At 61.0% G+C, this 53,597-nt stretch carries 52 protein-coding genes, 4 tRNA genes and 1 other RNA gene (1 of these 57 running past the window's edge); 37 read left to right on the forward strand and 20 right to left on the reverse strand.

The features are described 5' to 3' along the window. The 5 genes from DTJ15_RS08165 to DTJ15_RS08185 all read right to left on the reverse strand — a co-directional run. On the reverse strand, window positions 1-150 hold the 5' end (the start) of the coding sequence (locus tag DTJ15_RS08165; RefSeq protein WP_249109812.1) for a hypothetical protein. It extends 957 nt beyond the left edge of the window; the window shows 150 of its 1,107 coding nt (coding positions 1-150); it begins with the start codon at window positions 148-150; the stop codon falls past the left edge of the window. Continuing rightward, the gene (locus DTJ15_RS08170) at window positions 147-1,124 is read right to left on the reverse strand and encodes an Hsp33 family molecular chaperone HslO (protein WP_249109813.1); all 978 of its coding nucleotides are present in this window, start codon (window positions 1,122-1,124) and stop codon (window positions 147-149) included. Before DTJ15_RS08170 ends, DTJ15_RS08165 begins: the two co-directional genes overlap by 4 nt. 78 nt (window positions 1,125-1,202) lie before the next feature. Then, window positions 1,203-2,171, reverse strand: coding sequence for an ornithine carbamoyltransferase (gene argF, locus DTJ15_RS08175; protein ID WP_081562912.1), 969 nt, complete (start codon window positions 2,169-2,171; stop codon window positions 1,203-1,205). Window positions 2,172-2,183: 12 nt separating this feature from the next. Continuing rightward, entirely contained in the window at window positions 2,184-3,359 is a 1,176-nt protein-coding gene (locus DTJ15_RS08180; protein ID WP_043559342.1) for an aspartate aminotransferase family protein, read from the reverse strand. 205 nt (window positions 3,360-3,564) lie between these two features. After that, window positions 3,565-5,208 (reverse strand): D-aminopeptidase, encoded by a 1,644-nt coding sequence (locus tag DTJ15_RS08185; protein WP_249109814.1) that lies wholly within the window; start codon window positions 5,206-5,208, stop codon window positions 3,565-3,567. Between the two features lie 91 nt (window positions 5,209-5,299). Between DTJ15_RS08185 and DTJ15_RS08190 the strand changes: the two genes are divergently transcribed. The 9 genes from DTJ15_RS08190 (at window position 5,300) to dld (ending at window position 15,875) form a co-directional block, all read left to right on the forward strand. Beyond that, complete coding sequence (locus tag DTJ15_RS08190; protein WP_248461112.1) at window positions 5,300-5,905, forward strand: regulatory protein RecX; 606 nt, start codon at window positions 5,300-5,302, stop codon at window positions 5,903-5,905. Between the two features lie 121 nt (window positions 5,906-6,026). Continuing rightward, window positions 6,027-6,482: a CHAP domain-containing protein gene (locus DTJ15_RS08195; RefSeq protein WP_043559339.1), complete on the forward strand. Its 456-nt coding sequence runs from the start codon at window positions 6,027-6,029 to the stop codon at window positions 6,480-6,482. Window positions 6,483-6,584: 102 nt separating this feature from the next. Next, on the forward strand, window positions 6,585-6,860 hold the full coding sequence (locus DTJ15_RS08200; RefSeq protein WP_043558941.1) for a twin-arginine translocase TatA/TatE family subunit: 276 nt from the start codon (window positions 6,585-6,587) through the stop codon (window positions 6,858-6,860). A 49-nt stretch (window positions 6,861-6,909) separates the two neighbouring features. After that, window positions 6,910-7,842 carry a bifunctional riboflavin kinase/FAD synthetase gene (locus DTJ15_RS08205; protein WP_043558939.1) on the forward strand — a complete coding sequence of 311 codons (933 nt, stop codon included), beginning with the start codon at window positions 6,910-6,912 and terminating at the stop codon, window positions 7,840-7,842. Between the two features lie 70 nt (window positions 7,843-7,912). After that, on the forward strand, window positions 7,913-10,882 hold the full coding sequence (gene ileS / locus DTJ15_RS08210; protein WP_081562908.1) for an isoleucine--tRNA ligase: 2,970 nt from the start codon (window positions 7,913-7,915) through the stop codon (window positions 10,880-10,882). Next, on the forward strand, window positions 10,879-11,415 hold the full coding sequence (gene lspA / locus DTJ15_RS08215) for a signal peptidase II (protein WP_081562907.1): 537 nt from the start codon (window positions 10,879-10,881) through the stop codon (window positions 11,413-11,415). Before ileS ends, lspA begins: the two co-directional genes overlap by 4 nt. Window positions 11,416-11,470: 55 nt before the next feature. Then, a complete protein-coding gene (locus tag DTJ15_RS08220) occupies window positions 11,471-12,028 on the forward strand; it encodes a DUF3035 domain-containing protein (RefSeq protein WP_373364572.1) in 558 nt (185 codons plus the stop codon). Between the two features lie 67 nt (window positions 12,029-12,095). Beyond that, window positions 12,096-13,988: a DNA mismatch repair endonuclease MutL gene (gene mutL, locus DTJ15_RS08225; protein ID WP_249109815.1), complete on the forward strand. Its 1,893-nt coding sequence runs from the start codon at window positions 12,096-12,098 to the stop codon at window positions 13,986-13,988. Between the two features lie 171 nt (window positions 13,989-14,159). Next, a complete protein-coding gene (dld, locus tag DTJ15_RS08230; protein WP_249109816.1) occupies window positions 14,160-15,875 on the forward strand; it encodes a D-lactate dehydrogenase in 1,716 nt (571 codons plus the stop codon). A gap of 58 nt (window positions 15,876-15,933) precedes the next feature. On the opposite strand, the gene DTJ15_RS08235 is transcribed toward dld, so the two are convergent. Beyond that, window positions 15,934-16,491, reverse strand: coding sequence for a DUF1643 domain-containing protein (locus DTJ15_RS08235; protein WP_249109818.1), 558 nt, complete (start codon window positions 16,489-16,491; stop codon window positions 15,934-15,936). 25 nt (window positions 16,492-16,516) lie between these two features. After that, complete coding sequence (locus tag DTJ15_RS08240) at window positions 16,517-17,722, reverse strand: transglycosylase SLT domain-containing protein (protein ID WP_249109820.1); 1,206 nt, start codon at window positions 17,720-17,722, stop codon at window positions 16,517-16,519. A gap of 256 nt (window positions 17,723-17,978) precedes the next feature. Between DTJ15_RS08240 and DTJ15_RS08245 the strand changes: the two genes are divergently transcribed. Both DTJ15_RS08245 and DTJ15_RS08250 read left to right on the forward strand, forming a co-directional pair. Next, window positions 17,979-18,197 (forward strand): hypothetical protein, encoded by a 219-nt coding sequence (locus DTJ15_RS08245; protein ID WP_081562904.1) that lies wholly within the window; start codon window positions 17,979-17,981, stop codon window positions 18,195-18,197. A 71-nt stretch (window positions 18,198-18,268) separates the two neighbouring features. After that, window positions 18,269-19,126 (forward strand): hypothetical protein, encoded by an 858-nt coding sequence (locus tag DTJ15_RS08250; protein ID WP_043558923.1) that lies wholly within the window; start codon window positions 18,269-18,271, stop codon window positions 19,124-19,126. A 113-nt stretch (window positions 19,127-19,239) separates the two neighbouring features. On the opposite strand, the gene DTJ15_RS08255 is transcribed toward DTJ15_RS08250, so the two are convergent. The 3 genes from DTJ15_RS08255 to ssrA all read right to left on the reverse strand — a co-directional run bounded on the left by DTJ15_RS08255 (window position 19,240) and on the right by ssrA (window position 21,486). Next, window positions 19,240-20,358, reverse strand: coding sequence for an AbrB family transcriptional regulator (locus DTJ15_RS08255; protein ID WP_249079888.1), 1,119 nt, complete (start codon window positions 20,356-20,358; stop codon window positions 19,240-19,242). A gap of 15 nt (window positions 20,359-20,373) precedes the next feature. Next, entirely contained in the window at window positions 20,374-21,027 is a 654-nt protein-coding gene (locus DTJ15_RS08260) for an SspB family protein (protein WP_052348957.1), read from the reverse strand. A gap of 135 nt (window positions 21,028-21,162) precedes the next feature. Then, window positions 21,163-21,486: a transfer-messenger RNA gene (ssrA, locus tag DTJ15_RS08265) on the reverse strand. A 143-nt stretch (window positions 21,487-21,629) separates the two neighbouring features. Between ssrA and thyX the strand changes: the two genes are divergently transcribed. Then, window positions 21,630-22,535: an FAD-dependent thymidylate synthase gene (gene thyX, locus DTJ15_RS08270; RefSeq protein ID WP_043558921.1), complete on the forward strand. Its 906-nt coding sequence runs from the start codon at window positions 21,630-21,632 to the stop codon at window positions 22,533-22,535. Window positions 22,536-22,538: 3 nt separating this feature from the next. Then, a complete protein-coding gene (locus tag DTJ15_RS08275) occupies window positions 22,539-22,841 on the forward strand; it encodes a hypothetical protein (protein WP_043558918.1) in 303 nt (100 codons plus the stop codon). Between the two features lie 12 nt (window positions 22,842-22,853). Here DTJ15_RS08275 and fbaA read toward each other — a convergent pair whose 3' ends face one another. Then, complete coding sequence (fbaA, locus tag DTJ15_RS08280) at window positions 22,854-23,972, reverse strand: class II fructose-bisphosphate aldolase (protein WP_249109821.1); 1,119 nt, start codon at window positions 23,970-23,972, stop codon at window positions 22,854-22,856. Window positions 23,973-24,153: 181 nt separating this feature from the next. On the opposite strand from fbaA, the gene DTJ15_RS08285 reads away from it, so the two are divergent. From DTJ15_RS08285 to DTJ15_RS08325, 9 genes are all read left to right on the forward strand, one after another. Beyond that, on the forward strand, window positions 24,154-24,717 hold the full coding sequence (locus tag DTJ15_RS08285) for a NifU family protein (RefSeq protein ID WP_043559316.1): 564 nt from the start codon (window positions 24,154-24,156) through the stop codon (window positions 24,715-24,717). A 6-nt stretch (window positions 24,718-24,723) separates the two neighbouring features. Then, window positions 24,724-25,350, forward strand: coding sequence for a malonic semialdehyde reductase (locus DTJ15_RS08290; protein WP_081562902.1), 627 nt, complete (start codon window positions 24,724-24,726; stop codon window positions 25,348-25,350). Continuing rightward, entirely contained in the window at window positions 25,350-26,036 is a 687-nt protein-coding gene (gene tsaB, locus DTJ15_RS08295; protein ID WP_249079905.1) for a tRNA (adenosine(37)-N6)-threonylcarbamoyltransferase complex dimerization subunit type 1 TsaB, read from the forward strand. Before DTJ15_RS08290 ends, tsaB begins: the two co-directional genes overlap by 1 nt. Then, window positions 26,036-26,542 (forward strand): ribosomal protein S18-alanine N-acetyltransferase, encoded by a 507-nt coding sequence (gene rimI, locus DTJ15_RS08300; protein WP_249109822.1) that lies wholly within the window; start codon window positions 26,036-26,038, stop codon window positions 26,540-26,542. Before tsaB ends, rimI begins: the two co-directional genes overlap by 1 nt. A 464-nt stretch (window positions 26,543-27,006) precedes the next feature. Continuing rightward, window positions 27,007-27,426, forward strand: coding sequence for a MucR family transcriptional regulator (locus DTJ15_RS08305; RefSeq protein ID WP_043558914.1), 420 nt, complete (start codon window positions 27,007-27,009; stop codon window positions 27,424-27,426). Between the two features lie 120 nt (window positions 27,427-27,546). Further along, window positions 27,547-28,074 (forward strand): Fur family transcriptional regulator, encoded by a 528-nt coding sequence (locus DTJ15_RS08310; RefSeq protein WP_043558908.1) that lies wholly within the window; start codon window positions 27,547-27,549, stop codon window positions 28,072-28,074. Between the two features lie 128 nt (window positions 28,075-28,202). Continuing rightward, entirely contained in the window at window positions 28,203-29,033 is an 831-nt protein-coding gene (locus DTJ15_RS08315; RefSeq protein WP_193599755.1) for a GNAT family N-acetyltransferase, read from the forward strand. A 12-nt stretch (window positions 29,034-29,045) separates the two neighbouring features. Beyond that, window positions 29,046-30,581 (forward strand): apolipoprotein N-acyltransferase, encoded by a 1,536-nt coding sequence (gene lnt, locus DTJ15_RS08320; RefSeq protein ID WP_249109823.1) that lies wholly within the window; start codon window positions 29,046-29,048, stop codon window positions 30,579-30,581. A gap of 91 nt (window positions 30,582-30,672) precedes the next feature. Further along, window positions 30,673-31,140, forward strand: a complete 468-nt coding sequence (locus DTJ15_RS08325) for a helix-turn-helix domain-containing protein (RefSeq protein WP_043558903.1) — start codon at window positions 30,673-30,675, stop codon at window positions 31,138-31,140. Between the two features lie 21 nt (window positions 31,141-31,161). On the opposite strand, the gene DTJ15_RS08330 is transcribed toward DTJ15_RS08325, so the two are convergent. Further along, entirely contained in the window at window positions 31,162-31,824 is a 663-nt protein-coding gene (locus DTJ15_RS08330) for a protein tyrosine phosphatase (RefSeq protein ID WP_249109824.1), read from the reverse strand. Window positions 31,825-31,887: 63 nt separating this feature from the next. Here DTJ15_RS08330 and DTJ15_RS08335 point away from each other — a divergent pair, with 63 nt between their 5' ends. Further along, on the forward strand, window positions 31,888-32,262 hold the full coding sequence (locus DTJ15_RS08335; protein WP_081562899.1) for a hypothetical protein: 375 nt from the start codon (window positions 31,888-31,890) through the stop codon (window positions 32,260-32,262). A gap of 29 nt (window positions 32,263-32,291) precedes the next feature. On the opposite strand, the gene DTJ15_RS08340 is transcribed toward DTJ15_RS08335, so the two are convergent. The 3 genes from DTJ15_RS08340 to DTJ15_RS08350 form a co-directional block, all read right to left on the reverse strand. Beyond that, window positions 32,292-32,474, reverse strand: a complete 183-nt coding sequence (locus tag DTJ15_RS08340) for a Trm112 family protein (RefSeq protein ID WP_043558894.1) — start codon at window positions 32,472-32,474, stop codon at window positions 32,292-32,294. A gap of 92 nt (window positions 32,475-32,566) precedes the next feature. Then, on the reverse strand, window positions 32,567-33,244 hold the full coding sequence (locus DTJ15_RS08345) for an LON peptidase substrate-binding domain-containing protein (protein WP_043558892.1): 678 nt from the start codon (window positions 33,242-33,244) through the stop codon (window positions 32,567-32,569). Between the two features lie 89 nt (window positions 33,245-33,333). After that, window positions 33,334-34,254, reverse strand: a complete 921-nt coding sequence (locus tag DTJ15_RS08350) for a tetratricopeptide repeat protein (protein WP_103765619.1) — start codon at window positions 34,252-34,254, stop codon at window positions 33,334-33,336. 175 nt (window positions 34,255-34,429) lie between these two features. Between DTJ15_RS08350 and DTJ15_RS08355 the strand changes: the two genes are divergently transcribed. Together DTJ15_RS08355 and DTJ15_RS08360 are read left to right on the forward strand one after the other, a co-directional pair. Further along, window positions 34,430-34,504 (forward strand) — tRNA-Gly (locus DTJ15_RS08355). 38 nt (window positions 34,505-34,542) lie between these two features. Further along, window positions 34,543-34,617: transfer RNA gene (locus DTJ15_RS08360), tRNA-Gly, on the forward strand. A gap of 137 nt (window positions 34,618-34,754) precedes the next feature. Here the strand turns inward: DTJ15_RS08360 and ppa are convergent. Next, a complete protein-coding gene (gene ppa, locus DTJ15_RS08365) occupies window positions 34,755-35,279 on the reverse strand; it encodes an inorganic diphosphatase (RefSeq protein WP_043559301.1) in 525 nt (174 codons plus the stop codon). 205 nt (window positions 35,280-35,484) lie between these two features. Here ppa and DTJ15_RS08370 point away from each other — a divergent pair. From DTJ15_RS08370 to DTJ15_RS08405, 8 genes are all read left to right on the forward strand, one after another. Further along, window positions 35,485-35,558: transfer RNA gene (locus DTJ15_RS08370), tRNA-Ile, on the forward strand. Window positions 35,559-35,674: 116 nt separating this feature from the next. Further along, the gene (gene ettA, locus DTJ15_RS08375; RefSeq protein WP_043558883.1) at window positions 35,675-37,354 is read left to right on the forward strand and encodes an energy-dependent translational throttle protein EttA; all 1,680 of its coding nucleotides are present in this window, start codon (window positions 35,675-35,677) and stop codon (window positions 37,352-37,354) included. A gap of 21 nt (window positions 37,355-37,375) precedes the next feature. Then, entirely contained in the window at window positions 37,376-37,885 is a 510-nt protein-coding gene (locus DTJ15_RS08380) for a GNAT family N-acetyltransferase (protein WP_043558880.1), read from the forward strand. A 45-nt stretch (window positions 37,886-37,930) separates the two neighbouring features. Further along, window positions 37,931-38,842 (forward strand): N-acetyl-gamma-glutamyl-phosphate reductase, encoded by a 912-nt coding sequence (argC, locus tag DTJ15_RS08385; RefSeq protein ID WP_081563428.1) that lies wholly within the window; start codon window positions 37,931-37,933, stop codon window positions 38,840-38,842. A gap of 112 nt (window positions 38,843-38,954) precedes the next feature. Then, a tRNA-Leu gene (locus tag DTJ15_RS08390) sits at window positions 38,955-39,039 on the forward strand. Between the two features lie 184 nt (window positions 39,040-39,223). Beyond that, window positions 39,224-40,390 carry a phosphoserine transaminase gene (locus tag DTJ15_RS08395; protein ID WP_043559294.1) on the forward strand — a complete coding sequence of 389 codons (1,167 nt, stop codon included), beginning with the start codon at window positions 39,224-39,226 and terminating at the stop codon, window positions 40,388-40,390. Continuing rightward, window positions 40,387-41,532 carry an ATP phosphoribosyltransferase regulatory subunit gene (locus DTJ15_RS08400; protein ID WP_043558877.1) on the forward strand — a complete coding sequence of 382 codons (1,146 nt, stop codon included), beginning with the start codon at window positions 40,387-40,389 and terminating at the stop codon, window positions 41,530-41,532. The genes DTJ15_RS08395 and DTJ15_RS08400 overlap by 4 nt, the downstream gene beginning before the upstream one ends. Window positions 41,533-41,580: 48 nt before the next feature. Then, window positions 41,581-42,870, forward strand: coding sequence for an adenylosuccinate synthase (locus tag DTJ15_RS08405; RefSeq protein ID WP_043558873.1), 1,290 nt, complete (start codon window positions 41,581-41,583; stop codon window positions 42,868-42,870). Window positions 42,871-43,195: 325 nt separating this feature from the next. Here the strand turns inward: DTJ15_RS08405 and ftsY are convergent, their stop codons facing one another. Genes ftsY through dapF form a run of 3 tightly spaced genes read right to left on the reverse strand, consistent with a single transcriptional unit; the run spans window position 43,196 to window position 46,175 of the window. Continuing rightward, a complete protein-coding gene (ftsY, locus tag DTJ15_RS08410; RefSeq protein WP_081562896.1) occupies window positions 43,196-44,110 on the reverse strand; it encodes a signal recognition particle-docking protein FtsY in 915 nt (304 codons plus the stop codon). A gap of 44 nt (window positions 44,111-44,154) precedes the next feature. Then, window positions 44,155-45,369, reverse strand: a complete 1,215-nt coding sequence (locus DTJ15_RS08415; protein ID WP_248461090.1) for a MiaB/RimO family radical SAM methylthiotransferase — start codon at window positions 45,367-45,369, stop codon at window positions 44,155-44,157. After that, window positions 45,366-46,175, reverse strand: coding sequence for a diaminopimelate epimerase (gene dapF / locus DTJ15_RS08420; RefSeq protein WP_043559290.1), 810 nt, complete (start codon window positions 46,173-46,175; stop codon window positions 45,366-45,368). The genes DTJ15_RS08415 and dapF overlap by 4 nt, the downstream gene beginning before the upstream one ends. 174 nt (window positions 46,176-46,349) lie before the next feature. Between dapF and DTJ15_RS08425 the strand changes: the two genes are divergently transcribed. Beyond that, a complete protein-coding gene (locus DTJ15_RS08425) occupies window positions 46,350-46,985 on the forward strand; it encodes a class I SAM-dependent methyltransferase (protein WP_227449724.1) in 636 nt (211 codons plus the stop codon). Window positions 46,986-47,117: 132 nt separating this feature from the next. Next, window positions 47,118-48,923 carry a DEAD/DEAH box helicase gene (locus DTJ15_RS08430; RefSeq protein WP_192848762.1) on the forward strand — a complete coding sequence of 602 codons (1,806 nt, stop codon included), beginning with the start codon at window positions 47,118-47,120 and terminating at the stop codon, window positions 48,921-48,923. 32 nt (window positions 48,924-48,955) lie between these two features. Here the strand turns inward: DTJ15_RS08430 and DTJ15_RS08435 are convergent, their stop codons facing one another. Continuing rightward, window positions 48,956-49,717: an SDR family NAD(P)-dependent oxidoreductase gene (locus DTJ15_RS08435; RefSeq protein WP_154981022.1), complete on the reverse strand. Its 762-nt coding sequence runs from the start codon at window positions 49,715-49,717 to the stop codon at window positions 48,956-48,958. Window positions 49,718-49,800: 83 nt separating this feature from the next. On the opposite strand from DTJ15_RS08435, the gene DTJ15_RS08440 reads away from it, so the two are divergent. Together DTJ15_RS08440 and clpB are read left to right on the forward strand one after the other, a co-directional pair. Then, window positions 49,801-50,409, forward strand: a complete 609-nt coding sequence (locus DTJ15_RS08440; RefSeq protein WP_043558854.1) for a YqgE/AlgH family protein — start codon at window positions 49,801-49,803, stop codon at window positions 50,407-50,409. A 234-nt stretch (window positions 50,410-50,643) separates the two neighbouring features. After that, window positions 50,644-53,244: an ATP-dependent chaperone ClpB gene (gene clpB / locus DTJ15_RS08445; protein ID WP_249109825.1), complete on the forward strand. Its 2,601-nt coding sequence runs from the start codon at window positions 50,644-50,646 to the stop codon at window positions 53,242-53,244. Window positions 53,245-53,597 lie beyond the last annotated feature (353 nt).

The following is a 53,597-nucleotide window of genomic DNA, read 5'->3' on the forward strand; positions in this document are numbered from 1 at the left end:
GCAGGCTTCCTGCCCTGTGTGCCTGTGCTGGAGACTCAGGACCTCCATCCCGGCAGGGGCCGGATGACGCCCGTTGCACTGCCAGCCCGGATAGAGCCGTTCGACGGGCTGTCCGTCCCGCTGGAGAGGTACTGGAAGCCCTGCTGTCATGGCGCTCCAGCATCACCGTTTTTCTGGCCATCGGGCAGGCTTTCACGGGTGAAGGTGAAAGCCGTGTTGCAGAAATGGCATTCCATGGAGATCACGCCATCCTGTGCCATGTGGTCGAGGTCCTCCCCGCTGAAACGTTCCAGCACACCCTGGAGGCGGGCCCGGCTGCACCGGCAGCCGAAGGAGAGAGGCCTGGCCGGGGCCAGCTCCACATCCAGCGTGCCGAAGAGACGGTTGATGAGCGCCCCGGGGGAGAGCTGTGGGTTGAAGAGCTCCTCTGCCGTCAGGGTCTGGCCAAAGGTGCAGGCCGTTTCCCACAGGTCCTGGATGGTGGCATCGGCTGGTCTGTGGTCATCATTGCCCGCAATCGGGGTGCTGTCTGGCAGGCGTTCCAGTACCAGGGCTCCGGCCTGCCGGCCCGATTCCGTATGGCGGGAGAAGAGGTGGATGGCGCAGTCATGCTGCTCACTGGTCTGGAAATAATGTTCGGCCATGTCAGCCAGAGTGGGGCCTTCGAGCCCGACAATGCCTTGATAACGGTCGGTATCCGGCCCCTGATCCACGGTAAAGGCCATATAGCCCTTGCCCAGCAGTCCGGAAGCATCTTCCGGCAGGGGGAGGGTGTAATCTTCAGCCATGCGGGCGGTAAAGCGCAGTTCGCCTGTATCGGTGCAGTCTGCAAGGAACAGGGAAACAGGTCCGTCTCCTTTGACCTGAAGGGAGAAGGACCCTTTGAATTTGAGGGCCGTCGCCATGGCTGCCACGAGGGCGAGCGCCTGTCCGCCAAGGAGGCGGACCGGTTCTGGCAGTTCATCATGGCGGGAGAGGATGGCCCCGGCCAGCGGGCCAAGTGTGATCAGCCGCCCCCGTACTGGCACATGGCCAAGATGGAACGGTGTGATGGCATGGGCGACCGTGAGGTCGGGGACATCATGCGGGCGGGGCGTTGCTGCGGGCGTGGTGGTTTCTGTCACCGGGGTCACAATCCTCTCTGTCGGGCCTGTCTGGCCTGATGCCGTACCCCCTCCGGGGCAGGCATCAGGCGGAAGGGTCTAGCCCTGATAGGCCGAAAGATCATCCTTCTCCATGCACCAGAGCAGAAGCCCTTTCTGGGCATGCAGGCGGTTTTCGGCTTCATCAAACACGATGGAGGCCGGGCTTTCGAACACGGCCTTGCTGACTTCTTCCCCTATATGGGCAGGCAGACAGTGCATGAACAGGGCCTGGGGTGAGGCCAGCGCCATGAGGGTTTCATCCACATGGTAAGGGCGGAACAGCCTGAGGCGTTTTTCCGCATCTTCATCCCCCATGCTGACCCATGTGTCCGTGATGACGGCATCCGCTCCTGCTGCGGCCTCCTTGGGGTCATGCGTCAGGCGGATGTCACCGCCATTGTCCCGGGCCCATTGCACTGCGGTTTCGGACGGGGTGAACTCCCCTTCCGGTGTGGCCAGATGCAGGGTGAAGCCCAGGCGGGCTGCGGCCTCGATCATGGAGGTGGCAACATTGTTGCCATCGCCGATCCAGGCCAGTTTTTTGCCGGTGATCGGCCCCCTGTGTTCCTCAAAGGTAAGGATGTCGGCCAGAATCTGTACAGGGTGGGAGATCGGTGTCAGCCCGTTGATGACCGGCACGCTGCTCCAGCGGGCCAGCTCACGCAGGTTGGCATCCTTGCCCGTGCGCAGCACGATGACATCCAGAAAACGGGAGAGGACACGGGCCGTATCGGCAATGCTTTCTCCACGCCCCAGTTGCATGTCGGATGGAGCCAGCACGTTAACGGTCCCGCCAAGCTGTTTCATCCCGACTTCAAAGGAGACACGGGTGCGGGTGGAGGGGCGGGACATCATCAGCCCCAGCGCACGGCCGGCCAGTGGCTGGCCGGGGCAGAGCGGATGTCTGCGCCCCTGCTGGAGAGCCTTGACCCGTGCGGCGAGCGTGAGGATGTGCCGCAGTGTCTCGGTGGAGTGGTCCTTGATGTCCAGGAAGTGACGGGGCGATGAGGCCTTGGTGGTACTCACGCAGGTGTCTCCTTACTTGTTGGCAAGGGCGTGAGCAGCACGCCCGATGCGGGTGCAGGCTTCCTGACAGTCAGCCTCGGTTGCAATGAGGGGCGGAACCAGACGCAGCACGTTGTCCCCTGCGCCTATGGCCAGAAGGCCCTCGGCCATGACAGCAGCCAGAACATCCCCGACAGGGATGCGGCAGCGCAGGCCCCGCATCAGTCCGACACCACGGACTTCCTCGAAAATGGTGGGATATTCCCTCACGCAGGCTTCAAGCATTGTGCCAAAGGCGGCACCGGTCTTGCGGACATGCTCCAGAAAGCCGGGTGACAGAATCTCTTTCAGCACGGCCAGCCCGGCCGAGCAGGCCAGTGGGTTGCCGCCATAAGTGGTGCCATGCGTGCCGGGTGTGAGGTGCTGAGCCAGGTCTTCACGGGCCAGTACAGCCCCGAGCGGTACGCCCCCGCCAATGCCTTTGGCGGAGGACACGACATCCGGTGTGATGCCTGCCTGCTCGAAGGCGAAGAGCGTACCGGTACGGCCCATGCCGCTCTGTACCTCATCAATGCCCAGATAGAGGCCTTTCTCATCGCACAGGGCACGGAGGCCCTGCAGGAATTCATGGTCTGCTGCCCGGATGCCACTTTCCCCCTGCACGGGTTCCAGCAGGATGCCGGCTGTCTGGTCTGTCACGGCGGCCCGGACGGCGTTGAGGTCGTTGAAGGGCACATGGTCGAACCCTTCCACCGGTGTGCCGAACCCTTCCAGATAGGCCGGGTTGCCGGTTGCGGAAATGGTGGCCAGTGTCCGTCCATGAAAGGCATTGTTGAAACAGATGATGCGTGTGCGTTCAGGGTGACCATTTTTGTACTGGGCCCGCCGGATCAGTTTGATGAGGCCCTCATTGGCCTCCGCACCGGAATTGCAGAAGAGGACTGAATCCGCAAAGCTGTTCGCCACCAGCATGTCCGCCAGGGCCCTGGCCTGTGGAACCTGATAGAGGTTTGAGACGTGGATGACTTTGCTGGCCTGTTCGGTGATGGCCTTCACGAGGGCCGGGTGGCTGTGGCCAAGGGAGGACACGGCAATGCCAGCTCCGAAGTCCAGATAGCGTCGTCCATCCGTGCCGGTGAGCCAGAGGCCTTCGCCATGCTCAAAGGCAAGGTCAAAGCGTTTGTAGTTCGGCATGATGGAGGCGATCATGGTGGACGCGTTCCCGGTCTGAAAAATCAACGACATACAGCCCGTATCCGGTGGCGCATCAGTTCCATGCCTCCAACGGAAAATACCCCTGTCCGGTTTTCAGATCAGGGGGAGCTGCCCGACCATACTGCTTGCAGAACGGGGAATCGTCAAACCCTGTTTTGCAGGCAGGCCATGGAGGGCTTTGCAGCCGGACGCATGGCCTTCAGTCCGGCAGCCGCCGATAGATGAGATTCCGTGCCAGCCAGCAGCTGACACGCAGCTGGTGGAGGCGCCCGTTCCGCCGTTCGAAGTGGAGGGTCCAGTCGCCGGGCGGGGTGTGATCCAGAGCCCGGGGGCAGGGGAAGGCCCACAGGTCCGGTCCCAGTCCGGTCAGCCGTTCCATCCGCCCTGTTCCCAGAAAACCGGAGAACCCGCCATGCAGCAGCCCGCTCTGGCTGGTGATGGTGAAACGGGAGCCGTCCAGCTCCTCACATTCATAGTCTCCGGCAAGTTCTTCCAGGCCAGGCTGGGGGCTGGCAGGGTAGGGGCGGAGCAGGGCATGCCGGTTCTCCCCTGGCCGTTCCATGATGATGTGGGGCGTGGGGATTTCCTGTGTGCTGGCCTGCATGTGTTCGCCCTGTATATGCCGCACACGGAGGTTCCCGGCCTCGGCAAGCTGGGGGGAGATGATGTCCAGCGTTTCCGGCAGCATGAGGTAGCGGAGCTGAAGCTTGCCCGGTGCTGCTGCGGTGATGCGGGCGGAGAGGCCGGTTTCCTCATCCAGCCAGAGGCCCTCCAGTGCATGGGGAGCCTGTCTGCCAGAGGGGGCCTGTCGGGCAGCCGGTTTTCCCTCTTCTCCCAGAAAGGCCCGGAACAGGTTGGCGGCGGCCTGCTGGGCCGGGGACATGTGGTTGAAGAGGACCACGACAGAGAGGCGCAAGGCGGCACAGTGCAGCCGGTGGGACCGCCAGCCCCGCAGGGCGCCGCCATGGGCTGTGACCTCATGGCCTGCGATGGTGCCATGCTGCAGCCCGAAGCCGTAAGGCGCCTTGTGCCCGTTATCGAACAGGACGGGGCGGCTCATGCGGTTATAGAGGCCTTCGGGGTCATCACGCTGCTGGTCGATGAAACGTTCCCAGGCGATCATGTCATCCAGCGAGGCTGCCATCCCGGCATCCCCTGTCCAGTAGATGTGATTGCGGGCGGGCCAGTAGCCGCCCTCCTGTGTCCCCTCATAGCCGGTTGTGCCATCGGGCAGGGCGCTGGTTTCCGCCGCCAGGATGGCCCGCCTCATGCCGACCCTGTCGAAAACATGCTGCTGGAGCAGCTCGGCAAAGCTCAGCCCGCTTTCTTCTTCCATCGCCTCGGAAATCAGACGGAAATTCTGGTTGACGTAGGAATAGGATGTGCCGGGAAGAAACTGGAGGGACCGTGTCCCGGTGATGACCCTGTCGGAATCCGCCGGGCTGAATGTGCCTTCAATGGCGGCACCATGCAGCATGGCCACGGCCCAGTAATCCCGCAGGCCGGACTGGTTGTGAGCCAGCTGTGTGACAGTGGGCGGGTCGGAGCGGAGCCGGGGCAGCCGCCTGTGGATGTATGGGGCCAGGGTTTCCGGGTTTTCGTAACGGTCCAGCAGGGTGGCGCAGGTGAACTGCTTGGTGATGGAACAGATGCGGAACAGGCTTGCGGGCGTGAAAGGCAGGCGGCGTTCCAGCGAGGCATAGCCCCAGCAGTGCCGGGCGATCACTTCCCCCTCATGCAGGACGGCAACAGCTCCACCGGGGCCGGGATAACGGGTGGCCGTGGCGTGCATTTCTTCCTTCAGGCGCCCGGTCCGGGGCAGGATGGAGTGTTGTGCGTGCATGAGAACTCACTGGCGGGTACTATGGAGAGGCCTGTTACCAGTGATGAAGATTTTGGACGGGCAGGGCAAGAGCAAGTTATGGACTGATCGCATGGATGTTATCCCACCTTCACCAGATTATCAGAGCCTGAAAGACGCAGCTCTGGCCCATCTGGCCCGCTTTGCCACGACCCGGCAAAGCTTGCGGCAGATGTTGCAGCGGCGTGTTCGCCGCTGGGGGGTACGGGCTGCCCGGGCTGGCATGTTTGCCGAGGAGGTCGCTGCACATGAGGCCGTCTGCCTGCCGGTTATCGACCAGATCGTGGAGGAGATGGGGCGCTTCGGAGCTGTGGATGATGCGGCCTTTTCCCGTTCCAGGTCCCGCAATCTGGCCCGTGCCGGGCGGTCCCGCCGAGCTGTGCAGGCCCATCTTCAGGCAAGGGGCGTTGATGGTGAGACGGTCCGGCAGGCGGTGGATGAGAGCCTGGGAGAGGCAGGGGAGGAGCAGGCCCATCAGGCCGAACTGGCCGCCGCACTCATCCTGGCTCGCAAAAGGGCGGTCGGGCCATTCCACAGGCCCGACAGGCCGGAGAAGGAACACATGAAGGTACTGGCCATTTTTGCCCGCAACGGTTTTTCGCAGGATGTTGCGGAGAAGGCGCTTGGAATGGACAGGGAGGATGCGGAAGATTTGATTATCGGATTCCGGTCCCTGTGATGTTCCGTTGGGCAGGAACCAGATTCAGCCTCAATGTCCGGTTAGGCTGATGTCTGGCGAGAATGGGCAGAGCGTGAGGTGGACCATGCAGAAAAGCGGGGCTGTCATGCAGGGATGGCAGATGTGGGACCGCCGGAAGGAGGTGCTGGCCCTGTGTGTCTGCCTCACTCTCGGAGCATGCAGCTCGGTCGGATCCTATCATGGGCCGGTGCAGTGTGCGCCTTATGCGCGGCAGGTGAGTGGGGTCAACCTGCGGGGGCGGGCTGCCAGCTGGTGGTGGGAAGCCCGGGGCCATTACCAGCGTAGCCACAGGCCACAGCCGGGGAGTGTGCTGGTGTTCCGGGCAAGCTCCCGTATTCCGGATGGGCATGTGTCGGTCGTGCGGCGCCTGCGGACGAGGCGGCGGATTGAAGTGGATCATGCCAACTGGGTTGGCGGGCGTATTGAGCACAGTGTGCCGGTGGAGGACATCTCCCCAAGGGGGGACTGGTCGCTGGTCCGGGTCTGGTGGGCCCCGGCAGGAAGTATGGGCAGGCGTGCATATCCCACCTATGGTTTTATCCTGCCAATGCGCTAGGATGCCTTCACGACATGGGTGGGCCCATGGGCCGGGGGTTGCACAATCAGTACGCCCCTGCCACATGGGGGACGCCTCAACCTTATCAGGGAGTATGGTCCTATGGGCAGCATGAGTCCGATTCACTGGATAATCCTTGCCGTTATTGTACTGGTGCTGTTCGGGGGTGGCGGCAAGATCAGCAGCCTGATGGGCGATTTCGCCAAGGGGATCAAATCCTTCAAGAAGGGCATGGCCGAGGATGACCGGGAGGGAACCGCCGCCCCGCAGCAGGCTGACGAACGTCTGTCCCCGCCCCAGCCCCAGCAGGGTACGGCAGCGCCCCATCAGCAGCCGGATGCCCGTATGGCTGATGATGAAAGCCACCGTTCCCGCTGATCCCGCTCTGCGGAACAGTTCCGGCACCTGAAGACCCGATGATACCCATATGACTTTCTGCACAGACTGGCGGGCCGTGCCCCGCTCCTGCTGGGGTGCGGCCGTGGCTCTGGGCAATTTTGATGGCGTGCATCGAGGTCATGTCCATTTGCTTCAGAGCCTGAAGATGGCTCGCCCCGGCTGTCGGTTGGGGGTGCTGACCTTCGAGCCACATCCACGGTCTTTTTTCCGTCCGCAGGACCCACCCTTCCGTCTCATGCGGCCGGAGGTGCGTGCCGCCGCCCTGAAGGAGCAGGGCGTAAGCTGCATCGTGCAGGCAGAGTTTGATGAGGCTTTTTCCCATCTGGGTGCCGAGGCCTTCGTGCGGGATGTGCTGATCGAGGGGCTGCATGTGGCTCATGTGGCCTGTGGGGCGGACTTCGCCTTCGGGCACCGGCGGGAGGGTGATGTCACGTTTCTGGAGCAGCTTCTGGTGGAGCATGGTGTGGGCGTCAGTATCGTCCCGCAGCTGGCGGATGTGGCAGGGCCGGTGTCTTCCAGCCGGATACGCCGTCTCCTTCAGGAGGGTTATCCCGAGAAGGCAGCGGAGCTTCTGGGGCGCAACTGGGCCATCACGGGAGAGGTGGTCCAGGGGGATCAGCGGGGGCGCCTTCTGGGGTTCCCGACAGCCAACATTGCGCTGAAGGAGCATCTGGAGCCTGCCAGGGGTGTCTATGCCGTGAGGGTGCAGATGCCGGACGGCCGGCTCGTGCCCGGCGTGGCCAATCTTGGCCGCCGCCCGACCATCAATGACGGGCGGGAGAGCCGGCTGGAGGCTCATCTTTTCGATGTGGATGAGGACCTGTACGGCCAGATTCTGGGGGTGGAGCTGGTTGCCCTGCTCCGGGACGAGAAACGCTTTTCCTCCCTTGATGAGCTGAAGGCCCATATTGCGGCAGATGCCGCACAGGCGAAGCAGGTGCTCGGCAAGACAGGGGGTTGACCGGGACGGCAGGCTCTCTCCATAAGTACAGTTATTTTTATCCCGTACTGAGAGCTGGCGCACCTATTCCATGTCTGAGCCTGTAGAAAAGACCGATACCGTTTTCCGTGAGCAGCAGGAGCGTTACCGGGGAACGGTCTTCCTGCCCAAGACATCTTTCCCCATGCGGGGCAACCTGCCAAAGCGGGAGCCGGACATGCTGGCCCATTGGGCGGAGACGGGGCTGGATGGCCAGATAGCGGAGGCCGGGCGTCGGGCGGACAGCATCTTCACGCTGCATGATGGTCCGCCCTATGCCAACGGGCATATCCATATCGGCCATGCCCTCAACAAGGTGATGAAGGACGTCATCAACCGTGCCCAGCGCATGAATGGGGCGCAGGTGCGCTACATGCCGGGATGGGACTGCCACGGCCTGCCGATCGAGTGGAAGGTCGAGGAGGAATATCGCCGGAAGGGCAAGGACAAGGATGCCGTGCCGGTTCTCCAGTTCCGTGCGGAGTGTCGGGAATATGCCGCAAAGTGGGTGGAGGCCCAGCGGGAGGACTTCAAGCGTCTGGGCATCCAGGCGGAGTGGGACAACCGCTACGTGACGATGGACTTCGCCTCCGAGGCGCAGATTGCCGAGGAAATCGGCAAGTTCCTTCTCAATGGCCGTCTCTATCGTGGGTTGCGCCCCGTGATGTGGAGTCCGGTCGAGAAGACGGCCCTGGCCGAGGCGGAAGTCGAATATCACGACATCACCTCCACGACCCTGTTCGTGGCTTTCCCCAATGTGAAGGACCCGACGGAAGGGCAGCTGCTCTCCGGTGCTTCGGCCGTGATCTGGACCACGACCCCGTGGACGATCCCCGTCAACCGGGCACTCGCTGCCGGGCCGGATATCACCTACACGGTCATCCATGTCACCGGCGTGGCCGAGGACAGTCTCGTGCCGGTCGGGGCAAAGCTGATCGTGGCCGTGGACCGTCTGGAAGACTTCCTCTCCGGCGCAGGCGTTACCGGGCATGAGGTCCTTCACACCCTTCCCGGCCGTGCGCTGGAAGGAGCCGTGTTCGCCCATCCGCTGCGGGGGCGTGGGTTTGATTATGACGTGCCGCTGCTGCTTGGTGATTTCGTCACGACGGATGCCGGTACCGGTCTGGTGCACATGGCCCCGGCGCATGGTCATGACGACTTCATGCTCTGCCGTGCCCACGGCGTGGAAGTGACGGAAGAGGTCTGCGACAACGGAACCTATGTGGACTGGATGCCGGAGCTTGGGGGTGTTCATGTCTTCAAGGCCACGCAGCCCGTATGTGATCTGCTGACACAGGTGCGGGATCAGGCCCGGCAGGACGGTGCCCCGGCCCGTGGCCTTATGGCCCGGGCGGAGATCGTCCATTCCTATCCCCATTCGTGGCGGTCCAAGAAGCCGGTGATTTTCCGGGCCACGCCGCAGTGGTTCATCGCCATGGAGCCCCGTGAAGGGGATGAGGGTGGCCCCGGCCTGCGTGAGCGTGCCCTGAAGGCCCTTGATGACATCAGCTTCGTACCGGCCAGCTCCCGCCGCCGCCTGACGAGCATGATCGAGCAGCGGCCGGACTGGTGCATCTCCCGCCAGCGGTCCTGGGGCGTGCCGATCGCCGTGTTCGTGGAGAAACGCACCGGTGAGGTGCTGCGGGATGCCGATGTGATGTCCCGCATCGTGCAGAGCTTCCGGGAGCGTGGGGCGGATGCCTGGTATGACACGGACCCTGCCGTCTATCTCGGTGAAGGCCGCAATCCGGAAGACTATGATCAGGTTTTCGACATTGTTGACGTCTGGTTCGAGAGCGGATGCAGCCACCGTTTCGTCCTGCATCAGGAGGGCGTGAACTACCCGGCTGACCTGTATCTGGAAGGTTCCGACCAGCATCGCGGCTGGTTCCAGTCCTCCCTGCTGGAAAGTGTGGGGGCCGAAGGCGTGGCGTCCTACAGGACGGTCGTGACGAACGGGTTCGTGCTGGACGGGCAGGGGCGCAAGATGTCCAAGTCCCTCGGCAACACCATCGTGCCTGATGACGTGACGAAGACGCTGGGTGCGGACGTGCTGCGCCTGTGGGTCCTGAACTCTGATACCAATGAGGACCTCCGCATCAGTCAGGAGATTCTCAAGCAGCAGGGCGAGCTGTACCGCCGTGTGCGGAACACGCTGCGCTGGCTGTTGGGGGCACTGGATGGCTTCACGCAGGCCGAGGCCCTGCCGCTGGGCTGGGATGACGTGTCCGCCCCGGTGGACGTGATGCTGGACAGGCTGGTCCCGGACGAGGCGGCCCGTGCCCTCCGCCACAAGGCAACGGTGAAGGCCCGCAAGGCCCTGCCGCTGCTGGAGCAGTACATTCTGCACCGTCTGTACGAGCTGTACCAGCGTGTGCAGGAGGCGGTGAAGACCCATCAGTGGAACGGCGTCTATCCGCTGCTGCACAATTTCTGCAACAATGAGCTGTCGGCCTTCTATTTCGACATCCGCAAGGACGTCCTCTACTGCGATCCGACGGACTCCCATGCACGCCGGGCGGCCCGCACCGTGCTGGACGTGCTGCACCGTGCCCTGACGACGTGGCTGGCCCCGGCTCTGGTCTTCACGGCGGAAGAGTCGTGGCAGGCCCGTTTCGGGCAGGAAGGCAGCGTGCATCTGGAGCGCTTCTTCGTGCCGGAAGAAGGCTGGCATGATCCTGAACTGGCCGGACGGTGGGAGACCCTGCGTCAGGTCCGCCGCCGTGTCACCACGGCTCTGGAAGTCGCCCGTCGGGAAGGGTTGATCGGCTCCTCGCTGGAGGCCCAGGTCCATCTGCCCCTGACGGCCGATGAGCAGGTCGTGTCCGAAGGGATCGACTGGGCGGAGCTTTGCCTGGCGTCCGAGGTCCATGTGCAGCCGGGTCAGGCCGAGGATGAGGTGAGGGTCAGCCGTGCGGACGGGCAGAAATGTGCCCGTTGCTGGCGTGTCCTGCCTGATGTCGGGCAGAATGAGGACCACAGCCATCTCTGCCTGCGCTGTTTTGGTGCGGTGAGTGCATGAGGTCGGCCCGGGCTGAAGGTACAGGGAGCGGCGCATCCCCGGCCCCTGTACCGGGGTCGCCACGGTGGCGGCTGGTCGGGTTGGTAACGGCTCTTGCTGTCCTGTTCGTGGACCAGGCGAGCAAGGCATGGATTCTCTACGGGCTGAACCTGCCGGCACGGGGGACCATGGATGTCATGCCCTGCCTCAGCTTCACGATGGTATGGAATCACGCCGTGACGTTCGGCATGTTCGGCGGGCACGGACGCTGGCTGTTCATTGCCATCTCCCTGCTGGCAGTGTTGGGGCTTCTGGTCGTTCTTCTGCGGTCACGCCGTCGGCTGGTCAGTCTTGCCTGCGGCGGGATCATCGGGGGCGCCATTGGCAATGTGATAGACCGTCTTCATTACGGGGCTGTAGTGGATTTCCTGCATTTTCATGTCGGGGGATGGTCCTGGTATGTTTTCAACATTGCGGATTCTGGCATTGTCTGTGGTGTTGGCCTGTGGCTGCTGGACTCCTTTCTGGCGGAGCGGCGGAGCCGGAATGGCTGAAGTGACAACCGGCTTGCCCATTGCAGGCAGGCCCTATAGGATTGGGCATCTTTTTGTGAGTGCAGTGCGGGAACCTGTCATGCGGCTTTTTGCTCCTTCAGTTATACGTCACGGAGTCCGGTTGGGTGCTCTGGCCACGTTCGGGCTGGCGTTGGCTGGGTGCTCCGGCAGTGATGTGGCGCGTGGCTTCGGCCTTCAGCGCAGCCTGCCGGATGAATACGCCGTGACGACCCGTGCGCCACTCTCCATGCCACCCTCGGAGAAACTGGCCCTTCCGGGGGCAGCCAGTGCCAACCGCCCGGATGAAAGTCCCCGTATGCAGGCGCTGGAGACGCTGGCCCCGGATGTCGCTCTTCACCCCAATGAGGGGACGGAGAGCGTCGGGCAGGAGGCCCTTGTCCAGCGGGCCACATCGGCGGCCCGTGGTCCGAACAATGCCGAACTTGGCGATGCTGATGCTGGATTTGTGGACAGTCTTCTTTTCTGGCGGGGTGGCCGGGCTGGCAATGTCGTGGATGGCGAAGCGGAAAATCGCCGCATCCAGAAGAATGCGGCCCTGGGGCAGAGCTTTGCTGAAGGCGCCACGCCGACCCTGCGGAAGGGTGGCAAATAAGAGCTTTCAGGCTCTCCTTTTGCGGTTGGTGTTCCGTCCTGTTCTGCCTCCTGTCTGAGGAGAAGTCATGATGAGGCCTGTCATCCGCCGTCTTTCCAGCCATGTTGTGGATCTTATTGCCGCTGGTGAGGTGGTGGAGCGCCCGGCGGCGGCGCTCAAGGAACTGGTGGAAAATGCGCTGGATGCCGGGGCGACCCGTCTTGAGGTCACCCTGCGGGGGGGCGGCTGTGAGCTGATTGATGTCCGGGATAATGGCCGGGGGATGGAAGCCGAGGAGCTACCCCTGGCGGTGGAGCGGCACTGTACCTCCAAATTGCCGGATGATGACCTGACGGCCATAAAAACACTGGGGTTTCGGGGGGAGGCGCTGCCATCCATCGGGGCCAGTGCCCGCCTTTTCCTGACATCACGGACAGAAACGGCTGAAACGGCCTGGGAGCTTTCCGTGCAGGGGGGTGTTGTCAGCGGGCCGGTGCCTTCTGCTGGTTCTGTGGGGACCCGTGTTGTGGTGCGGGACCTGTTCTTTGCGACACCGGCCCGCCGCAAATTTCTCAAGACAGCCAGAGTGGAGGGCAATCACGCTGAAGCCGTCATGCGGCGTGTGGCGTTGAGTGCGCCGGATTGTGCCATCAGTTTCGTCATGGATGGGCGGGAGATATTCAATCTGCCGCCGCAGGATGTCCGTGCCCGTGTGGCCAGCATTCTTGAAGTGCCCGAAGATGGCCTTCTGACGGTTGATGAGCAGCGTGGCCCCATGCGGCTGGGCGGGTATATCTGTGGTCCGGGTGAAACCAGGCGGACAGGCAGCGGCCAGTTCATGCTGGTCAATAATCGCCCTGTGATGGACCCCATCCTGCGGACTGCCATACGGGTGGCCTATCGGCCCGTGATCGAGAAAGGGCGTTTCCCTGTTCTCCTGCTGCATCTGCGCCTTCCGCTTGATCGTGTGGATGTGAATGTCCATCCTGCCAAGACAGAGCTGCGGTTTGCGGATGAGGCCGAGGTGAGAGCTTTTGTCATCGGGGCTGTGGGGCGTGCGTTGGCCCGTAGCGCCGGGGACGGTGGAGGCATACAGGCCGATCTTGGCATCATTGGCCGCCGGGCGGCTTCCATTGGGCAGAACGTGCCGGGTACGTCCTATTCATATGATCATACGGGCGCTCGGGCTGTTCCTCCGGCCGATCTTGGTCTGGGGACGTCCGTTCGCCGTTTTGCTTCGTCTGCCGTGATGGAGCGGCAGTCTGCTCCCGGCCTTGCAGAGCCGCAGCAGGGTTATGTGACGTCGGGCCGGATTGCGCAGGTGGAAGATGGCGGAGGGGAGGAGGTGCCTCATCCGTCTGTTGGCGGCAGACAGCCGGAGCAGCCACTTGGTGTGCCGATCGGGCAGATTCATGCCACCTATATTCTCTCGATTGCCCCGGATGGTGACCTGATCCTGACAGACCAGCATGCTGCCCATGAGCGTCTGACCCATGAGCGCCTGCGTGCCCGTTTTGCTGAAGGGGCCGTGCAGGCGCAGGCCCTTCTGATGCCGGAGGTGGTTGATCTGCCGCATGGGGCGGCCGAGGCGCTGTCACGATGTGCGGAGGAGCTGGCCCGTTTTGGTCTGGAGATAGAATCTTTTGGCAGTGGGAGCGTTCTGGTCCGCAGTCTGCCCGCCCCATTGAGCGGTAGTGACGTGGCGGGCCTTCTGCGGGATGTGGCGGATGAACTCGTGCAGATGCCTGACCTGCCAGCCCGGCAGACAGACAGTCTGGATGGGCGGTTTGAAGCCATCATGGCCCGGATGGCCTGTCATGGCAGCATCCGTGCCGGCCGTATTCTCAAGCAGGAGGAAATGGAGGCTCTGTTGCGGGGCATGGAACAGCATCCCCGGGCCAATACCTGCCCTCATGGCCGTCCGACATGGTTGAAGCTGGACAAGGACGGGCTGGAGAAACTTTTCGGGCGGACCAGGTAATACTGGTGCCGAAAGGCATTTCACATTTCTTTGACAGGAAAACAGGGCGGCCCAAAGGGCCTTTCTATGGTTTTCATCGCATTGAAAGAGGTAATGTCACATCTTGTTTCATGGATGTGCCCTTTCCTTCCCGGAGTTGATCTTGAAGGAAAGGGGCGGAAAGAGGATGGAATGGTCGATCTTGTTGGCGAGTTGAAATCTGTTGTTGGCACCAGATATGTCCTGACCTCGGAAAGTGCGACCTACGGGTACCGCAAGGGGTTCCGGTTTGGTGATGGCCGGGTGGAAGCCGTCGTTATTCCCGGCTCTCTGGTTGAGCTGTGGCGTGTCTCGAAGCTGGCGGTGGAATCAGGGCGCATCATTCTCATGCAGGCGGCCAATACAGGGCTGACGGGCGGCTCCACACCGGATGGCAACGATTATGACAGGCCGATCATTCTCATCAGCACACGCAGGCTGAAAGGTATCCAGCTTCTGGGAGAAGGCCGACAGGTTGTCTGCCTGCCGGGGGCGGATCTTTACGAGCTGGAAGAAAAACTGGCTCCGCTGGGGCGGGAACCCCATTCGGTCATCGGGTCTTCCTGCATCGGGGCTTCTGTCCTCGGGGGGGTGAGCAACAACTCGGGCGGGGCCCTGGTGCAGCGTGGTCCGGCTTATACGGAAATGGCCCTCTATGGACAGGTGGATGCCGAGGGCAGGCTGAATCTGGTCAATCATCTGGGCATCCGCTTCCCGGATGAAGCTGTGGCAGAATCCGTGCTGGATGCGCTGGAACATGGTCATTACAGCCCGGATGATGTGGACTGGTCGGGCACGAGAAAGGCCCATGATGATGATTACGTCAACCGTATCCGCCAGGTCGATGAGGCATCCCCGGGGCGTTACAATGCGGACCCGGGCCGTCTGTTCGAGGCATCCGGTAATGCGGGAAAGCTGATCGTCTTTGCCGTGCGGCTGGATACCTTCCCGGCAGCGAAGGATACGGCCGTCTTCTATCTTGGCACCAACCGGACCGATACGTTGGAAAAGGTCCGGCGGCATCTTCTGACGGCGTTTGAGGAGCTGCCCGTTGCGGGTGAATACATGCATCGGGATGCTTTTGCCATTGCGGATGAATACGGACGGGATACCGTGGCGCTGATCCGCTTTCTGGGAACGAAACATCTGCCGCTCATGTTCCGTCTGAAGGCTCGTGTGGATGCCTTCGCCCGGCGTTTCTCATGGGTACCGGACGGGCTGAGCGACCTGCTCATGCAGTCTGGCAGCCGGTTCCTGCCTTCGCAGGTGCCAGCCCGCATGAGGGCCTATCACGAGAGATATGACCATCACCTCATGCTGCGTGTATCTGGCACGCTGGCCCGGCAGGTCCGCCCATGGCTGGAGAGCTTCTTTACCGAAGGGCAGGAGGTGGAGGGTGCCTTCTTTGAGTGTACGGCGCAGGAGGGGACGCTGGCTTTTCTGCACCGGTTTGCGGCGGCGGGGGCAGCAAACCGGTATGTGGCTGTTCATGGCAGGAAGACGGGCGGCATGATGGCACTGGATGTCGCTCTGCGCCGCAATGACTGGGAGTGGCAGGAGCGTCTTCCGCCGGAGGTGGACGATCAGCTGCTGCTGAAGCTCTATTACGGGCACTTCCTCTGCCATGTCATGCATCAGGATTATGTTGTCAGGCCTGGTGTGGACCCCATGGAAGTTGAGACGACCATGATGTGGCCAATACTGGACAAACGGGGAGCCCGTTATCCGGCCGAGCATAATGTGGGGCACCTCTATCATGCTCCGCAGAGCATGGCCGCCCATTACCGCTCGCTCGATCCTTGCAACTGTTTGAATCCCGGCATTGGCCGTCAGACAAAGAAGAAAAATTGGGTCGCAGAAAGCGTCTGAAGCCAGATGGGCGGGCCTCCCCTTGCGGGAAAGCCCTGTCTGCGTGGTGGGAGGTGGATCAGAAATCGTCTGCCGTCAGGGGGACGGGTGTAAGGTCCGCCGGGAGATAGAGCGGGTGTTCGGGGCGATGGCCTTTGCGGCTCAGCCGCAGGGCCGTGACCTTGTGACCAGCCCGGAGCAGCAGCCGTGCCACCTCAGGTCCCCGGTAGCGCAGCTCCTTGGCCTGCGGGGTGCCGTAGGCCAGCACGATGAGTTCAGCCTGTCCGGCCATGTCCAGCAGGTAGTGGTCGGTCTCCGGGCCGACGGGGTCGGCGACCTCGAGAAGGCGTTTCTGGTCCGTGCAGCGATAGGCGAAGCTGTTGCCCACGAACATGCCGCCATAACCCCATTGCCGACTGTAACGCTGGCATTTGGCCACGGAACGGTCATCTCCATATTCCGTGGCGACAGAGGGATTCATCATGATCCACATGATGAGGGGCCCTGTCTCATTCCAGATACGCCTGAGCGTATAGCGGTAACAGTCACCCGGCCCGGCATAGAGGGCCGTGCTGGTGACATCATCAGCGAGCCGGAGTGACCTGGCCGTGCCGACATGGTGCGGTGTGTGCGGCATGTCCCGTGTGTTCCTCCGATGATGGTCAGGGAGCGTTGGGGGGAATTGTCAGGCAGTCTATGGTCCCCCGCAGATGCCTGCACGCCCCGGTAGCCTGGCTGTGCGTCAGGTTGATGAGCCGGGCCCGGTAGAGTGTACCTCTGGCCGTACGAACGGGCATGACATGGACGGAGGCCCCGCCGGCAATGGGGGTAATGCGGGGGCGTAGCTGTGTGGCAACCATGAGGGCCTGTTTTTCACCAGCATAGCTCCCCAGCTGGATGGCCCAGTCATGGGTTGATTCGGCCAGCATGTCTGTTGCTCCCCTCCGTCTGGCTGGGGCATCAGCCAGGGGAATGGACTGGATGCGCAGCGTATTTCTCTGTGGTTCTGGCGGAAAGGAGCGTGGTGGAGGCGAATGGGGCCGGGCGATGGGAGCTGCTGGCTGCGGCTGAGGGGAGGAAAAACCGCGGGCGGCCCATGCGGCCCGGATATCCTGTGTTTCGGCTGTTTGGACAGCCTGTCCGGCCGTGGTGGTTTCGTCATAGCTCCCATCACCATCCAGAGGTGTGGCCGTATCCATGCGGGCGGGCCCCTGCGCCGTCCTGTCATGGCGGGCCACGATGAGGTCATTGCGGGAGCGCTGATGCGGCCAGATGCCCATGATCTTGGGGGCAATGGCCGCCACATAATTGCGTGTCTCCCGTGGGAGGGCCCTGTTCTGGCGGAGGTAGTGGTCCAGACTGCCCGGGCCATAATTATAGGCAGCCAGAAAGCCGGGAGAGCCGTATATTTCATACATCTGGCGGATATAGGCTGTTCCGGCGAGAATGTTGTCGTGCGGGTCGTAGGGGTCAGGTCCCAGATTGTACTGGGTCCGCAGGTCGTCATAGGCGGGTGGCATGATCTGCATCAGTCCCATGGCGCCGGGCGTGGAGGTGATGAAGTTGCCATAACGGTCATACAGATGCCCCCCTGATTCCTGATGCATGACGGCCCTGATCCATTCAGCAGGCACATCGAAACGGTTTGATGCTTCATTGATGTAAGGCCCCCAGGGGTCTTCAGGCGGGCCGGGCGGTGTGTAGTGCGAGCGGGCATGGGCCTGATAGTCTGCCTGTTCCTCCAGCACGGGCATGGTCGGGCTGTTGCCGCTGGGACGTGTGGCGCAGGCTGCCAGAAGGGCAGGGAGGAGCAGGGCAAGGCAGAGGCGGACCATACGCAGGGTAGAGGACGGGGCAGTGCGTATCATGGGGGCTTCCTGAACAGGGACATGCGTGAGCTTCCTCTCCCTATCATGGAAATGATGGAGGGCAGAGAGGAGCCTGGTTTTTATAAGTAAAGATCACGTTATAAAAGAGGTTTAATGGAAGGTAGGGGATTGAAAAAAGGAAGGAAACGGGACTACTGTGGAGAGAATTATATTGGCTGGCAGCGGGAGCTGCTCCGTTCTGTACCTGCCCGAGGCGGGGGAATGGTTTTATTGGTAGGAATTGAAGGACGAGATCATGTCTTACGCTGCGCTGGATGCAGGCCGTGTTGCCCGTGCTGCCGAGCTGGCCCTGCAGACGCTGGCCGGGGAGAAGGAGACCTCTGAGGCGCATCAGCGCAAAACGATCCTGATCGAGCGTATACATGCTCTTGCCAGAGCCGCCGCAGATACGGCAGGACAGGGGACGGTGACGCTGACGTCCGAAGAGTTCTGGCTGATTTCCCGGAACTGGTGACGTGTCAGTGGGGCATGGCGAATGAATGATCATATGATTCTGAGAGACTGGGTGTCAGGGAGCGTTGAGGGATGAAGTGGTTTTTTGCGATTACAGAGAAGACACTGTCCAACGACCCTGATCATGGTTTTATCGATTGTATCCGGGCTGCCGTACAGTCGGCCCGTGAGAATACGACGCTGATCCCGCACATGGTGTTTGATGGAAACGAATGTGACTTCACGCGGGAGATGCGGGCTGCCGGGGTGAATGTCATTTTTCACCGTCTGCATTTCTATGACCGCCTGCTGGAGGCCCAGCGTCGCCTCAAACCGGAATGGCCCAATTACATTTTTACGGCGGCTGGTGCCTTCATGCGGCTGGAGCTGCCCCTGCTGGAGCAGGATGACCAGTACGTCCTGTACACCGACTGTGACGTGATGTTCCTGAAAGACCCGCAGGTCGAGTTCTGCACGCCGGAAATCTTTGCGGCTTGCGGGCAGTTCGGCAAGCAGGATTACTACGTGGACATGAACTCGGGGGTCATGGTGATGAACCTCGAGCGTATGCGCCGTGACCTGCCAGCAATGGTGGATTTCCTGTGCGATAATCTGGACCATGTGGCTGGGTATGATCAGGAGCTGCTGCGCATTTTCTACAATGCACAGTGGAGCCCACTTTCCGCCCGCTTCAACTGGAAGCCTTACTGGGGGGTGGATGACAACGCTACCATCGTCCATTTTCATGCGGCCAAGCCACCTGCTGCGCGGCATCTGCTGAATGATCCGGCCTATCGTGAGCATGATCATGTCTTCCATGCCTGGCGTCACTGGTTCTTCCAGAATCCGGCTGGGTACGGCTATTACGTTCCGAAGTGGGAAGAGTATCTCGAAAAGGCCCGCCGGTCTTATCAGGCGGATGCAGTCAGTGAGTTTGATGCTCTGAGATAGGATGGGGGCTCAACCCATTCAGGCAGTGCTGGAATATGGAAAAGCCCTCCTTCGTGGAGGGTTTTTCTTTGCCGTCATGCCAGCAGGCGGCGTGGCCGTGCCCTCTCCCGGGGTTACTTGCTTGTGGAAGGGGAGCGGGGCAGCTGCTCCATCTGCTCAGGCATGGCGGCCGTGCGGCTGGTGTGGCGTTCCAGCCATCGGCCAAGGGGACGGGCAATGGCTGGCCCGAGCGTGATGATGGCCAGCATCCGGGCTGTCTGCATGGCAATGATGAAGGGCAGGGCAATCGGGACGTTGGCGCTGATGACGATGATGGTGTCCAGCCCGCCCGGGCTTGTGGCCAGGTAGGCACTGAGGAGGTCAATCCGGGCGAAATGGGCTACCGGCAGGGCCAGCAGGGCGCAGCTGGCAATGAGCGTCATGGAGGAGAGGGCGACCGCTGGGATGGAGCGGAGTGCGTAACGCAGGACGGGTGCGGTGAAACGCAGCCCGATGGACCAGCCGATGGTCAGATAGGCCGGGATGCGGATCCAGAAAGGGGCGCTGATCTGGAACAGGCCACTCAGCTGGGCTGTGGCACCTGTCAGAATGGTCAGCAGAAGCGTTGCCGCTGGTGAACGCAGCCTGAGGCCGATGACTGTACTGATGGCGACAAGCAGCAGTGTAGGTAGCAGGTTGCCTCGCATTGGTGCGGGCGTGGGAGTGGCGTGGCCCGTGCGTATGACGATCCATGAAATCAGGGACGTGGCAACGGCAACCATGATGACCCTGAAATAGAGCATGAAGGCTGTCAGCCTTGTATCAGCTCCGAAAGACCCGCAGAGCATGACCATGGTGGAGGCTGCGCCCGGTGATGTGCCCCAGAGGGCCGTCGTCCCCGGCATGACCCCGAACCAGGCCAGACAGGCCCCCGTGGAAAAACTGACAAGGATGACGGAGAGGACACTGAAAAGAACCAGTACCCAGTGGGACATGATGTGGTGGAGGACAGAGCCTGTCAGGCTGTTGACGACCACACAGGCCAGTATGGCCTGTGCCATGGTAAAGAAAACGGGTTTGATGGTGACGCCACGGTTCCTGATCGACAGGATGATGCCGGCCGCCATGGGGCCCAGCATCATGCCCGCTGTCAGATGCAGCAGCATGAAGAGGCCGGAAATCACGGCAGAAAAAAAGACCAGCTCTGCCCATCGTGACCCATGGGAGCGCCAGGAGAGGGAGGACAGGGTCACACGTCCGGTCCCTGCTCAGCGGTCCCTGTCATCAGGGGTTCCAGAGGGATCATTGCCTGAGGGTTTCTTGCGGAAGGCTGCCAGACTGACAACCTTCGCCCCCTCATTTTCCTGGTCATGGGAGTCACCGTCATGGCCTGCACTGGTTCCGGCATGTGCCTTCGGTTCGTCTGCAGAGGGGTGGAAGGTGTGGACCTCGGCCAGACCGCCCTTGTCCCCTCCGTGGAGGTCAGGGTCTGTCGGAGTGTCGGCATCTGCCATGTGCTGCTGGGGCGTGAAATGCATGACGAGATGGATGTGAGGGTCCGCAAAGGCCGTGACCGCTCCCAGAGGGATGTGCAGGGTGCTGGGGATGCCACCAAAGGACAGCCCGACAGAGAAGGTCCGGGTGTCATGGTCCACCGTCAGGTTCTGGAACTGGTGTTGCAGGACGATGGTCATTTCTTCCGGGTAGCGATCCTTGAGGCGGGAGGGGATGTCCACTCCCGGCATGTCGGTACGGAATGTCATGTAGAAATGATGGTCACCAGGGAGGCCATGTTCGCTGACATGGTCCAGCGCCTTGATCATGACGATACGCTGGGCATCCTCCATCCAGCGGTCATAAGGGAGGAGGCTGGCTGGCATGGAGGGGCCGAGCCCGTCGGAGCCGTTGGTATCATCACTCATGGAACAGCACCATCACCTGTTGCATCTGGGAAGTTACCTCAGGTGTGCGACAGGCGGCATGAAATCGCAAGGGGCCGGGTTGCATATTTTCCGGCCCGACCTTTTATCGTGGGATGGTGTTTCAGAAAAGAAACAGGTGGGGGGGCTTCTGTTGCCCGGTGCACCCCCCGGACCGCGCTTATCGCTTATGCAGCAACAGCGAGCACCTCAGAGTTATCGTTGGCACTTGTAAAGTCAGCCCGATGACGGCGGAACAATACCGGGCAAAAAGTAGATCTTTACCATGCGTGTCGAGCCTGTTTCGTCCCCATAGCGCCAGCCCGGAAGGCTGATGGTGGAGACGCCGGGCACTGCCCCCGGGTCCACAACACTTATTCCATCTACCGTTTATCGCCATAGCCAAGGCCGAAGCCTCCGGCAGGGACAAATATAGGCAGTTATGTCCGGTATGGCAAGGTGAAACGGGCCTTCCCTTCTGCCATCTGGGCGGTTACATCTGTCACCGTTATGGTTACATTCAGTAGCTGGGGGAGGTGGATGGCCGTGCTGATCCACTTCCGTGGATAATAGCCCGGCACAGCCAGATGAGCGGGAGAGAAGTCATGGCCCTGACAGACGAGCAGCGTTCCGAAATAGAGGCCGTGCGTGCCGCCCCCAACCAGACGGTGCGGCCGACCGTTCCGGCCATGGAGGCACTTCTTTTTGAGCCTTTCCCGCTGCTGGATCATGGTTTCATCCGTGTCGTGGACTATATGGGGGATGATTCGGCTGTCGTGCAGGCGGCCCGTGTGTCCTACGGCAAAGGAACACGGAAGACGTCGGAAGATGCCGGGCTCATCCGCTATCTGATGCGGCATCGTCACTCCACACCGTTTGAAATGTGCGAGATCAAGTTTCACGTGAAACTGCCACTTTTTGTCGCCCGGCAGTGGATTCGTCACCGCATGGCCAGCGTGAATGAATATTCTGCCCGGTATTCCGTACTGGACAGGGAGTTCTATCTGCCCGATGCCACGCAGATTGCTGCGCAGAGCAAGGTCAACAATCAGGGGCGGGGCGAGACCCTCAGCGCAGAGACAGCGGCAGAGGTGCTGTCCATTCTCCAGCGGGATGCCCTGCAATGTTATGGCGACTATGAGCAGCTGCTCGACCCGGAGGGGCTGGGTGTGGCCCGGGAACTGGCCCGCATCAATCTGACACTCAACACCTACACGCAGTGGTACTGGAAGATTGACCTCCATAATCTGATGCATTTTCTGGCGCTGCGGTCCGACCCACATGCCCAGTATGAAATCCGTGTCTATGCCCAGAAGATGATCGAGATTCTCAAGGCATGGGTACCGCATACGGCACAGGCTTTTGAGGATTATCGCCTCGGAGCTTACAGCTTCTCTGCCGGGATGCTGAAGGTGCTGCGCCGCCGCCTTGCCGGGGAGAGTGTCACGCAGGAAACATCCGGCCTGACGAAGCGGGAGTGGACAGAGATGCAGGCTGTTCTGGAGGGCTGAGACGTGTCCGGCTCTGACCTTTTCCCTGAAGAGGAAGACCGGCCTGCTGGTCCTGTCCCGGATTCAGCGGCTTTGCTGGAGGAAGGGCGCCGGTTCCAGCGGGAGACGGGTATCCCGCCTCTTCTGGGTCACAGGCCACGTTTTCTGCCATGGGTGCTGCTGGCAGCCCTGCTCATGCTTGTCTCTCTGGGTATTGAGATTTTCTGGCCCCTGCCGGGGCGGCATGGCCCCCTGCCTGTTTGTGGGCAAGGGGCGGTGGAGACGGTTTCCTGTCAGAAACCGGCTGCGGTTCCATCTGCCCGCTGATGGAGCGGACGGTCAGGGCTGGCGGGCCATGCTGCGCCCCTGAGCCCCGAGTACACGGAAACTGTCTGTCAGCCGTTGGATGAAACTGTCCTCTCCGGCCTTCATCCAGGTACGGATGTCGTACTGTTTTTTCAGCGGCCGCCCCGTTACGGGTGAGACCTGATGGGCGAAGGCTTCTTCATGTTCCTGCATGTAACGGGCCACACCTTGTGCGTAGGCGAACTGGGTGTCTGTATCGATGTTGAATTTGAAGACCCCGAAGCTGACAGCCCGTTTTATGGCGTCTTCATCCGATCCAGACCCGCCATGGAAGACCAGAGGAACAGGATTGGGGCCCGTCTGGAGCCGCTCGGCCACGAGAGCCTGGGACCTGCGGAGTATGTCCGGGCGGAGGCGGACATTGCCGGGGGCGTAGACCCCGTGAACATTCCCGAATGAGGCAGCGATGGAAAGCATCCCCAGAGGGGACAGGGTCTTCCATGCGGTCAGAACATCTTCCGGACTTGTATAGAGGGAGGGATGGTCAGCCGGTCCGGTGCCATGCAGCTCGTTGCCAATGCCGTCTTCTTCTCCCCCCGTGATTCCCAGTTCGATCTCAAGGCCGATTCCCAGAGGGGACAGTTTTTTCATCAGGGTCGCTGCCGTGGCGATGTTGTCGGCGACCGGTTCTGTCGAGAGGTCGAGCATGTGGGAGGAGAACAGGGGTTGGCCTGTCTGTTCGTGGTGGCGGCGGCTTTCCTCCACGAGCCCGTCAATCCAGCCCAGCAGGGGACGGTTGGCGTGGTCCGTATGGAGGATGACGGCTACCCCGTAATGGCGGGCCAGAAGATGGACATGCCGTGCCAGAGCCACAGCCCCCAGAATCCGGGCCTGCTGCTCATCCGGCAGGGACTGGCCAGCGTAGAAGCGGGCCCCTCCGGCGGAAATCTGGATGATGATGTCAGCCCTGTTGGCCCGTGCTGCGGCAAGAGCTGCATTGGCAGTGGATGAACTGCTGACATTGACAGCCGGAAGGGCATAGCCCCCCATCTGGCAGGCCCGGAGCAGGGTACGGTATGCACCGCCAGTGGCCACACCCGGCGGAATGGCCGACATGCTGTTGGCAGGGAGTGCGGTGGAGGGGGGTGTCATGGATCCTCTTGGGTGGAGCTGGAGAAGGGGAACGTGGCAGAGGTAGCCTGTTTTGCCAGTCTGATATACATACTGTCTGTAAATAGGACTATAAAGGTCCAAAAGTGGTAGAGTTGCGTTAGAGGGTGCTCATTCCATCGGGTATCTGATAAGAGAGGCGTTCATGACACAGAATGATCTTATGATGATTGAAACTGAAGATACTCCCAACCCGGCGACACTGAAATTTTTGCCGGGTCGTGACGTGACGGGCGACCGGTCCCCTGTCGATTTTGCAGAGGCCGGGGTCGTGGCGGGGCGTTCTGCTCTGGCAGATGTTCTTTTTGGCATGGCCGAGGTGAAGCGTGTCTTCCTGGGAAGTGATTTTGTTTCTGTCACGAAGGATGATGGAGCCGACTGGGATGCACTGCGTCCGCAGGTGCTGGTGGCCCTGACAGATTTCTTCAAAAGCGGGAAGCCAGCCCTTGCAGAAGACATCGCTGCCCCGGAGGCTGACATCTTTCCCGAGGATAGCGAGATCGTGGCCCGGGTGAAGGAGCTTCTGGATACACGGGTCCGTCCGGCCGTGGCCAGCGATGGGGGGGACATAGTCTTCCGTGGTTATCGGGAAGGTGTCGTCTATCTGAGCATGCAGGGCGCCTGCTCTGGCTGTCCGTCTTCCAAGGCTACATTGCGGCACGGCGTGGAGAACATGCTCCGTCACTACATCCCGGAGGTGACGGCGGTTGAACCTGTAGAGGAGTAAAAGCTGATGACATCATCACCAGCCCCGGAGGGGCAGCCGGCAGAAGGAGAGGTCTCCAGCCCTGTTCTGGCCGAGGAGCTTTTTACACGCTGCCGCACGGCAGACTGTTTTTCTGACCGGCCAGTGGGTGATGATGTCCTGCATCGTCTTTACGATCTGCTCAGGATGGGGCCAACATCGGGCAACTGCTCACCGGCCCGCTTCGCTTTCCTGAAGACGGAAGAGGCCCGGCAGAAAATCCGGCCTGCCCTGTCTCTGGGCAATGCGGAGATGGCCATGACGGCGCCGGTGCTGGTTGTTGTCGGGTATGATCCCCTGTTTTTCGAGAAATTCGAGACTCTCAACCCCATGCCCGGCCTGCGGGACTGGTATGCGGCTGATGTCGGGCTGAGTGACGAGACGGCGTTTCGCAACGGTACCCTTCAGGGGGCCTATCTTATCATGGCAGCCCGTGCGCTGGGGCTGGCTGTGCGGCCCATGTCCGGCTTTGATGCCGTGATGGTGGAGGAGGAATGTTTCCGCAAGCAGGGCTGGCGGGCCAATTTCCTCGTGGCACTGGGTTATCCCGGGGGGGAAGCATCTTCTCCCCGGGCGCCCCGCCTGCCTTATGAGGAAGTCTGCCTGTGGCTGTGATGCCGGGGCGGTGTCTCGTCATGAACGGGGCGGGAGCCGGACGGGGGCAGAGCAATCTGATCGCCCTGCTGGAACATGGCCAGGTGGTGGATGAACAGGTGCTGTCCGGGCGTGGTGCTTCGGAACGTTTTGCTCCGGCCGTGCAGGCCATGTTGGCCCGGGCCGGTTGGAAAGAACCACCGGAGATGGTGGTGGCTGTGGTTGGCCCGGGCTCTTTTACGGGGTTGAGAGCGTCTCTTTCCCTTGCTGCCGGGTTGGTCCGGGGATGGTCCTGTCGGGGCGTAGGTGTTCGGCTGGGTGATGCACTGCGGGCGACCATGAAGCATGATGAGGCCACTATCCTGTGCCTTGCCCGTCGGGGGCGGGTTTTTGTGGATGCGCCGGGGCGGGAGGCCTGTGCCCTGCCGGTAGGCGAGATTCAGCCGGGGAGCTGGCCGGTCGTGGCAGGTGATGCCGTCCATGGGGATGATGCCTTGCCGGAGCTGAGTGGCCAGACAGGCTGTGGTGTTCTGGGGAGTAACGTGGTCCGCCTGCCTCATGCCGCTCCGACGGCGGAAGGCATTTTCAGGGCCGCCTGCCAGAGTCTGGATGATGGGACGGTCGAGGCCTACCCGCTTGAACCCCTTTATGTGGACCCCCCGGAGGCAAAACCCCCGGCAGGTGGTCTGAGACCGGCACCGCAGTGATGTCTGGCACGGGCTGTCCGGACAGGGCGGATCATGATGGCCAGAGGGAGGTCCGGTCGGACGTGCAGGGGCCTGAGCTGGTGGCTGTGGGGCCAGAGGCAGCCCGTGTCGTGTCGGCCCTGCATCATGCGGCCTTTTCGGGACGTGACCCTTGGGATGAGACAGCCTGCGGGCAGATTCTGGCCCTGCCGGGTGTGGAGGCCTGGCTGGCTTGCGTGAGTGATGTTCCTGTGGGTTTCATCATCAGTCGTCATGTGCTGGATGAAGGTGAGGTCCTGTCTCTGGGGGTGCATCCACAATGGCAGCGGCAGGGTCTGGCGCATCGGTTGCTCTCCCATCTCATCAATCGGGCCCGACAGGAGGCAGCCACCCTGTTTCTGGAAGTGCGGCTCAGTAATGAAGCCGCTTTTGCCTTGTATGGGCGGTGCGGCTTTCAGCAGATAGCGGTGCGGCGTCGTTATTACGACGATGGTGAGGATGCCCGTCTTTTGAGGTGGTCGCCCTGACAGGTCATACCCTGTCTTCTTTTGCATGGCACGACGTATGGGCCGTGTAATGCTGGAATAGCTGTTGAACAAGGGGCGGTCAGGCTGTGTGGTATGCCTGTAATGGCAGGTCATCATGTATATGATCTTGCAGCTGTTATGTTCTTGTAACGTCTTTCCTTGTCTGCTCCAGGTAACAGCCTTCTATAAGACTTGTCATGTCATTCATGATGAATATTCCTTATAAAACAGCATGATCTTTGTAGGGCGCCTGTATTTCCCTGTGATAAATGGTGTTATTTGAGCGCAGGCGGAAGGGAGAAGTTCTCTTATGTAATGTCGTGATTTTGTAAGAATTTCTGTCTATGTTGTGGATTTTCTTATCTTATCAACAAGTGTTTACTATTACAGAAACGGTTTTTCTTGTTGTCTTTTTCTACAATCCGTTATAGGTCGAACTAAATTTCTTGGGAGATAGGTTTTTTATGTCGTCGTCTGAGACAGAAACACAGGCCCTGCGTCAGCTGACAGCACAGATCGTCACGGCGTATGTGAGCAGTCATGATGTTGCTGCCGAAACTCTGCCGGATCTTGTCCGTTCGGTGCACGGTGCCCTTGCAGGGGCCGGTGTTGCCGTGGAGGCAGAGCCCGAAAAACCGGTACCGGCCGTACCGCCCCGCAAGTCGGTCTTCCCCGATTATATCATTTGCCTGGAAGACGGTAAAAAGCTGAAGTTGCTGCGCCGTCACCTCAAGACAGCCTACAACATGACACCGCAGGAATATCGTGAGCGTTGGGGGCTGCCGCCGGAATATCCGATGGTTGCTCCCAACTATGCCAATCATCGTTCTTCCCTTGCACGGCGCATCGGTCTTGGCCGCCGCCGTGAAGGGAGCGAGGGGTAATCAGGATGGTCTGTCCTGTTTCTCAGGACAGACCCGGTTGAGTCTGCATGATGGAGGAGGTGCGTTTCGTATTATGATGTGGATTGGACAAACCGTATCATAATCGGATAGATCATCAGTATGGTGATGAGCACAAAAAAAATGGGGCGCGAGGGTGCTGCGTCCGGGGATACTGTGGGTGATTCGCCCATTGCACGTCTCTGCGTCAAGCATGGTCTGAAGATGACCGGACAGCGGCGGGTGATTGCCCGTGTCCTTTCGGAGGCGGAGGATCATCCGGATGTGGAGGAGCTGTACCGCCGTGCTTCGGAACTGGACAGCCGCATTTCCGTTGCTACCGTTTATCGGACAGTCCGCCTGCTGGAAGAAAAAGGAATTCTGGAACGCCGGGATTTTGGCGGGGGCCGTGCCCGCTACGAAGCCAGTGAAAATGGGCATCATTATCATTTGATTGATATTGATAGTGGTAACGTCATCGAATTCGAGAATGATGAACTGGTCGGCCTGCTGGCGAAGATTGCTGCGGAACTGGGGTTTGATCTCATGTCTCACCGGGCGGAGCTTTTCGGACGGCGTACGGCACCCGAAAAGAAGAAAGATGCCGCTCCCGAGGATGGGAACAGGTCCAGTCCAACAGGCCGGGCATAAGGAGTGACTGATTTCGTATGACCGGGAAGAGGCCGTCAGATACCATTGGGGATGCATGCATCCCTTCCTGTAATGCAGAGCAGCCGGAGGCGGGGGGATTCATCAGCAGCGAGAAAACGCAGCGGCAGATGGATACCCTGGCGACTCTTGCCCTGAACCGTGAAGGCGGTTTTCAGGAACTGCGTGGCGGCAGCTTGGGTGTCAGGCTTGCCACGACGGAAGAAGAGATCCGTGCGGCACAGGCCCTGCGTTATCGTGTGTTCTTTGACGAGATGGGGGCTCATCCCAGTGAGGAGGCCCTGCGGACCCGTCTGGATTCTGACCGCTTCGACGAGATTGCAGATCACCTTCTTGTGGTGGACCATGCCCGTGGTGGTGGTGCAGACAGCGTGGTGGGGACGTATCGTCTGCTGCGTTCCGATTCGCTGGGGGAAGGTGGCCGTTTCTATACGGCGGATGAGTATGACATTTCCTGTCTGACAGATTTCCCCGGTCGCCTTCTGGAGGTCGGGCGGTCCTGTGTGGCACGGGATTACCGTGGTCGTGCGGCCATGCAGCTGCTCTGGCGGGGCATAGCCTCCTATATCTTCCTGCACAGGATTGACGTGCTGTTTGGCTGTGCCAGCCTGCATGGGACATCACCGGATATGATGAGTGATGAGCTGACATGGCTGTATCACAACCATCTGGCGCCGCCCGCCCTGCGGGTTCGGGCCCTGCCAGAGCGCTATGTCAGCATGTGCCGGACAGACCCTGCCACGCTGGACCGCCGCACCTGCCTCAGCAAGCTGCCACCCCTCATCAAGGGGTATCTGCGTCTTGGTGGGTATGTTGGTGATGGTGCCGTGGTGGATGAACAGTTCAACACCACGGATGTGGCCGTGCTCGTCAAGAGTGAGCTGCTGGCTGACAAATATTACCGTCATTATGAGCGTCGTCTGAAGGACGCGCTGGATTAACAAGGGATTTCCATGGTGGTGAAGGCATTGTGCTCCCTTCCACAGCAGGGAGGGTGGCGCGGCGCCGTCTTCATGTTGGTTCTGGGGGCGGTGGCAGCGTTGGCTCTGCCACCGCTCTGTTTTTTTCCGATTCTGCCTTTGGCATTGGGGCTGTTCTACAAGGCTGTCTGTGCCGCACCGGGGCACCGTCAGGCTGCCCTGTGGGGATTCCTTTTCGGGATGGGGTATCATACGGCGGGTCTTTACTGGCTGACCAATGCAATCCTGACCCGGGTGCATGAGTTCTGGTGGGTGGTGCCTTTTGCAGCGCCTGGTGTTGCGCTGCTCATTGCACCTCTCGTGATGGTTCCGGCCCTGCTCTGTCGCTCCGTACCGCCGGGCTGGCCACGTGTGGCGATGTTCGCCGGGAGCTGGACGTTGGCCGACATGGCCCGGGTTTTCTATTTTTCCGGTTTCCCCTGGAATCCTCTGGGCAGTGCGCTAGAAGTCCCAGGATGGCTGGGGGATTGGCTCATTCAGCCAGCGTCCCTGATCGGTGTGGATGGGCTGACGCTTCTGCTGGTGCTGGCTTCACTGGCCGTATGGCAGGGACGGCGGGGGCTGCTGGCCGTGGTCGCCTGTGCAGGTCTCTGGTGTGGCTGGGGGGCATGGCGTGCTGGGCATGAGGCCGTTCTGCCGGGGCATGTCAATCCGGCTGTCGTGGTTGTGCAGGGCAACGTGACAGAAGATGAGGTGCTGGGGCGGGATGATGCGGTTTCACAGTTCCGGTCTTATCTGGAGCTGACAGCGCAGGGCGTGAGAGATGCGCAGCGCCTGGTGCCGGGACGCCCGGCTGTTGTCGTCTGGCCGGAATCTGCTTTCCCCGGTCTTCTGGAGGAGGAAGGCTGGGCAAGGCAGGCCATTGCCGCCGCTGCCTCCGGGGCACCGGTATTGCTTGGGTCGGACAGGCGTGCCGCCGGTGTGGATCGCTGGTACAATAGTCTGATGGCTCTGGCCCCGGATGGACACATAGAGGCCATTTATGACAAAAGCCGTCTGGTTCCGTTTGGAGAGTATGACCCCTGGATACTGCCCTTCCACCTGCTGCCGGCCGAGGTGGTGCCGGGCCCGGGGTTGATGACCTGGAACCTGCCACAGGTTGGTCGTGTCGGTCCCATGGTCTGTTATGAGATCGTGTTTTCTGGTGGTGTTGTGGCACCGGGGCAGCGGCCAGACTGGCTGCTGACGATCTCCAACGATGCCTGGTATGGCAACAGTGCCGGGCCGAGGCAGCATCTGGCAACAGGGCGGCTGCGTGCCGTGGAAGAAGGGTTGCCGGTTGTTTTTGTCAATAACCGTGGTGTGTCTGCCATTTATGATGCCCGTGGCAGGGAAGTTGGGCGAACGGAATGGGGCAGGGAACAGGTGCTTGTACGCCCTCTTCCGGGACCGGAAGCAAAAACATTTTTTGCTTTGCTGGGGCGCTGGATACCGGCGCTGATGTCTCTGCTGTTTGTGGGGGCCGCTCTCGTCGGGCGGTGGTTTGATGAAAAGGGCAGATCGGTGTAGCCTGAAAAAATTGAAAATATAATTTATTGTTAACCACTATCGATGAAGAGTAGAAACCTTTTGACCTGATTTTTATTGAGGTTCGTGATTGATGACAGAACTAGCGTCGTTTGTCGATGCACATGTTGGCAAACGTATCCGGCTTCTTCGGGGGCTGCGGAAATTTTCACAGGAAAAACTGGCCAAGGCACTTGGTATCACTTTTCAGCAGGTTCAGAAATATGAGCGTGGGGCAAACCGCGTCGGGGCGGGTCGTCTGTATGAGCTGGCCCAGGTTCTTGAAGTGCCGGTAGGTTTCTTTTTTGACGAGCTGGATGGTTTCGCCAGTCCCGCAGCAGGACCGGGGAATCTTCAGGAAGAACAGGCTCCCTTCCAGAAGGATGATGGGGGCGGGGAGAAAATGGCTGAGGCCCCCCAGGAGAAAAATGGGAGCGGTATAGAGCTGCTCATGTTGCCGGAAACAATGGAACTGGCACAGGCCTATTACAGTATCCGGGAGGAGAAGATCCGTCAGCAGCTCATGAATTTCATCCGGGATGTGGCCAGACGGTCCAGATGAGGGGGGTGGAAGCGGAGAGGGCTACTCTCGCCGCAGGATGGCATCGTTGAGAAAGGCGCTGAAGCGCCCGGCCCTGTAGGCGTTCCGTAGCGCTTCTTCGTCATATTCCTGTTTCACCCAGTCGATGAAAGGCAGACGACCTTCTGCCGTTTTCTGGTAGAGCTGGAAAAAGGCATCCAGAATTCCCGTGCGGGACCGACGGAAATGCAGGAAGCGCCAGTGCAGATGCTTCAGGGCATTTTCGGCCGTTCCACCTTCAAAGAGGATCACCAGTCCGCTGGCAAGCCCGGCCCTGTCCGCTCCGGACTTGCAATGTAGCAGCAGGGGGAACCGGGCTGTTTCATAGAGCTCATGGAAGCGGAGAATACGGTCCTTGTGGGGGGCATTGCGGCTCTCGAAGGCCATGTCGAGATAGGGGAGGTCCAGTCTCTGGCAGGCCTCCCGCCCCAGGGCATCGGCACCACAGTGCCGGTGTCCCCGCAGGTTGATGACCATGACAAGCCCCAATGTCCTGCGCCAGCGGTGCAGTCGGCCCGGTGTGGGATGGTTGCTGCGCCAGACACGTCCCGGCACGACAGGGGCCAGATTTGTCCAGACCAGCCGGAAGATGGCATGGTCCACAAACAGGGCGTCATGCCAGGCGCGCAGCCGCCGTGCAGGGGTGGAAAGGGTACCTTTGAACATGCCTGTTCTTTTCACGCCTGTGGGTCTTCGTCAATTGGGCAGAAGTGCTATAGGGTGAAGGTCATGAGGCTGCCTTTTCCCCCTGTCCTGTCTGTCCGTCCGGTATGCCGGGTCCTGTGGCCCTGTCTGCTGGGCTGTACCCTGATGGCAGGCTGTGCGACGGAAGAAGAAGATGCCCCTGTCCGGCACCTGCCCAAAGCGGACATGACGGAGGCCTATCCCAGAAAACCGTTCCGGGAGCTTCATCATCCCATGCCGCCTTATTCAGGCGGGATGGTGCCCATGGTGCAGGCCATACAGCCCACGCCAGATGAAATTTCCGGTCGGACTGTTCATACGGCTGAAGGTGGCAGCGCTGGTGGTGATGATCTGCCGCATTTCCCTGCACAGACCCATACCGAGGCGTCTTACGGGGCTCCTGCACCTAGGCAGAAATAGATTGGCGATCCGTCAGGGACGGGTAGGAATCAGTCCTCCAGTTTCGTGGCCTGTTCCGGCAGCATGACGGGGATGCCATCCCGTACGGGAAAGGCCAGTCCGGCCCGGGGACTGATGATGCTGTTGCTGGCCGGGTCGTAATGTACGGGGCCTTTCGTGACGGGGCAGACGAGGCGGGCCAGCAGTTCTGGGGATGGAGAGGTGTGGGTCATGATGATTTTTCAGTCCATGCGGTTGGGGGCGAAGGGTACCTGAAAGCACCCTGAGACAGGGAACCAGCCTTACATGATGGCATGCTCATCGCCTAGCGGGACAGTTCGTCCAGAAGGTGGCTGGCCCGTTCCGTCGTGTCCGGGCATTCCAGCAGTTTCTGTTTCACCCCGGCGGAGAAGGGGAGCAGCATGGGCAGCATCGTCAGCAGGGTGTTGTCGTCCAGTTTCTTCAGATTTTCCCAGTTGATGGCCATGGCATGGCGCTCGCCATAGTTTTTCAGGACGATGGAAAGATCTTCACGGTCGAGATTCAGGGAAGGGTTCTCCAGCAGGTCGTGGGAGAAAGGCATGGCATTGATGCGCCCTTCCCGCCAGCCCCTGTCAGTCAGCCTGTCCTGTAGCAGGCGGAAGCGGCAGACCCCTGTAAGGGTGATGAAGAACTGCCCGCTTTCCTGCTCCATGAAGGAGGTTACCCGCCCTATGGTGCCGACATGCTCCAGTGGAGGGGCCATGTCGCCGTAACGGGCCGTTTCGGAGGGCTGGATGATGCCGATGAGCCGATGCTGGGCGAGGCAGTCTTCCAGAAGGGTCAGGTAGCGGGGTTCAAAGATGGTCAGGGGAAGCTGCCCCTGCGGCAGAAGAATCGTGCTGCCCAGGGGCAGCAGGCCGATTCGGGGGGGCAGGTCCGCCAGTGTCATGTCTGTCAGGACGGGGATCCGGCGTCTGGAGCCGCAGGGTGTGTCATGGGCAGGGTGGTGGGCATCAGGCATGGGGCGTCTCCTCCAGCGGGGCAGGCAGGGACTGCATCATGGATGGACCATTTCCCTGCATATGGTCGTGTCTGTGCCGGATCATCCGGTCATGAGAATAACAGGGAGGACAGTTTGCGCCGTGCCGCCAGGGTGGCGGGGTCTGCCATGCCCCAGGCTTCAAAAAATTTCAGAAGTTCGGCCCTGGCAGCCTGTCCGGCTCCTTCCCTGTCCCGGGCGATGATGTCCAGCAGGCGCTGGGCCGCTTCCTCCCGCTGGCCCGTGCCATTCAGTGCTTTGGCCAGCTCTGTCTGAAGGGCAGCATCGTCAGGGGACTGCTCCAGTTTCTGGCGGATTTCATCGATCCTTCCGGCGCTGTCCCGGCCTTCCTGATAGAGTTTCAGGCTGCTCAGGGCGCTGGTGATCAGGGGCTCCCCGCCAATGGATTCGGGAATCTGGGAGGCTGCTTCTTCTGCGCCTTCCGGGTCATCCATGGCGATCATGCAGCGGATCAGCCCACCCCACCCTGCCGGATGCTCCGGTTCACTTTCCAGCACGGCGGCGTAGAGGTTGGTGGCCTCAGCCAGCTCACCTTCTTTGAGGGCGGAGTCAGCCATTTTCAGCTGTTCGGCAACGGGCATGGCCTGTCCGCTGTCCTTCAGGAGCTGTTCAATGAAGGCCCGGATACCGCTTTCCGGCTGTACACCTTGCAGGAGGTCCCGTACCTGCCCCTGCCAGAAGGCAACCACTACCGGGATGGACTGTATGGGCAGGCCCATCTGCACCAGCTGGCTGACCAGTGGCCGGTTGGCGGTTACATCCAGCCGTACCAGCTTCACCCGGCCTTCCGTGGTCTGGACGAGTTTTTCCAGCACGGGGGAGAGCTTTTTGCAGGAAGCGGATGAGGCCGCCCAGAACTCCACAAGAACCGGCGTGTTCCTGCTGGCCTCGACAACCTGTTCCATGAAGTTTGACTGGTCCACCTCCATGGTTCGGGAGGGGCTGCTGGATGGGAAAAGGGCTTCTGTCATGGTCGGCAACCTCTGTCAGCTGGCGGGGGAGTCTGTCACAATCGCTCCAGTTAAAATTGTTTCCACAGGGCATGGAGGCAAGGGGGGCAGAACCTTCAAAAAAGGAAAATAAAAATGTGTTGGGGGGGATTGCGTCGGGAGCTTCTTTGAGGCATAAGCCTCCCACCGACAGCATGCGGGCGTAGCTCAGGGGTAGAGCACAACCTTGCCAAGGTTGGGGTCGAGGGTTCGAATCCCTTCGCCCGCTCCAGATTTCAGGGTCTGGAGAGCTGCTGGTGACAATGTGATGCGGGCGTAGCTCAGGGGTAGAGCACAACCTTGCCAAGGTTGGGGTCGAGGGTTCGAATCCCTTCGCCCGCTCCAGAAAGACGGAAGAACCACTTTGCCGGATCGGGTGAGGTGGTTTTTTTGTGTCTGCCGTTTTTCCCGGTCCTGCTGAATGGACATAAAAAACGGACAGTCCCCGAAGGGACTGCCCGACTTTCCAGCAGCAGTAAAGATTACTTCTTTGCCGCAGCAATGGCGGCTTCGATGACCTTGCCAGCCTCGGCCTTGTCGCCCCAGCCGGAAACCTTCACCCATTTGTTGGGCTCGAGGTCCTTGTAACGCTCGAAGAAGTGGGCGATGGCCTTCAGCGTGATTTCCGGCAGCTGGTCGAGAGAGTCGATCTTGCTGAACTGCGGATGAATCTTGTCATGCGGTACGCAGATCAGTTTTTCGTCCTGTCCGCTTTCATCTTCCATCTTCAGCACGCCGATTGGGCGGGAGCGGATGACACTGCCGGGGAGGACATCAGCCGGGGTCAGGACCAGCGCATCCACCGGGTCACCATCAGCGGCCAGCGTGTTGGGGATGAAGCCATAGGCTGCCGGATAGGCCATCGGCGTGAAGAGGAAACGGTCCACGAAGATGGCGCCGCTGTCCTTGTCCACTTCGTACTTGACCTGGGACCCCTGTGGAATCTCGATCACGACGTTGATGTCATGCGGCACATCCTTGCCGGGGGAAATCTTGGTAACGTCCATCGTCTGCTCCATCCGTGTCTGTGGGTGATGTGATGGGCGCATTATTAATGAATATGCCCGGTGTTGTATATGTGTATTGCCTGCGGCCTCTCTGCTGCGGTGAAGTCGGGAAAAAGAAAGCGCATTATTTGCCCTGTCAGGCGTGTTTTTGCCCCGCAGGGGCTTGAAAAAAAACTGCGTATGAGCGATGTGGCGAAATGTCTGTGCGCCTGTAGCTCAATTGGTTAGAGCTGGCCGCTCATAACGGCTAGGTTGCGGGTTCGAGTCCTGCCGGGCGCAGGTGACGCCTCCATGCATGTGGAGCCGCCTGTATTTGTTGGGAAACGCCCCGGGCGAGAGGGGGCACAGTCCTGCTTCCTGCCTTTTCGTTCGTGTGTTCTAGAGGAGACCGTTCCATGGCCGCCTATCAGTATGTCTATGTCATGAAGGACGTCACAAAGTCCTATCCGGGCGGCCGTGAGGTGTTCAAGGGGATCACGCTCTCCTTCCTGCCGGGGGTGAAGATCGGTATCCTCGGGGTGAACGGCGCAGGTAAGTCCACCCTGCTGAAGATCATGGCTGGAATCGAGAAAGAATTCGGCGGTGAGGCCTGGGCTGCCGAAGGTGTCCGCATCGGCTATCTGGAGCAGGAGCCGCAGCTGGACCCGAACCTGACCGTGGGCGAGAACGCTGCACAGGGCTTCGGTGCGCTGAAGAAGGCCGTGGAGCGTTTCAATGAAATCTCCATGAAGTTTGCCGAGCCCATGTCCGATGAGGAGATGAACGACCTTCTCGCCGAGCAGGCCGAGCTTCAGGAAAAGATTGATGCCGAGGATGGCTGGGAGCTGGACCGTCATCTGGAGATCGCTCTGGATGCGCTGCGCTGCCCTCCGGCGGACAGCCCGGTGGACAAGCTCTCCGGTGGTGAGAAGCGCCGTGTGGCCCTGTGCCGCCTGCTGCTGGAGAAGCCCGACATCCTGCTGCTTGATGAGCCGACCAACCATCTGGACGCCGAGAGCGTGGCATGGCTCGAAAAGACCCTGCGTGAGTACAAGGGCACCGTGATGGTCATTACCCATGACCGTTACTTCCTCGACAACGTCACCAACTGGATTCTCGAGATCGAGCGTGGCCGTGGCTATCCGTTCGAGGGCAATTACTCGTCCTGGCTGGAGCAGAAGCGCAAGCGGCTGGCTCAGGAAGAGAAAGAGGAAAGCTCCCGCCAGCGTGCCCTCGCAGCGGAACAGCAGTGGATCGCCAGCTCGCCCAAGGCCCGCCAGGCCAAGAGCAAGGCCCGTATCACCCGTTATGAGGAAATGCTGGCTGCCGGGCAGGAAGCTGCTGGAGGCACGGCGGACATCGTCATCACGCCCGGTCCCCGTCTGGGGCAGACGGTCATCGAGGCCGAGAATCTCTGCAAGGGCTTTGGTGACCGCCAGCTGATCGACAATCTCAATTTCAAGCTGCCGCCGGGTGGCATCGTGGGGGTCATCGGGCCGAATGGTGCTGGCAAGTCCACACTCTTCAAGATGATTACCGGGCAGGAACAGCCTGATTCAGGCTCCCTGAAGATCGGCGATACGGTCAAGCTGGGCTATGTTGACCAGTCCCGTAATGATCTGGACGACAGCAAGACCGTCTGGGAAGAAATCTCCGGCGGAACGGACGTCATCCATCTGGGCAAGCGGGCCGTGCCGTCCCGTGCCTATGTCGGGGCTTTCAACTTCAAGGGGCCGGACCAGCAGAAGCGTCTGGGCGTCCTCTCCGGTGGTGAGCGCAACCGTGTCCATCTGGCCAAGATGCTCAAGGAGGACAACAACGTCCTGCTGCTCGACGAACCGACCAACGATCTGGATGTCGATACGCTCCGTGCGCTGGAGGATGCTCTGGAATCCTTCGCAGGCTGCGCCGTGGTCATCAGCCATGACCGCTGGTTCCTCGACCGTCTGGCCACGCATATCCTCGCTTTTGAGGGGGACAGCCACGTGGAGTGGTTCGAAGGCAACTTCCAGCAGTACGAGGAAGACAAACGCCGCCGTCTGGGGCCTGATTCCACGGAGCCGAGCCGCATCCGTTACCGCCCCATCGCCCGCTGATCGCCGTCCGGGCGGCATGTTGTGCTAGGCAATGAGCTGCGGACAGCCCGCCTGATCCTCCGCCCGGTCAACTGGCCGGACATGGAGGACATGGCACGGCTGAAAGCGGATGTCGGGGCGTTCGGGGCCATGCTGGGTGGTGTGCGGACCCGTGTCCGGGCGGAAGCCGAGATGGCCGAGGATGTGGCTTTCTGGGCCGAGCGGGGCATCGGCATCTTTTCCATTTTTGAGGAGGGGCGTTTTGTCGGCATGACGGGCGTGCATGAACGCCCCGATGGCCGGGGAATCGGCCTGCGTTTTGCCCTGTTCCCGTGGGCTGCCGGGCGTGGCATCGCCCGTGAGGCCGCTGGTACGGCCCTCACCTTTGTTCTGGATGCGGGGGTGGAGCGTGTCGTTGCCGTCGCCCGTGAGGATAACCGGCCTTCCCGCATCGTGCTGGGTAGCATCGGCATGAGTCTGCTTGACCAGTTCGAGCGGGACGGGCACATCATGCTTCTGTATGAAAAGAGGCGGATGCTGTTCCAGTGGTGAATGGCACCGCCCCGGTCAGGGGCAGGCAACAGGGAAGCCGGGACGATGACGACGCACATATTCATTGATGGTGAGGCAGGCACGACGGGCCTGGGGATTCGCCGCCGTGTCGAGGCCGTGGCGGATCGTCATGACCTGAAGCTGCTGAGCATCGATCCTGCCCAGCGGAAGGATCCGCAGGCCCGTCGTGCCCTCATGGCGCAGGCTGATATCACCGTGTTGTGTCTGCCGGACGATGCCGCCCGTGAGGCCGTGGCCCTTGGCCAGGATACCGGGACACGGTTTCTGGATGCCAGCACGGCCCATCGTGTGCATCCAGACTGGGTCTATGGCCTGCCGGAGCTGGATGCCACCCAGCCGGAACGGATCAGGAAGGCCCGGTTTGTCAGCAATCCCGGCTGTTATGCTACAGGGGCCATTGCCCTGCTTCGCCCGCTGGTTCAGGCGGGGCTGCTGCCGGTGGATGCCCATGTCTCCATCAATGCGGTGTCCGGTTATAGCGGTGGTGGCCGCACGATGATCGAGCAGCAGGAGGAGGCGGGTGGTCCGGCTTTCTTCCTCTACGGCCTGAACCTTCAGCACAAGCACCTGCCGGAAATGACGCAGTATGGCGGCCTGACCCGCAACCCGCTGTTCGTGCCGTCTGTCGGGCATTTCCCGCAGGGAATGATCGTGTCCATTCCGCTGCATCTGGTATCTCTCCCCGGTGTACCGATGATCGAGGACGTCACGGCTGTTCTCAGAGAGTTCTACAGGGATGCGAAAACCATCCGTGTTGTGGAGTCCGAGCCGAAGCTGGTGGCTGAAGCCATGGCGGGCCGGGATGACATGGAGCTGCGTGTGAGTGGCCATAGCGGGCAGGCCCTTCTGACAGCGTCTCTGGACAATCTTGGCAAGGGGGCTTCCGGTGCGGCCATGCGTAACATCCTGTTGATGAGTGGGCAGGACATCACCTGAAGGGTCGGGCAGCCTATCCGATTTTTTTTCGGGCCGCTCTCTGGCCCTTTGTGCCGGGATATCTTATAAGCAGGACGTTTTCTGCGCCCCGTGGGGCGCAGGCAGATCATGGGCGAGAGTGGCGGAACTGGTAGACGCAGTCGGCTCAAAATCGACCGCCGCAAGGCATAGGGGTTCGAGTCCCCTCTTTCGCACCATTTTTACAGGTCATGACAGTAGAGTGATGTGGCGGCCTGGCCTGGATGAGCTGGCTTGACCCCTTCTGGTGCCTGTGACACCTAGGAAAAAAGTAACCGTTTGCCGTGAGGGGCCGCTGTCGCCTGCCTGTGGTGGGGACGTATGGTTTCTTGCGCCTTCTGAATCATGGATGACCTGCCAATCATGACCGCAGCCAAGCCTTCGCACCGTCCTCAGCGGCCCTATTTTTCATCCGGCCCATGTGTCAAACGTCCGGGCTGGACACCAGAGGCCCTGAAGGGGGCCTTCCTCGGGCGGTCCCATCGTGCGGCAGAGGGACGGGCACGGCTCCATGAGGTCATCACCCGGTCGGCGGCCCTGCTGGGCATACCGGAGGACTGGCAGGTCGGCATCGTGCCGGCCTCCGACACGGGAGCCGTGGAGATGATTCTCTGGGCACTGGCAGGCCAGCGTGGCATGGATGTCCTGTCCTTTGAGAGCTTTTCTGGCACGTGGGCGCAGGACCTGAAGGACATCCTGAAGCTGGAAGACCTGCGTGTTCTGGAGGCTCCCTATGGCGAGCTGCCTGACATGGCGCAGATCGACTGGTCCCGTGATGTGGTGCTGACATGGAATGGCACGACATCAGGTGTCTGCATCCCCTCCGTGGAGAGCGTTCCGGCGCAGCATGATGGCCTCGTGATCTGTGATGCCACCTCGGCGGCCTTTGCGATGGACCTGCCGTGGGACCGGCTGGATGTCGTCACATGGTCCTGGCAGAAGGCCCTGGGTGGTGAGGCAGCTCATGGCATGGTGGCCCTTAGCCCGAAGGCGGTCCGGCGGCTGGAAGAAGGCAGCCAGAGGCCGCTGCCCAAGATTTTCCGCCTGACCAATAAAAAAGGGCTGAATGAGGCCATCTTCCGGGGGGACACCATCAACACGCCGTCCATGCTTTGCGTGGAGGATGCGCTGGATGGTCTGCGCTGGGCCGAGTCCGTTGGTGGACTGGAGGCCCTGAAGGCCCGTTCCCGCAAGAATCTGTCCGTCGTGGAACGCTGGGTAGCGGCTCGTGACTGGGTAGCTTTCCTCAGTGAGAAGAAAGAGACACGCTCCTGCACTTCCATCTGCCTGAAGATCATCGCTCCGTGGTTCGAGGCACTGGATGATGCGGCACGGTCCAAGGTCATCAAGACCATGACGGGCCTGCTGGAGGAGGAAAAGGCCGGATACGATCTGGCCGGTTATCGTGATGCGCCCGCCGGTCTGCGCATCTGGGGCGGAGCCACGGTGGAAGCCGAGGATATTGAGGCCCTTCTGCCCTGGCTGGACTGGGCTTTTGCCCGTATTGAAGAGAAGTTTGCTGCGTCATGATCAACGGTCCCGAGACATCCAGTCCCGCCCTGCTGCCGATGGGGTTCGTGGACCTTCTCCCTGCCGAGGCAGAGGCGGAGGCCCGTGGCCTTGCTGAAGTGATGGACGTGTTTTCGTGCCATGGGTATGAGCGTGTCCGTCCGCCTCTGCTGGAGTTTGAGGGCTCCCTGCTGAGCGGGGCCGGTGAAGCCCTGGCGGAGCAGAGTTTCCGTCTGCTGGACCCGTCCTCTCACCGGATGATGGCCCTGCGGCCGGACATGACGACCCAGATTGCCCGCATTGCTGCGGTGCGGATGCAGGATAGTCCCCGCCCGCTGCGTCTCTCCTATGCGGGGGATTGTGTGGTGATCGGCACGCTCGGTCGTGAGGGACAGCGGCAGATATCGCAGGCCGGGATTGAGCTGATTGGCCCGGACAGGGCCGAGGCGGATGCCGAGGTGATCGCCCTCGGAGCAGAGGCTCTGGCCCGTCTGGGTATTGCCAATGTGTCCTTCGACCTTTCCATGCCTGTCATGATCTGGAGCCTGATTGAGGACAGTTTCTCCGGCGTCGAGCGGGACAGCATCATTCATGCTCTGGACAGGCGGGATGCAGCCGCCGTGCGGGACTGTGGCGGCCCGTGGGCGGAGCTTCTTCTGGGCATGATGGCGGCTGTTGGCCCTGCCGCCATCGCTCTGGAAAAGCTGGCGATGCTGGACTTCCCCGACATGCTGAAACCTCATGTCGAACGGCTGAAGGCTGATGTGGCGGCGATTCTGGCCCGTCTGCCGGATGCCCGCCTGACAGTGGACCCGGTGGATTTCCGGGGCTGGCGGTACCATACGGGGGTCTGCGTGACGGTTTTTGCCATGCATTCCCGTGAGGAGCTGGGACGTGGCGGCCGCTATCTGGCCGGAGAGGAGCCCGCCTGCGGGCTGACCCTCAACCCCCATGCCTTTTTGCGGGTTGCGGAAAAGCCGAAGCGGCGGCAGCGCTGCCTCGTTCCGCCCGTAATGGCGCAGAAAGACTTGTCCAGCCTGCATGAGGCAGGCTATGCCACGATCGCATCGCTTGGGGAATCAGGCGAGATGGAGCAGGAGGCGCATCATCTGCGGTGCAGCCATATCTGGAAAGATGGAAAACCCGTCGTACTGGCACGCTGAGGTGCAGGCAGGGGCCGCCATCGTGAGACGTTGAGGGAAGACATTCTTATGGCCAATGTTACCGTAATCGGAACCCAGTGGGGCGATGAGGGTAAAGGCAAGATCGTTGACTGGCTGGCCAGCCGGGCCGATATCGTTGTCCGCTTTCAGGGCGGGCACAATGCCGGCCATACGCTGGTCGTGAACGATCAGGTCTACAAGCTTTCCCTGCTTCCTTCCGGTCTGGTTGGCGGGAAGATTGGCGTCATCGGCAATGGCGTGGTGGTGGACCCCAAGGCCCTGATGAGCGAGATCGACCGTGTGACGGAACAGGGACTGACCGTCACGCCGGAAACGCTCTGGATCGCCGAGACGGCCCCTCTCATCCTGCCCCTGCATGGTGCGCTGGACCGTGCCCGTGAGGTTGCCCGTGGCAACCACAAGATCGGCACGACAGGCCGTGGCATTGGTCCGGCCTATGAGGACAAGGTGGCCCGCCGGGCCATCCGCATCTGCGATCTGTCCGAGCCTGAAACGCTGGACTGGAAGATCGACGAGCTGCTGCTCCACCACAACACGCTTCTGGCCGGTCTGGGAGCGGAAACCTTCACCAAGCAGCAGATTCTGGACTTCCTGAAGGAGATCACGCCCCGTCTCCTGCCCTATGCCTGCTGTGCGTGGGACCGTCTGGCCGAGGCGGACCGGGCTGGCAAGCGTATCCTCTTCGAGGGGGCACAGGCTGTCATGCTGGATGTGGACCACGGGACCTATCCTTTCGTGACAAGCTCCAACACGGTGGCGGCCATTGCGGCTTCCGGCAGCGGCATGAGCCCGAAATCCGTCGGGTTCGTGCTGGGCATTGCCAAGGCTTACACAACCCGTGTTGGTGAAGGGCCTTTCCCTTCCGAGCTGTTTGATGAGGTCGGAAAGGGCATGGCCGAACGTGGGCGTGAGTTCGGGACCGTAACGGGCCGTCCCCGCCGCTGTGGCTGGTTCGATGCGGCCATGGTCCGCCGGGCCGTGCGTGTTGGTGGCGTGAGTGGCGTGGCCCTGACGAAGCTGGACATTCTGGATGGCATGAAGGAAGTGTCCATCTGCGTCGGTTATGAGCTGGACGGCCAGAAGATTGACAGTTTCCCCTCCGCACCGGGGGCCCAGGCCCGTGTGAAGCCCATTCTGGAGACCATGCCGGGCTGGAATGAGACAACCGGTGGTGCCCGTTCCTGGGCAGAACTGCCGGCGCAGGCCATCAAGTATGTCCGCCGCATTGAGGAGCTGATCGGCACGCCGGTCACCCTGCTGTCCACCAGCCCGGAACGTGAGGACACCATCCTTGTGACGGATCCTTTCGAGGGCTGATCAGTCGTCAGGTCATGTTGGATGAAGGCCAGCCCTGTAGAGGCTGGCCTTTTTATTTTGGTCGAATGACAGCTTTCTTCAGGCGGGAAGAGATAAAAAAAGGAGTGTCCAGTTTCTGGGCACTCCCTTTTCTGTCTGATGTCCTGTTGAGGAGAGCCTGACTGCCGTTCAGGCCTTGTTGTCGGGAAACAGCCTGTCCAGCAGTTTCTTCAAAACCTTTCCGACAACGACAGTCATGACTGTTTCGACCGCAAATCTCAAAAGTGCTCTGAACATGAGAAAATGCCTCCTTCTGGGCAGATGGTCATATCGTGACGGGGACAGGTTACGCCGTTTTGGCGTCGCCGACCAGCCCACGGGCATAATCTTCGGCAGAGAATGGCCGTAAATCCTCGGCCTGTTCGCCAACGCCGACAAGGTGGACAGGCAGTTTGAACTGTTCGGCCAGAGCCACCACGATTCCACCACGGGCGGAACCATCCAGCTTGGTCACGACCAGTCCACTGACATTCACAAGCTCCCGGAAGACCCGCACCTGCTCAATGGCATTCTGCCCGGTTGTGGCATCCAGCACCAGCAGGACGCTATGGGGCGCAGAGGGGTCAAATTTCTGCATCACACGGATGATCTTGGCCAGTTCATCCATCAGGGCCTGTCGGTTATGCAGGCGGCCCGCCGTGTCCACGAGGAGCAGATCGGCCTTTTCCTCCGTGGCCCGTTTCAGTCCGTCATAGGCCAGTCCGGCGGCATCGCCGCCCGGTTTGCCGGAGATTACCGGGGAGCCTGTGCGCTCCCCCCATATCTGGAGCTGTTCGACTGCTGCCGCCCGGAAGGTATCGCCCGCCACCATCATGACGGACCTGCCCTGCTGGTGATACTGATGGGCGATCTTGCCGATGGTCGTGGTCTTGCCCACACCATTGACGCCCACCACCAGAACGACATGCGGTTTCTTGCTGTCGTCCAGTTTGAAAGGCTGGGCTACGGGTTCCAGAACCCGGGAAATCTCGGCGGCCAGTGTCTGGCGGATTTCCTCCGGGGTGATGTGCTCCCCGAAGCTCTTCTCACGGAACTGTTCGATGATCCGTCCGGCCACGGCAGGACCGAGATCGGCAGCGATCAGCTCGTCTTCAAGCTCTTCCAGCGTTTCATCATCAAGTTGCCGTTTGACAAACACCGCATTGAGGCGTGCGCTTGAACGGGACAGACCCTGTTTGAGTCGAGAAAAAAATCCAGCCATGACTGTCGAATTGGTGTGAGAAGGGGGGAGCCGTCAAGCCCTGTTCAGGGGATTTCTGCCATGAGCATACCATCCTGCACAGCTGTGATGCGGATGCGCTCCAGCCGTCCCCGGTGGGATGGTTGCGCTTGCGGAAGTGTGAAGGCGGCAAATTCGGGTGTATGGCCGGTTGTCGGGCTTTCCATGAGGACGGTTTTTTCCTGCCCGACAAAGCGGTTCAGGAAACGGTCCCGTATGGTCTGGCCCAGTGCCCGCAGTCTGGCGGCCCGTTCCTGCCTTGTGGCTTTCGGCATGGCGGGCATACGGGCTGCCGGGGTTCCGGGGCGTTCGCTGTAAGGGAAGACATGGAGGAAGGGAATGGCCTGCTCTGCCAGAAAATCGTACGTTTCCTGAAAGAGGGCATCCGTCTCGGTGGGGAAGCCGGCAATCACATCAGCTCCGAAGCCGGTATCAGGCCGCAGATGGCGGACCTGTGCGATCAGTCCGGCTACGTCAGCTGTATTATGGCGGCGTTTCATGCGTTTCAGGATCAGGTCGGAGCCCGCCTGAAGGGAAAGATGCAGATGCGGCATGAAGCGGGGCTCATCAGCGATCAGGTCCCAGAGGGCCTTGTCCCCTGTATCTGGCGTGAGAAGCATGGGGTCGATGGAGGAGAGACGCAGGCGGGCAATTTCCGGCACTTCATCCAGCAGATGGCGGCAGAGCTGGCCCAGCCCCATATCCTTCTGCTGCCATGAGGCAATGTCCACGCCTGTCAGGACAATTTCACAATGTCCCGCTTCTGCAAGAGCCCGGGCCTTGGGGATGATCTCCCCGGGAGGCATGGAGGTGGACTGCCCCCGGCCCGCCGGAATGACGCAGAATGTGCAGTCATTGTCGCAGCCCTGCTGAACCTGGAGAAGGGCCCGGATGTAGCGGGATGGTGGGGGAGCCTGCCCTGCCTCATCAGGCAGGCCCCATGTGGCAGGGAGCGTCTTTTCCGTATTGGGAATCACCCGGCTGACACCGGGCAGGGCAGCCCATGCATCTGCGGCCCGCTCGGAGGCGCAGCCTGTCACGATGATGCGGGCTGCCGGATTTTCCCGGTGTGCACGGCGGATGGTCTGGCGGGCCTGCCGCTCGGCCTCTGCCGTCACCGTGCAGGTATTGACGATGATGGTCTCTTCGTCCCGCATCTGCCCCAGGCGGGCCAGATGCTCCATGGCATCGCTTTCATGGGCGTTCAGGCGGCAGCCGAAGGTGAGAAGGGTGACGCTCATGGTGTGGTGGTCTGTCCTTTTTCCAGCCAGCTCTCATCCAGCGTGCCGGTGAAAACGGTCTGGGCCGGGCCGGTCATCAGGACGGAGCCATCATCCTGCCATGTGATGGTCAGGGAGCCACATTCCATGGTGACACGGCATGTCCGTTCCACAAGGCCACGCCGTGCTGCATTGACGACCGCTGCGCAGGCGCCTGATCCGCAGGCAAGGGTCAACCCGGCACCCCGCTCCCAGACCCGCAGGCGGATGTGGGTGGGGGAGAGAATTTCCGCAAAGCCGATATTGGCCCGTTCCGGGAAGAGGGGATCGGTTTCCAGAACTGGTCCCAGAGCGGCGGCATCTTCAATGGAGCGGAACAGTGTGAGATGGGGATTGCCCATGGAGCAGGCTGCTCCGTCGTGAAGGGGGAGACGGGCCGTGTCGCATTCCCGGGCGAGAGGGATGGTCTGCCAGTCCAGGTGGGGCGTGCCCATGAGGACGGAAATCAGCCCGTTTTTCTGCGATGTGGGGAGCAGGCCATTCTGTGTCTGAAGGGTTGGGCTGCCGCCCAGCAGGGCCGCAACGCAGCGGGAGGCATTGCCGCAGGCACCGGCCTCTGAGCCGTCCGGGTTGAAGAAGCGGACCCGCACGTCCGCACCATCCCGTGTTGGGGCGGAAAGTGTCACAAGCTGGTCGCAGCCGATGCCCGTGCGGCGGTCGCAGAGGCGGCTGATGAGTGTGGTGGAGGGGGATAGTGGTGTCGTTCTGCCATCCAGAATGACAAAATCATTCCCCAACCCATGCATTTTCGTGAAGGAAACGCCCATGATGCCCCTCTGAGACGTGATGAAACCGCCTCTTTCTATAATGTTGCATGGCCGGGGTAAAATGAAGCCTTCCTGCTGCCGGTCTGTTTTTCCTGCCGGGGCAGGCATTGTTCAGGAATCCAGCTGCCCTATATTAAGAGCCGACAGCAAGGAACAAGCCGAAAAGGGGAAGGCGTGCAGGGCCTACACGAAAAAGCATTCACACAGGCATCTTCAGAGCCGGATGAGGCTTTCTGGGCCCGGCAGGAGCTGGATTCCCTGATGGATATGGGAGCCCGCACGGCCATTACTGCCCTTTACCGTACCGCCCTGCCCGTGGGGGGGCGGACGCTGGACCTGATGTGCGGGGCCATGAGCCATCTGCCGGAGGATGCCACCTTTCAGGAATTCATCGGGCTGGATGTCAGCAAGGCGGCTCTCAAGGCCAATCAGGCCCTGAGCAGCGCTGTGGAACAGGACCTCAACAGCACGCCTGTCCTGCCGTTTGATGAGGCGAGTTTTGATGGAGCTCTCCTTTGTGATGGGCTGGCCTATCTGACAAAGCCGCAGCAGGTCATCGAAGAGCTGTTCCGTGTTCTGCGGCCCGGTGCGCCGCTGATCATCAGTTTTTCCGACAGATTCGTACCGGCCAAGGCCGTGGCCATCTGGCAGGCGCTGGAGCCGGAAGACCGGGTCCGTTTCACCAGTGCCCTCATGCAGCGGGCCGGTTTTGCGGAGCTGGATACCGGTGAGGTTGTCCCGCCGGAAGACCTTACAGCATGGCAGGATACGGTTCGGGCTGTCATTGGCCGCCGTCCTGTGGCAGGTTGAGCTGTAATCCAGCTTTTCAATATGGTGGTGGATCGTCTCTGGCCTTGCAGGGCAGAAAGGGGTATTCACCGTTTTTCTGGCTGCCACAAACTGGTTCGTGGCAGCATGTGTATGACCGAGTGTTCGTTGACGATGCCTTTTCCCGATACCCATCCCGCCCTGACCCGTGCTTTGGCTGCACGTGGCTATGAACAGCCAACGCCTGTACAGGAGGCCGTGCTGGAGCCGGGGCTGGAAGGGCGTGATCTGCTCGTCTCTGCGCAGACGGGCTCTGGCAAGACAGTGGCTTTTGGCCTCGCCTTTGCGACCGATCTGCTGACGGAAGGGGACAGGATGGCCCCGACCCGCTCCCCGCTGGCGCTGGTGATTGCCCCGACCCGTGAGCTTGCCATGCAGGTTCAGACAGAACTTTCATGGCTTTATGCCGAGACCGGGGCCCGTATCGCCAGCTGCATCGGTGGGACCGATGCCCGCCGTGAGGCCCGCTCTCTGGAGCGTGGTGCTCATATCGTGGTTGGTACGCCGGGCCGTCTGTGTGACCATCTCTCCCGTGGCAAGCTGGACCTGACGGGCCTGCGTGCCGTTGTGCTGGATGAAGCTGACGAGATGCTGGACATGGGCTTCCGTGAGGAGCTGGAACAGCTGCTGGATGCATCCCCGAAGGAACGCCGCACCCTGCTGTTTTCCGCTACCATCGCTCGGGAAATCGCCTCCCTGGCACGGCGCTATCAGCAGGACGCCAAGCGGATTGATACGGTCTCCGGCCAGAAGCAGCATGCCGACATCACCCATCGCTGCGTGGTGACGGCCCCGCAGGAAGTGGAGCGGTCGCTTGTCAACGTGCTGCGGTATTATGAAAGCCAGACAGCCATGGTGTTCTGCAACACCCGCCTGCTGGTGAATCAGGTTCAGGCAGCCCTGCTGGAGCGGGGCTTTGCCTCCGTCGCCATTTCCGGTGAGATGGGGCAGAATGAGCGGTCTCGTGCCATCGAGAGCCTGCGCTCCGGTGCGGCCCGTGTCTGCGTGGCTACCGATGTGGCGGCCCGTGGCATTGATGTCCCGGCCCTCGGCCTGGTTGTCCATGCCAGTGTGCCGTCTTCTTCCGACACGTTCCTGCATCGTTCCGGCCGGACAGGTCGTGCAGGGCGCAAGGGCGTGAGCGTGCTGATGGTACCATTCAACCAGCGGCGCAAGGCGGAGCGTGTTCTGGCGCAGGCCCGTGTGAAGGCTGAGTGGGAGCCGGTACCAACGGCAGAGGCCATTGCCGAGCAGGATGCACAGCGTCTGCTGGAAGATCCGATCCTGACCGGGGAAGCCTCCGTTGCCGTGCCGGAAGAGATCGTGGCCAAGCTGACAGAACGTTTCGATGCCACCCAGCTGGCCCGGGCTCTGGTAGGGTTCCACAAGGCGCATCTGCCCCGTGTGGAAGATATCCGCCCTGTGTCTGTCGAGCCACCAGCCCGTGGTGCTGCCCGTGAAGGGGGACGTGGGTATGAGATGGCTGGTTCGTGGTTCCGCCTTGGCGTAGGGCGTAGTGAAAAGGCCGATCCCAAATGGCTGATTCCGCTCATCTGCCGTCTTGGTGGCGTGCAGAAGCGGGATATTGGCAATATCTGCATCCAGCAGGATGACACGCTCTTCCAGATTTCTGATGAAAAGCTGGCCCGCTTCAATGCCTGTCGGGCAGGAGCAGAGCAGGACGAGGTGACCATTGAGCCAGCCGAGGCTCCTGCCGGTGGGGCCGGTCCCCGCCGGGGTCGTGGTGGCCCGCCGGGTGGGCGTCGCTTTGGTGCACCGAAAGGGCGTTTTGGTGGCCCCGGTGGCGGGGGACGTCGTGAGGGGCGTGAAGGTCGGGAAGGGGGCCGTGGCCCGTCATCCTTCAAACGTCGTTCCGGCCCGGCCCGCAGCGGCGAGAAATCCACCCGCCGCCGGAGCTGATTCCATCGCCGTTGAAGTGGAGAGGGAGGGGGTTACCCCTCCTTTTTCATGACGGCCAGCCCGCCAGATGCCTGACAGACGGGCATGATCTCCAGATGGTTCACGTTCATGTGGGTCGGCAGGCCAATCAGCCATGAGACGGTTTCTGCAATATCGGCAGGCATCAGTGGTGTGGTGTTTTCATAGACGGCCCGTGCCTTTGCATCATCACGCAGCCGCACGTTGCTGAACTCACTGCCACCCACAAGGCCGGGTTCGATGGTCGTGACACGCAGTGGCGTGCCCAGCAGGTCGGTCCGCAGATTCTTCATGAACTGGGAGACGAAGGCTTTCGTCGCCCCATAGACATTCCCGCCCCGATAGGCGTAATGACCCGCCGTACTGCCGATGGAGAGGATGTAACCGCGCTCCCGTTCTATCATGCCGGGGAGCAGGGCGTGGGTGATCTCCACGAGGCCGGAGATGTTTGTGTCGATCATGGTTTCCCAGTCATCCACGCTGGAGTCCTGTGCGGGTGTGACGCCCAGTGCCAGCCCGGCATTGTTGATGAGAACATCCACATGGCGCCAGCCCTCTGGCAGGGTTTCAGGCAGGGCGCGCAGGGCGTCCCGGTCGCTCATGTCCAGTGTGAGGGGGAGGAGGCTGGTGCCGAGTGTCTCATGCAGGTTGCTCAGCCGTTCACTCCGGCGCCCCGTGGCGATGACACGGTGCCCCTCCCGGACCAGCCGTGTGGCGATGCTTCTGCCGAACCCGGATGTGGCGCCCGTCACGAGGATGGTCTGTGGCTGGGTCATTGTGGGAACTCCGTGTATGAAGAATGAAAAACAGAACTGTCTTCTGTTATGCTGGACGCATCCCCTGTTTGTAAGAGGTGTTCATGCCGATTCTTGAGCCGATCGAGACATTGACGGGCCGTTTGCTGGTTGCCACCCCTGTTCTGGCAGGGACCGAATTTGCCCAGACGGTCATCTATCTCTGCGCCCATTCCGCCGAGGATGGAGCCATGGGGATGATTGTCAATCGTCGGCTGACCCACCCGGACATCAGTGCGTTGCTGCGCCATCTGGATGTATCGCCCAACCCGCCGCAGCGTCTTTTTGGTGTGGGTGTTGGCGGGCCGGTGGAGCCGGGGCGGGGTTTTGTTCTCCATTCGCCGGAAGGTGGAGGCCTTGGGCGTGGCAGGACAGGCAGCCGCATGACCGTCCTGCCGGATGAGCCGCCCGTGGCAGAAGTCAGTGCCAGCATCGAGATGATCCGGGAGCTGGCGGCAGGCCGGGGGCCACGGCAGGCCATGCTGCTGCTTGGCCATGCCGCATGGGCCGCCGGGCAGCTTGAAGAAGAGATTCTCCATGGCAATGCCTGGTATGTTGTTCCGGCTGATGAAGATATTGTCTTTGGAGCGGATCCCTCCACAAAATGGCAGCGTGCGCTGGAGAGTGTAGGGCTGGAACCGTCCTCACTTACGGCTTCAGTGGGGGAGGCATAAGGTTTCTGCGGGGCTGCCTTTCTATTGCCTGCCTTCTGTTTTGGTCTCAGACTTTACCAGTCTGAAAGGTCCCGGAATCTCCTTGCAGACAGGCGTTTTTGTGGGTGAATCCAGAAACGCCCTCTTGAAACCGATGTGATCGTGCCTAAATTTTAGGCACGGTCTGTCGCCATATCGGGGCAGGCTGAACAGTCATCGCTGCCAAGGATGGGGCGAGAAGGAGAGGCAAATATCATGGATATTCAGAAATTTACGGAGCGGAGCCAGGGGTTCATTCAGGCTGCCCAGACCATTGCCCTGCGAGACTATCACCAGCAGCTGACGCCGGAGCATCTGCTCAAGGCCCTGCTGGATGACGAGCAGGGAGCGGCGACAGGGCTGATCCGTGCCGCAGGCGGGGACCCGAAGGTCGTCCGGCAGGCCAATGATGCGGCCCTGGCCAAACTGCCGGCTGTGCAGGGCAGCGGAGCGTCCCAGCCCCAGCCGACGCCTGACTTCGTGCGGGTGCTGGATGGTGCGGAGGCGGCTGCCAAGGCGGCTGGTGACAGTTTCGTGGCGCAGGACCGTCTGCTGGCAGGCATTGCGGCCAGCAGGACACCGGCCGGTGAGGCCCTGCGGCAGGGCGGGGCGTCTGCTCAGGCTCTGGAAAAGGCGATTGCGACCGTCCGCAAAGGGCGGACCGTGGATTCGGCCTCGGCAGAAAACAATTTTGATGCGCTGAAGAAATATGCCCGTGACGTGACGGCTCAGGCGCAGGAAGGCAAGCTGGACCCGGTCATCGGGCGTGACGAGGAAATCCGCCGGGCCATTCAGGTTTTGGCACGCCGCAGCAAGAACAATCCCGTGCTGATTGGTGAACCCGGTGTTGGCAAGACCGCCATCGTGGAGGGGCTGGCCCTGCGTATCGTCAATGGCGATGTGCCGGAGGCTCTGCGCAACAAGAAGCTGCTTTCTCTCGACATGGGGGCACTGATTGCCGGTGCGAAATATCAGGGTGAGTTTGAGGAACGCCTGAAGGCTGTCCTCAAGGAGATTGAGAGTGCCGAGGGGCAGATCATCCTCTTCATCGATGAGATGCATACGCTCGTTGGCGCAGGGCGTTCCAGCGGGGCGATGGATGCGTCCAATCTCATCAAGCCGGAACTGGCCCGGGGTGTGCTGCACTGCCTTGGCGCCACGACTCTGGATGAGTACCGCAAATATATCGAGAAGGACGCTGCGCTGGCCCGCCGCTTCCAGCCGGTCTTTGTGGGTGAGCCGTCCGTTGCGGACACGATCTCCATCCTGCGTGGGATCAAGGAGAAGTACGAGCTGCATCATGGGGTGCGGATCACCGACAATGCACTGGTTTCCGCAGCGACCCTGTCCAACCGGTATATCACGGACCGCTTCCTGCCGGACAAGGCCATCGATCTGATTGACGAAGCCGCCAGCCGCCTGCGGATGCAGATCGACAGCAAGCCTGAGGCTCTGGATGAGCTGGACCGCCGCATCATCCAGCTGAAGATCGAGCGTGAGGCCATCCGCAAGGAGGATGACACGGCCTCCCGTGAGCGTCTGGAAGCTCTGGAAGCTGAACTGGCTGACCTTCAGGAGAAGTCTGATGCGATGAGTGCGGCCTGGCATGCGGAGAAAGACCGCATGAATGCCGTGCAGAAATACAAGGAAGAGCTTGACCACGCCCGGTCCGAGGTTGAGGTGGCGCAGCGCCAGGGAAATCTCCAGCGGGCATCCGAGCTGATGTACAGCCGTATTCCGGAGCTGGAACGTCAGATCGAACAGGCCCAGCAGGAAGAGGCTCAGTCTGACGGCAATACGCTGTTCGCTGATACCGTGACGGATCAGGGAATCGCCGCCGTTGTGTCCCGTTGGACCGGCGTGCCGGTGGACCGGATGCTGGAAGGTGAGCGTTCCAAGCTCATGCGGATGGAGTCCGTGCTGCGTGAGCGTGTCGTGGGGCAGGAATCGGCTCTGGTGGCCGTGTCCAATGCCGTGCGCCGTGCCCGTGCCGGGTTGCAGGACCCCAACCGCCCGATCGGTTCCTTCCTGTTCCTTGGTCCGACCGGTGTGGGCAAGACCGAGCTTGCCAAGACGCTGGCGCAGTTCCTCTTTGATGATGAACGTGCCCTGCTGCGGATCGACATGAGCGAGTTCATGGAGAAGCACTCCGTCTCCCGTCTGATCGGTGCCCCTCCGGGGTATGTCGGTTACGATGAGGGTGGCGTGCTGACCGAGGCCGTGCGGCGTCGTCCCTATCAGGTCATCCTCTTTGATGAGGTGGAGAAGGCGCATGAGGATGTCTTCAACATCCTGCTTCAGGTGCTGGATGATGGCCGCCTGACGGACGGGCAGGGTCGTGTGGTGGATTTCCGCAATACGATCATCGTGCTGACCAGCAATCTTGGTTCCGAGGTTCTGGCGCATCAGAAGGATGGTGAATCAACCGAATCCGTGCGGAATGAGGTGATGGAGGTTGTCCGGGCGCATTTCCGGCCGGAATTCCTGAACCGTCTGGACGAGATCATTCTCTTCTCCCGTCTCCAGCGGGCGGACATGGGCCAGATCGTGGAGATTCAGCTGGGCCGCCTGCGGCATCTTCTGGCTGATCGCAAGATCACCCTGTCTCTGGATGAGAAGGCACGGGAGTGGATGGCCGAGGCTGGGTATGATCCGGTCTATGGTGCCCGTCCGCTGAAGAGGGTGATCCAGCGTGAGTTGCAGAACCCTCTGGCCGGTCTCCTGCTGGAAGGGACCATCCATGACGGAGATGAGGTGACCATCTCGGCCAATGATCAGGGACTGCTCATAAATGGACATTCGGCAGCCCAGAGCTGAATGGCGTGATGGAAGGCCGCCCCGCAGGGGGCGGCCTTTTTTCTGTTGTCGATTCTTTTTGGTGGGGTGATTCGCCGGGGGCTGTGTTTTTGGGGTTGGGTGGCGGTTTTCTGGGGTTTTTGAAGGGTTTGTGAAGAAACTTTGAGAAAGTTTCGGGAATCGTGTTGACCGTATGGGGGTGGGTGCGTATAAGCCCATTCACCGGCGGCGCTGGAGCGGAAGTTTCGGGGCGGCTGGGGTGGTCATTGACAAGAGAATATGGGTTATAAAGTAGAGACTGGAAGGGATATGTTGGCGGCGTTTTCGTTAGCGAAGGCTGATGGAAGACGGAAGCTGATGTATCTGACTTTAAG

The sequence above is a fragment of the Parasaccharibacter sp. TMW 2.1891 genome (genome assembly GCF_023337675.1).
Taxonomy (GTDB): domain Bacteria; phylum Pseudomonadota; class Alphaproteobacteria; order Acetobacterales; family Acetobacteraceae; genus Bombella; species Bombella apis.

What these genes read in the sequence shown, in the direction of transcription:
- DTJ15_RS08180 (WP_043559342.1), bottom strand. Translation starts at nt 3,359, where the DNA reads ATGATCGCCTCCATCATGCCGAACTACAAACGCTTTGACCTTGCCTTT.
- DTJ15_RS08185 (WP_249109814.1), bottom strand. Translation starts at nt 5,208, where the DNA reads ATGCACGCACAACACTCCATCCTGCCCCGGACCGGGCGCCTGAAGGAA.
- DTJ15_RS08190 (WP_248461112.1), top strand. Translation starts at nt 5,300, where the DNA reads ATGGATGTTATCCCACCTTCACCAGATTATCAGAGCCTGAAAGACGCA.
- DTJ15_RS08195 (WP_043559339.1), top strand. Translation starts at nt 6,027, where the DNA reads ATGTGGGACCGCCGGAAGGAGGTGCTGGCCCTGTGTGTCTGCCTCACT.
- DTJ15_RS08200 (WP_043558941.1), top strand. Translation starts at nt 6,585, where the DNA reads ATGGGCAGCATGAGTCCGATTCACTGGATAATCCTTGCCGTTATTGTA.
- DTJ15_RS08205 (WP_043558939.1), top strand. Translation starts at nt 6,910, where the DNA reads ATGACTTTCTGCACAGACTGGCGGGCCGTGCCCCGCTCCTGCTGGGGT.
- ileS (WP_081562908.1), top strand. Translation starts at nt 7,913, where the DNA reads ATGTCTGAGCCTGTAGAAAAGACCGATACCGTTTTCCGTGAGCAGCAG.
- lspA (WP_081562907.1), top strand. Translation starts at nt 10,879, where the DNA reads ATGAGGTCGGCCCGGGCTGAAGGTACAGGGAGCGGCGCATCCCCGGCC.
- mutL (WP_249109815.1), top strand. Translation starts at nt 12,096, where the DNA reads ATGATGAGGCCTGTCATCCGCCGTCTTTCCAGCCATGTTGTGGATCTT.
- dld (WP_249109816.1), top strand. Translation starts at nt 14,160, where the DNA reads ATGGTCGATCTTGTTGGCGAGTTGAAATCTGTTGTTGGCACCAGATAT.
- DTJ15_RS08235 (WP_249109818.1), bottom strand. Translation starts at nt 16,491, where the DNA reads ATGCCGCACACACCGCACCATGTCGGCACGGCCAGGTCACTCCGGCTC.
- DTJ15_RS08240 (WP_249109820.1), bottom strand. Translation starts at nt 17,722, where the DNA reads ATGATACGCACTGCCCCGTCCTCTACCCTGCGTATGGTCCGCCTCTGC.
- DTJ15_RS08245 (WP_081562904.1), top strand. Translation starts at nt 17,979, where the DNA reads ATGTCTTACGCTGCGCTGGATGCAGGCCGTGTTGCCCGTGCTGCCGAG.
- DTJ15_RS08250 (WP_043558923.1), top strand. Translation starts at nt 18,269, where the DNA reads ATGAAGTGGTTTTTTGCGATTACAGAGAAGACACTGTCCAACGACCCT.
- DTJ15_RS08260 (WP_052348957.1), bottom strand. Translation starts at nt 21,027, where the DNA reads ATGAGTGATGATACCAACGGCTCCGACGGGCTCGGCCCCTCCATGCCA.
- thyX (WP_043558921.1), top strand. Translation starts at nt 21,630, where the DNA reads ATGGCCCTGACAGACGAGCAGCGTTCCGAAATAGAGGCCGTGCGTGCC.
- fbaA (WP_249109821.1), bottom strand. Translation starts at nt 23,972, where the DNA reads ATGACACCCCCCTCCACCGCACTCCCTGCCAACAGCATGTCGGCCATT.
- DTJ15_RS08285 (WP_043559316.1), top strand. Translation starts at nt 24,154, where the DNA reads ATGATGATTGAAACTGAAGATACTCCCAACCCGGCGACACTGAAATTT.
- DTJ15_RS08290 (WP_081562902.1), top strand. Translation starts at nt 24,724, where the DNA reads ATGACATCATCACCAGCCCCGGAGGGGCAGCCGGCAGAAGGAGAGGTC.
- tsaB (WP_249079905.1), top strand. Translation starts at nt 25,350, where the DNA reads ATGCCGGGGCGGTGTCTCGTCATGAACGGGGCGGGAGCCGGACGGGGG.
- rimI (WP_249109822.1), top strand. Translation starts at nt 26,036, where the DNA reads ATGTCTGGCACGGGCTGTCCGGACAGGGCGGATCATGATGGCCAGAGG.
- DTJ15_RS08305 (WP_043558914.1), top strand. Translation starts at nt 27,007, where the DNA reads ATGTCGTCGTCTGAGACAGAAACACAGGCCCTGCGTCAGCTGACAGCA.
- DTJ15_RS08310 (WP_043558908.1), top strand. Translation starts at nt 27,547, where the DNA reads ATGGTGATGAGCACAAAAAAAATGGGGCGCGAGGGTGCTGCGTCCGGG.
- DTJ15_RS08315 (WP_193599755.1), top strand. Translation starts at nt 28,203, where the DNA reads ATGGATACCCTGGCGACTCTTGCCCTGAACCGTGAAGGCGGTTTTCAG.
- lnt (WP_249109823.1), top strand. Translation starts at nt 29,046, where the DNA reads ATGGTGGTGAAGGCATTGTGCTCCCTTCCACAGCAGGGAGGGTGGCGC.
- DTJ15_RS08325 (WP_043558903.1), top strand. Translation starts at nt 30,673, where the DNA reads ATGACAGAACTAGCGTCGTTTGTCGATGCACATGTTGGCAAACGTATC.
- DTJ15_RS08330 (WP_249109824.1), bottom strand. Translation starts at nt 31,824, where the DNA reads ATGTTCAAAGGTACCCTTTCCACCCCTGCACGGCGGCTGCGCGCCTGG.
- DTJ15_RS08335 (WP_081562899.1), top strand. Translation starts at nt 31,888, where the DNA reads ATGAGGCTGCCTTTTCCCCCTGTCCTGTCTGTCCGTCCGGTATGCCGG.
- DTJ15_RS08340 (WP_043558894.1), bottom strand. Translation starts at nt 32,474, where the DNA reads ATGACCCACACCTCTCCATCCCCAGAACTGCTGGCCCGCCTCGTCTGC.
- DTJ15_RS08345 (WP_043558892.1), bottom strand. Translation starts at nt 33,244, where the DNA reads ATGCCTGATGCCCACCACCCTGCCCATGACACACCCTGCGGCTCCAGA.
- DTJ15_RS08350 (WP_103765619.1), bottom strand. Translation starts at nt 34,254, where the DNA reads ATGACAGAAGCCCTTTTCCCATCCAGCAGCCCCTCCCGAACCATGGAG.
- ppa (WP_043559301.1), bottom strand. Translation starts at nt 35,279, where the DNA reads ATGGACGTTACCAAGATTTCCCCCGGCAAGGATGTGCCGCATGACATC.
- ettA (WP_043558883.1), top strand. Translation starts at nt 35,675, where the DNA reads ATGGCCGCCTATCAGTATGTCTATGTCATGAAGGACGTCACAAAGTCC.
- argC (WP_081563428.1), top strand. Translation starts at nt 37,931, where the DNA reads ATGACGACGCACATATTCATTGATGGTGAGGCAGGCACGACGGGCCTG.
- DTJ15_RS08395 (WP_043559294.1), top strand. Translation starts at nt 39,224, where the DNA reads ATGACCGCAGCCAAGCCTTCGCACCGTCCTCAGCGGCCCTATTTTTCA.
- DTJ15_RS08400 (WP_043558877.1), top strand. Translation starts at nt 40,387, where the DNA reads ATGATCAACGGTCCCGAGACATCCAGTCCCGCCCTGCTGCCGATGGGG.
- DTJ15_RS08405 (WP_043558873.1), top strand. Translation starts at nt 41,581, where the DNA reads ATGGCCAATGTTACCGTAATCGGAACCCAGTGGGGCGATGAGGGTAAA.
- ftsY (WP_081562896.1), bottom strand. Translation starts at nt 44,110, where the DNA reads ATGGCTGGATTTTTTTCTCGACTCAAACAGGGTCTGTCCCGTTCAAGC.
- DTJ15_RS08415 (WP_248461090.1), bottom strand. Translation starts at nt 45,369, where the DNA reads ATGAGCGTCACCCTTCTCACCTTCGGCTGCCGCCTGAACGCCCATGAA.
- dapF (WP_043559290.1), bottom strand. Translation starts at nt 46,175, where the DNA reads ATGGGCGTTTCCTTCACGAAAATGCATGGGTTGGGGAATGATTTTGTC.
- DTJ15_RS08430 (WP_192848762.1), top strand. Translation starts at nt 47,118, where the DNA reads ATGCCTTTTCCCGATACCCATCCCGCCCTGACCCGTGCTTTGGCTGCA.
- DTJ15_RS08435 (WP_154981022.1), bottom strand. Translation starts at nt 49,717, where the DNA reads ATGACCCAGCCACAGACCATCCTCGTGACGGGCGCCACATCCGGGTTC.
- DTJ15_RS08440 (WP_043558854.1), top strand. Translation starts at nt 49,801, where the DNA reads ATGCCGATTCTTGAGCCGATCGAGACATTGACGGGCCGTTTGCTGGTT.
- clpB (WP_249109825.1), top strand. Translation starts at nt 50,644, where the DNA reads ATGGATATTCAGAAATTTACGGAGCGGAGCCAGGGGTTCATTCAGGCT.